This window comes from Halanaerobium saccharolyticum (assembly GCF_003259895.1).
Taxonomy (GTDB): Bacteria; Bacillota; Halanaerobiia; order Halanaerobiales; family Halanaerobiaceae; genus Halanaerobium; species Halanaerobium saccharolyticum_A.
In genome coordinates, this window is the sequence record NZ_QLME01000002.1 from 115,343 (window position 1) to 173,013 (window position 57,671).

The window sequence follows — 57,671 nt, forward strand, 5'->3', positions numbered from 1 at the left end:
CTCTTTTACTTACCTTTGGTAATCGTGGTATCTTAAGTGATATTATTAATACAATGAATCTAAATTTGCCTTTTACTTTTACTGCTCTGATCATCGTCCAGGTTTTTGTAATGCTTCCCCTCTTTACTCAATCATTAAAAAGTGGTTTTGAAGCAATTGACGAAGAGGTTAAAGAAGCAGCAATGGTTTTTGGAGCTGAAGAAAAGGATATTCTATTTAAAATTTATCTGCCATTAAGTATTAAACCCTTACTTACAGGGATAATTATGGCCTGTCTCCGGGCAGCAGGTGAGTTTGGAGCCACAATGATGTTTGCTGGTAATTTATCGGGCAAAACTCAGACTCTTTCAACTGCTATTTATATAATGGCCCAAAAGGACCTGAGTCAGTCAATAGCACTGGCTGTTGTTTTAATCATCACTTTTTCGCTGCCCTTAATAATATTAGAGTTGAAATTAAAATAAAAAGATTAAAGCGTATTCTAATGTGAGTGGAACTCTAACTTAGAAAGGATTTGTTTATGAGATGGAAAAAATAAAATTTGTAGATACAACACTCCGGGATGGTGAACAAACTCCTGGAGTTGTTTTTTCTGAGATAGAAAAAATAGTGCTGGCTCAAAAAATAGATCTTTTAAAAATAGATATAATTGAAGTCGGAATTCCCGTTATTGGGAAAGAAGAACGAGCAGTGATTAAAAAAATTATTGATTTAAATCTTGGAGCAGAAATATTACTCTGGAATAGAATGAAGATAGAAGATATTGATTTATCTTTAACCTGTGGTGCTAAAAATATTCATCTTTCTGCTCCGGTTTCTAATATCCAGCTGAAAGTTAAATTAAAAAAAGAAAAATCTAAACTTTTAGCTGAAATGACTGAAGCAATAAAATATGCAAAGGATGCTGGCTGTCTGGTATCTATTGGCGCCGAAGACGCATCTAGAGCTGAAAAAGATTTTCTTTTTGAATATCTCAAAACAGCAGAAAAAGCTGGGGCTGAAAGGTTTCGCTATGCAGATACAGTTGGTATTTTGGATCCCTTTTCTACCGTTAATAAGTTGAAAGAAATTCGGTACAAAACAGGAATGGAAATAGAATTTCATGCTCATAATGATTTTGGAATGGCAGTAGCAAATTCCCTGGCTGCCTGTAGAGCAGAAGTTGACTATATTAGTTCTACCATTACTGGAATTGGGGAGAGGGCTGGAAATACAGATTTTAAAGAATTCGTAGATGCTTATAATTATTTTTTTGAACATCAGCTTGATTTTGATTGGAAGATCTATCAGGACTTTCTTAAAAAAATGAAGGCAGCTCTTTAGTATTCGTAGACTTCTGAAAATAAAAAACCCTGCCGTTATCTAAGCGGCAGGGTTCATTGTTATTATTTTTTTATTTATATATTTTGTTAAAGTGCATCTGTACCTTCTTCACCAGTTCTAATTCTGACGGCATTCTCTACATCAGAGACAAATATTTTACCATCTCCAACTTCACCGGTCTGTACTGCTTCTTTAATTGCTTCAATAATCTGATCGACTTTAGTATATTCTACAATTGTTTCAACTTTAATTTTTTTCCTCAGCCTGACTCTATAGCTGACACCGCGGTACATTTCAGTTTGACCTTTCTGTGAACCATATCCTTTGATCTCTTTGATATTTAGTCCACTAACTCCAATTTCTTCTAAGCAGTCAATAACTCTATCAGTTTTATCAGGACGAATAATAGCTTCTATTTTTTTCATAATATATCAACACCTCTGTTTTGGATTTTAGAATTCAACTTATTTTTCAGCCTTAACATTTACCATAAAATCTGGATAGGAATCGGCACCATGTTCTGAATAGTCAAGACCTTCAATCTCATCTTCTTCGGAGACTCTGAGTCCAATAACTGCATCGATTACCTTAAAGAGGGCAAATCCAAGTCCAAATGCCCAGACAAAAACAGCTGCTACTCCGATAATTTGAGTGATTAATAAACTAATTCCGCCTCCAAAAAGAAGTCCACCTTCTGTGGCAAAAAATCCAACTGCAATTGTACCAAAGGCTCCACAGACACCGTGCACAGAAACAGCACCAACAGGATCATCAATCTGTAATCTATCAAAAAACTCAACCGAATAAATAACTATAATTCCTGCAATACCTCCAATTAGAACAGCGGAGAGATTACCTACACTGGCTGTACCGGCTGTGATTCCAACCAGACCCGCTAAAGCACCGTTTAAAGTCATACTAACATCTGCCTTACCATATTTAATCCAGCTGACTATCATGGCCATTACTGCTCCTGCAGCTGCTGCCAGATTGGTTGTTACAGCAATCGTAGCGATGGATAAATCTGTACCGGCTACAGTAGAACCGGGGTTAAATCCAAACCAGCCAAACCAGAGAATGAAAACACCAAGTGCTGCCATTAAAAGGTTATGTCCGGGCAGAGCATTGGCACTGCCGTCTTCATTATATTTACCAATTCTGGGACCTAAAACAATGGCACCAGCTAAAGCAGCCCAGCCGCCAACAGAGTGCACAACAGTTGAACCGGCAAAATCTACAATACCCATCTCGGCTAACCAGCCGCCACCCCAGATCCAGTGTCCAACAACAGGATATATAAATGCGGTAATTACGACGCTGTAGGCTAAGTAACCGGAAAAATTAGTTCTTTCTGCCATGGCTCCGGAGACAATTGTTGCTGCTGTTGCTGCAAAAACTGTCTGGAAGATAAAAAAGGCTGCAATCGGAATATCAAGTCCTAAATTAGCAAATGTATCCTGCAGAAAATAGCCTGTAGTTCCAATAAAACTGTTACCGGGCCCAAACATAAAGGCAAAACCGACAGCCCAGTAAACTAAAGAACCTGAGGCAAAGTCCATCATGTTTTTCATAATAATATTACCAGCATTTTTGGCTCTGGTAAAACCAGCTTCAACCATAGCAAATCCAGCCTGCATAAAAAAGACCAGAAAAGCTGCAATTAAAGTCCAGATGGTGTCAATAGCGATTGCATTGGCTGCTGCCTGTCCATCCTGGGCAAAAGCCAGACCGCTAAATAAACCCACCAGTGTTAATGTCATCAAAATTGTTTGCATAAACTTGCTTTTCATTACTCTACTACTCATAATAATTTCCTCCTCGTGTTAGGTATGTGTTAATTATGAGTAAATTATAGTTTCTAAAAAATGAGAAAGCAAGGAAATTGGAGTTTATATAATCGTATACAGTTATTTCAGCTAATTTTATTTCTGATTTTATTTACAAAATACTGATGAAAAGCATTATTGTCTGTGAGTTCAGGGTGAAAAGAGGTGCCAATTAAGTTTCTACTTTCTACAGCTGCAATTTGATCTTCCTTTTGATAGAGTATCTCAATATCTTTTCCTACTTCTGTAATTAAAGGAGCTCTGATAAAAACAAGTTCCTGGACTGAATCAGAAATTTTTGGAATCATATTTTTTTCAATAAAGCTATTTAGCTGGCTGCCAAAGGCATTTCGCTTAACTTTGATATCCAGAAGCCCTAACTGATCTTCTTTTTCTCCTTCAACTTCAGCTGCCAGCAGGATTAAGCCCGCACAGCTTCCCCAGATAACTTTCTGCTGCTGATTAAATTTAATGATTGCTTCCTTAAAATTATAGTCTTTGATTAATTTTCTCATTGTTGTGCTCTCACCACCGGGGATAATTAAACCGGAACAGCTATTTAACTCTTCTGGCTTTTTAACAGCCAGAGCCCGTACGTTTTTAATCTGATTTAAATGATCTAAATGCTCAGCTACTCCTCCCTGAAGAGCAAGAACACCCACAGTAATTATCATTTTACCAGCCCCGATCAGCCATTTTTTCAGCATCAGTAAGACCATTGACATCAATACCGGACATTGCTTTACCCAGGTCTTCGGAGACTTCTGCAATAATTTCAGGATCCTGATAATGAGTCGTTGCTCTAACAATTGCTTCTGCTCTTTTAGCTGGATTACCGGAGCGGAAAATTCCAGAACCAACAAAAACCCCATCACAGCCCAGCTGCATCATTAGGGCAGCATCAGCAGGTGTAGCAATTCCTCCAGCAGCAAAATTAACAACCGGCAGTTTGCCGTGTTCTGCTACATATTCCACAAGTTGAAAAGGAGCCTGTATATCTTTAGCTGCAGTCATCAGTTCTTCACTACCTAAACTGGTTAAATTATTAATCTGGGAATTGATTTTTCGCATATGACGAACCGCCTCTACCACATTCCCGGTGCCAGCTTCTCCCTTTGTTCTAATCATAGCTGCCCCTTCTCCAATTCTTCTCAGAGCTTCACCCAGATTGGTAGCTCCACAGACAAAGGGGATCTCAAATTTTCTCTTATCAATATGAAAAGATTCATCAGCAGGTGTTAAAACCTCACTTTCATCAATATAGTCTATTTCGAGTGCTTCTAAAATTTGTGCCTCTACAAAATGACCAATTCTAACTTTGGCCATTACCGGGATGGAAACAGTATTTACAATTTTTTTGATCATTTTTGGATCAGACATTCTGGCAATTCCGCCATCTTTTCTAATATCAGCTGGAACTTTTTCTAAAGCCATAACTGCTACTGCACCTGCTTCTTCGGCAATTTTTGCTTCTTCTGCTGTAGTGACATCCATAATGATCCCACCTTTTAACATCTGGGCTAAATTCCTGTTTAAACGATATTTTTCTGACATAATTATCTCTCCTTCTGATTGCTTAATTTTAATTGTAATGATACAATAAACTTATGTAAACTGTATTTAAGCTTAAAAAACTAATACAATTATAAAATAAAGCGATACAAAATGTCAAATTATTAATACAATCATAAATTGATTATTTTATACTAATACAATTTAACGGGGTGAGAAGATGTTAGAGATAAATATAAAAGAAGATAGTGATTCTGCTCTTTATTTACAACTTTATAAAAAATTAAAGAAAAAAATAAAAAATGAGATTGAAGCTGATACTAAACTGCCTCCAATTAGAAAACTGGCAGCAGAAGTGGGGGTAAATCCGGCTACAGTGGTCAAAGCCTATGATATGCTTGCTGAGGAAGAATTAATTTATAAAAAAGTTGGAAGTGGCAGCTTTGTAGCGCCAGAGAAAAATTTAATTCAGGCAGCAGATAGAGAAGATATGCTAAAACACGGGCAGATTAAACTGGCAGAAAGTATTAACTTTGCCAGTGCTGTTCCCAGTACTGATTTATTTCCAGTTTCAGATTTTAAATATGCAATTAATCAAGTTTTGGATAGAGATCAGGGTGAAGCTTTTAGCTATCAAAAAAGTCAGGGGTTTTTACCTCTGCGGAAATCAATCAGAAAATATTTTGCTCAGCGAGGAATTGAATCTTCTTTAAAACAGATTCAGGTTGTATCGGGCGCTCAGCAGGCAATAGATATCATAAGTAAGATACTTTTAGATTATAGGGATCAAATTATAGTAGAGGACCCGACTTATTTTGGGGCGCTGCAGGCCTTTAATTCCCGCAGGGCAGAGATGAAAAGTATTAAGATGGAGCAGGATGGAGCTAACCTGGAAGAAATGGAATCCTATCTGCAGAAAAATAAAATAAAGTTTTTCTTTACCATGCAGAATTTCCAGAATCCAACCGGTGTTAGCTGGAGTCGAAAAAAACAACTGCGGCTGCTGGAGCTGGCAGAAAAATATGATTTTTATATTATAGAGGATGATATTTTATCTGATTTATATTATGAGCAGAAGCCGGTAAATAATTTAAAAGAATTTGATAAACAGGGAAGGGTAATCTACATTAAAAGTTTTTCGAAAGTATTTATGCCTGGTTTAAGGCTAGCTTTTATAGTTTTACCGGAAAAACTTCTGCCGGAAGTGCTGGAAGCAAAATATGCAACTGATATTTCCAGTGGAGGTCTTACCCAGAGAGCTTTTGATTATTATCTTCGAGAAGGATTATTAGATAAACATATCAGTTTACAGAGAAGCTTGTTTCAAAAAAGATATAAACTGATGCAGGAGCAAATAAATCTTCATTTGCCGGAGGAAGTAAAAATAACCTTTAAGGTCAAAGGTGGACTTTATTTTTGGCTCAATATACCACAAAATCTGGATGCAAGAGAACTATATGAAATAGCTGCTCAAAAAGAGTTGCTTTTTTCTCCTGGTTATCTTTTTAGTATAAATAAGCGATATTCTAATTATTTTAGGCTCAGTTTTGCAGCTGTAGATGAAGAGCAGATAAAAAGAGGGATCAAGCTTTTAAAAGATATTTATAATAATTTTAGCGGTATGACTGAGAATGATGATTATAGTCCATTAATTTGATTGGAGGGAAAAATGTTATTAGATAAAGAATATTTACAGAGAAATTTAGAAAAGACACGAAGTGCTCTGGAGAAGAAAAATTTAAAAGAAGCAGTTATTCATTCTAAAAACCTGCCTGTTTTGAGATTAACAAGGCTTTTGAAAAATTTCTCAACTAAAATTGTTTTTGAATATTTAGAAATGCTGGATACTAATTATGTATTAAAAATTCTGATCAATTTCCCTGAAGAATATTCAGCAGAGCTTTTAATAATGATGGAAGAAAATAAGATGATCGATCTTATTGCTCTAATGAAAGTTGATGATGCTGTTGATATTTTAAAACATCTGGAAAAGGAAAAGAGAAAGTTAGTTCTATCAGCTTTAAATGAAGAACAAAGAAAAGAAATTAATGATTTGATTTCTTATTCTGAAGAAATGATTGGTTCCTATGCGGAAAATGATTTTCTTTACTTTAAAAAAGGTAAATTGATTGAGGAAATAATTAGTGAGATAAAAAATAGCAGCAAAAGTATAGAACATAAAGATTATATTTATATAGTTAATGACGAAATAGAATTAAAAGGAGTTGTTTCCTTTAGAGATTTATTATTTAATGACAGAAAAACAGTAGTTGATGAGATTATGAAGAAGGAAGTTTTTGCGGCTAAAATGTCTGATTCTGCCCTGGAATCAGCTCAAAGATTAAAATCGAGGCGTTTAAAGCAGCTTCCAATTTTAGATGATAGAAATATTTTAGTTGGTATTTTAAGTATGGAAAAAGCGGTTGAAATTCTATCAGATGAATTAACAGATGGTTTTTTGGAATTTTCTGGAGTGAGGGGGGAAGAATCTTTTTTTACTCATCCAAAAGAATCAATTAAATTAAGATTACCCTGGATGGCTTTTAATATCTTTTTGAATTTAGGAGCTGTTGCAGTAATTAGCAGTTTTGAAGCTACAATTGCTCAGGTTGCAATACTTGCTGCCTTTTTGCCTATGATAACGGATATGGGGGGCAATGTAGGGATTCAGGCTCTTTCTGTTTCGATTAGAAGCCTGGCTCTAGGAGAGGTACAAATTGGAGATTTTTTTAGAGCTTTTAAAAAAGAAATCAAGATTGGAATATTTAATGGGATAGTTTTAGGAGCTATATTCGGAGCAGTTGCCTATTTTCTTCAGAAAAATATTTTACTTTCAATTGTTGCCGGTACAGCCTTAGCTGTAAATGTATTAGTTGCCGGAGTTGTCGGTGGAACAATGCCGTTTTTTATTAAAAAATTGGGTAAAGATCCAGCTTTAATGACAGGCCCTTTTTTAACTACAATTACTGATATTACTGGAGTTTCAATTTATCTTGGCCTGAGTACATTATTGATTCTGCAGATTATAGCGTGATATTAATTAAAACATTAAAAAACTTCAACTGATATCTTATTTAAAGTCAATTTAACTTTAGGTCTTTTTTTAGTAGGCATCGCAGTCTAATCAAATAAATTTATTTCTGAATAATTAGACATTTAAAAGCTGCTTGACTTTAAAAATACCATCTGTTAAGATTAAATTGTAAATTAAAAATTGAATTTGTACCTCATATAATGGTGGGAATATGGCCCACAAGTCTCTACCGAACACCGTAAATTGTTCGACTATGAGGGAAGTGTACCTAGGTTTCCGCAGTATTAAAGGGATAACTCTGTTTGATTTATATTTAAGCAGACTTTATCTTATGAGTGCTGGCTGGTCCGAGCGGTACAGATATTGATATATTACACCGAAGGGATAAAAGCCCAGGCGGGGAGGTTCTACTCATTGAATGTAGAGCCTTCCTACCTGGGCTATTTTTATTTTTTGGAGGAATTTACTTATTTTTACGTTTAGGTACCTGGTACCAAAAACGATTTCGTGTACCTGGTACCAATAAATTAAAGTGGGAGTGGATAGAATGAACATTCTTCTCATCGGTAGTGGTGGAAGAGAAAATGTACTTGCCTGGAAATTGGCTCAGAGCAGTAGAGTAGGGGAATTATATATTGCAGTAGGGAATCCGGGTACTGCAGAATATGGTCAAAATCTTGATTTTGATGAAAGTAATCAGGAGGCACTATTAGAATTTGCCTTGAAAGAAAAAATTGATATTACAGTAGTTGGCCCTGAGGCACCTTTAGCAGCTGGAATTGTCGATCTATTTGAAAAACACGGGCTTAAAGTATTTGGTCCCAGACAGAGTGCTGCTAGGCTTGAGAGTTCAAAAGCATTTTCCAAAGAGTTAATGCAGAAATACCAGATTCCAACTGCAGAATATGAGAGCTTTACAGAAGCAGCCAAAGCAGTAGAGTATCTAAAACAAAAAGGAGCTCCAATTGTAGTTAAGGCCTCAGGCCTGGCAGCAGGTAAAGGTGTTATTGTTGCTCAGACAGAGGCGGAGGCAGTAGAAGCGGTTGAGATAATTATGAAGGATGAAAAATTTGGAGCAGCAGGAGCCAAAGTTGTGATTGAAGAATTTTTAGAAGGTGAAGAAGCAACCATTCTTGCTTTCTGTGATGGTCAGACTATAGTGCCCATGATTGCCTCCCAGGATCACAAACCTGCCTATGATGGGGGCAAAGGGCCTAATACTGGTGGGATGGGAGCTTATGCACCGGCTCCAGTTGTGACCGAGCAGATTAAGGCAGATTTTAAAACTGAAATTATGGAACCAACACTGCAGGCTCTGCAGAGTGAGGGTTTAGAATTTAAGGGTATTATCTATTTTGGTTTGATGATTAAAGATGGAAAAGCTAAGGTTTTAGAATATAATGTACGCTTTGGGGATCCCGAAGCACAGGTAGTATTACCTTTATTAGAAACAGATCTGGTAGATGTAATGGAAGCTGTAATTGAAGGGAATTTAGATCAGATTGAAATTAAATGGAAAGATAAAAAAGCTCTCTGTGTGGTAATGGCTTCTGGAGGTTATCCGGTAGACTACGAAAAGGGCAAAGAAATCACCGGAATTAAAGCAGCTGAGGCAGCTGCAGATATAATTGTTTTTCAGGCGGGAACCAGGTTAGAAAATGGAAAACTCCTGACAGATGGCGGTCGGGTCCTGGCAGTCACAGCAATGGGAGAGAGCTTTCAAGAAGTAATTGATAAGGCCTATACAGGAGTAGAAAAAATTGATTTTGAAGATTTTCAGATTAGAAATGATATAGGACAGAAAGCACTGAAAAAATAAATTTAACCGGGAGGTTATAATTTGAAATTTAAAGATAAGACCAGACAGAAGCTTGGAATTATCGGTGGTGGTCAGCTGGGTAAGATGATGATTTTAGAAGCCAAAAAAATGGGCTTTTATGTTACAATTTTAGATCCGACAAAGTCATGTCCGGCAGACAGCATTGCTGATCAGCACCTTGTGGCTGATTTTGATGATAGAGAGGCAATTAGAAAACTTGCTCAAAAATCGGATTTAATTACTTATGAGTTTGAACATATTGAGGTTGAAGTTTTAAAAGAATTAGAAGCTGAAGATTATAAGATTTATCCAACAGCTCACAGTCTGGAGATTATTCAAAATAAATTTCATCAAAAAAACATCTTAATAGAAGAGCAGATTGCCGTTCCAGACTTTAAAAAGGTTACAGATTCAGCTGATATTAAAGAAGCTGCTCAAGAATTTGGCTATCCACTGATGTTAAAAAGCTGTACAGGAGGTTATGATGGTAAGGGGAATGTGTTAATTGACAGTCAGGCTGAGGTAGATAGAGCTTTTCAGGAACTGGGATCAAGTAAAGCACCACTGATGGTGGAAAAATATATTCCCTTTAAAAAAGAAATTTCAATTATTGCAGCCCGTGGATTAAGTAAAGAAATGAAAGTTTATCCAATCGGAGAAAACGATCATCGGGATAATATACTGTACGAAACAAAAGTTCCAGCTGAGATTTCTTCAGAATTAGAGAAAAAAGCGGAAGAATTTGCTAAAGAAGTACTTGAAGTTTTTGCAGGGATAGGAATTTTTTGTGTGGAAATGTTTGTAACAGAAGCTGATGAGCTTTTAGTCAACGAAATTGCACCCAGACCCCATAATTCAGGCCATTATACAATTGAAAGCTGTGTAACCTCTCAGTTTGAACAGCATGTGAGAGCAATTACAGCTCTGCCGCTGGGAGATACTACTCTGCTGAGACCAGCAGTAATGCGCAATATTCTGGGCAGTGGAGAAAAAGGAAAAGCCGAGATAATCGGACTTGATCCAGCACTTGCAGTAGAAGGAGTAAAAGTTCATATTTATCAGAAGCAGATTTCCAGACCCGGTCGTAAAATGGGGCATTTAACAGTTACGGCAGACAGTCTGGATAAAGCAGCTGAGAGAGCTTTAAAAGCCAGTCAGTTAATTGAAATTAAGGGTGAAGTTTAAATAAAATTAGGGAGGTCAAATTTGATGAAGCCTAAAGTAGGAATTATTATGGGTAGTGATTCTGATCTGCCGGTAATGAAAGAGGCAGCAGAAATTTTAGATCAATTTGAGGTGGAATATGAGCTGACAGTTGTTTCAGCCCACAGGACACCTGATAGACTATATAATTATGCGGAAACTGCAGAAGAAAAAGGCTTAGATGTGATTATAGCTGGAGCTGGAGGTGCAGCCCATCTTCCGGGTATGGTGGCAGCAGTGACAACTGTACCTGTAATTGGAGTTCCAGTTAAAACTTCAAAATTGAGTGGGCTTGATTCACTTTATTCCATAGTTCAGATGCCGCCTGGAGTTCCAGTGGCCACAGTTGCTATTAATGGGGCCAAAAATGCCGCTTTACTGGCAGTACAAATTTTAGCCCGCAGCGACGAAGAGTTAAATAAAAAACAGAAAGAATATCGTAGAGAAATGAAAGAAAAAGTACTGGCTGCAGCCGAAAAAGTAGAAGATATGGGATATGCAGAATACCTTGAGAGGAGCGAAAAATTTGCAGAATAGAGATATTTTTGCTAATATAAGTCCGCTTGATCACCGTTATTCAAGGAGAAAAAAGGATTTTGATGAGATTGGAAAATACCTTTCCGAAAATGCAACAATTACTTTTCAGGCAGAGGTAGAGCTGGCCTTAGTTAAGGTGCTGGCCAGAAGAGGAATGGCTCCAGAGCAGACTCCCGCTGAAGTTAAAAAAGCGATTGAAGAATTAACTACAGAAGAGGTTTACGAAGAAGAAGCGAAAACCAAACATAATATCAGAGCCTTAGTTAACTGTATTCAAAAAAAGGTCAGTAAAGAATGCCGCCCCTATATCCACTTCACAGCTACTTCTTATGATATTGTAGATACAGCCAATTCACTTCGCTATCAGAAGGCAGCTGCAGAATTAATTATACCTAAATTAAAAGAATTACATAAAAGCTGGGCAGAGATTGCCCTGCGAGAAAAGGATAGAGTCCAGATTGGAAGAACCCACGGTCAGCATGCAGTACCGGTTACTTTTGGTTTCACTATCGCTGAATATGTAGCCCGTCTGGGAGAAAGAATAGAAGAAGTTGAAGCCAAAGCAGATAAACTTGTCGGTAAATTTGCAGGAGCAGTTGGAGCTTATAATGCCAGCGGTATCTTTTTTGAAGATCCGGAAGAGTTTGAAAAGGAAGTCCTGGCTGAACTGGGCTTAAAGCCAGGAGAGCATTCAACTCAGATAGTTCAGGCTGAGCCGATGACAGATTTTATTCACTCTCTTGTTTCAACCTTTGGTGTGCTGGCAGCCTTTGCTGATGATATGCGCCAGCTGCAGCGATCTGAAATTGCAGAAATTGGTGAGCATTTTGGCAAAGATCAGGTTGGTTCTTCAACCATGCCCCACAAGCGGAATCCGATTAACTACGAAAATGTAAAAAGTTTATGGAAGGCTTTTATGCCTCAGATGACTACAGTTTATATGGACCAGTTATCTGAACACCAGCGGGACCTGACCAATTCAGCTTCTTCCCGCTTTATTCCGGAGCTGATAACTGCTTTACTTTCTGCAGCAGCCAGATTGACCAGAGTTAGTTCCAAGATGGCAGTAGATCAGGAAAATATTAAGAAAAACTTTGAACAGAATAAAAAAATGATTGTAGCTGAACCTTTATATATTATCTTAGCAGCCGCCGGTCATCCAGATGCCCATGAGGCAGTACGGAAGCTGACCTTAAAAGCTCAGGAGACTGATCTTTCTTTAAAAGAACTGGTGGCTCAGAGCAGGGAGCTGCAGGGATACTGGGAAAACTTTGCCGAGCGTCAGAAAGAATTAATTTTAAAACCGGAAAAGTATACAGGTATTGCCGCGGAGAAAACAGAGAAGATAGTTAAAAACTGGCAGCAAAAATTTGATTATGATCTCAAAACGGAGGTTTTATAAAAGATGGAAAAAAAAGAAATGCTCTATGAGGGAAAGGCCAAGCAGATTTTTAGTACAGATCAGGATGATCAGGTAATTGTGCACTTTAAAGATGATGCAACTGCCTTTGACGGTCAAAAAAAAGGTCAGATTGCAGAAAAGGGTAAGATTAATAATAAAATCAGCAATTTCTTTTTTAAGCTTTTAGAAGCAAAGGGTATCAAAACTCATTTAATAGAGGAATTGAATGAGCGTGATTCTCTTGTTAAAAAAGTAGAGATAATACCGCTGGAAGTTGTAATGCGCAATGTTGCAGCCGGCAGTCTGGCCAAAAGAGTTGGGATGGAAGAAGGGACTCCGCTTGAGCAGCCGGTTATTGAATTTTACTATAAAGATGATGAACTGGGAGACCCTCTAATCAATGTTTCTCATATTGAGCTTTTAGGACTGGCCGGCCGCGAAGAGCTGGAAAGACTGATTGCACTCGGTCATAAAATTAATGATATTTTAGTTAAATTTCTAAAAGAGCGGAATGTAGACCTTGTTGACTTTAAACTGGAGTTTGGAAAAACAGCAGAGGGAGAAATTATCCTTGCTGATGAAATTACTCCTGATACCTGCCGCTTCTGGGATAGTGAATCTAAAGAAAAACTGGATAAGGACCGTTTCCGCCGTGATCTTGGTGATGTTGAAGAAGCTTATCATGAAATGTATAAGCGGATTACCGGCCAGGACTGGAAATAAGCTAATCAGCTAATAATTAATAAGGATTCTATTTTATTAAAACAGAATATATCTCTTTCCATAGTAATTTTAAAATGAATCTAAAATTCTAATTTCGCCTTAAATTGGACTACCTTCCCGATCACAGCCTCCTGCTGTGCGGTCAGTTCAGGACTTCGTGTCCTTCAGTCCAATTTAATACTCATTATCATCAAGATTCATTATTTAAAATTCCTGGTCTTTCGATATACTCTGTTTAGAATAAAATAGATTTCATTTAATAATATTTATACCTGATTAGCTTATTCCATCCTGTCCGGATGGGTTAGAAGGATAACTATCACAAGAATTAAGTTGAATTAGAATAAAACTATAGAGTCGTTAAATATATATTTCTTTAAAAAATAAATATAAGCATAACTTTATAGAAGCTTATTTCCAGCCTGGCGGTAGTTGGATCAGGGAGCAAAATTGATTTTAAATTATTTTTTAGTATTAAAGGGAGGAAAATTAATGAGAGAAAGCTGTAATTTCTCTAAAGAAGCAAATAAAGTTCAGCCGGGTTCAAATGAGGTAGAGTTAACTCAGGCTGAGCTAAATGAAGATAAAATGAGCGAAGAATGTGGAGTTTTTGGCATTTTTAATGCTGATGGTGAAAGCAGTGCGGCAGAACTAACCTATCTGGGGCTGATTGCCCTGCAGCATAGAGGCCAGGAAAGCGCAGGTATTTGTGCCAATTATCAGGGAGAATTCAATCTGCATAAGAGTATGGGGCTGGTAGAGAGTGCTTTTGAAAAAGAAGATATTCGGAATTTAAAAGGTGAGATGGCAATCGGCCATGTCCGTTATTCTACCAGTGGTTCCAGCAAGCTTGCCAATGCCCAGCCAATTTTAATCAACAGTATGAAAGGTGATCTGGCTCTGGCCCATAATGGTAATCTGGCCAATGGAGCAGAACTCAGAAACAATTTAGAAAGCAATGGTTCGATTTTTCATTCTACTTTAGATACTGAGGTTATTGCTCACCTGGTAGCCCGATCCTTTGAAGATGATATTGTAGAAGCTTTAATCCAGAGCCTACATCAGTTAAAAGGTGGATTTTCGCTGGTGGCAATGACCAAAGATGAGCTGGTTGCTATTCGGGATCCTCGCGGTTTTAGACCACTTTCGATTGGGAAATTGGATAACAGCTACATTGTGGCCTCAGAAAGCTGTGCATTTGATATTATTGGAGCTGAATTTGTGCGGGATGTTAACCCTGGTGAGGTTGTTGTAATTGATGAAGATGGAATTAACAGCAGGCGCTATACAGGTGAAAATGAGACCAGTCTCTGTGTTTTTGAATATATATATTTTGCCCGTCCTGACAGTAATATTTCCGGCCAGAATGTACTGCTGGCCCGCAAAGAAATGGGGAAACAGCTGGCCCGGGAGATGGATGTTGAAGCTGATATTGTGGTGCCTGTACCTGATTCGGGAATTGCAGCAGCCTTAGGTTTTGCCGAAGAATCTGGAATCCCCTATGCTCAGGGTATTTTAAGGAACCGATATATGGGGAGGACTTTTATTCAGCCGACTCAGGAGATTAGAGATTTAAAAGTCAGATTAAAACTATCACCAATTAAAGAAATTATTAAAGATAAAAAAGTGATTTTAATAGATGATTCAATTGTCAGAGGGACAACCAGCAAGCAGATTATTGGGCGGATCAAAGAAGCGGGAGCCAAAGAAGTGCATATGGCTATTTCTTCACCACCTGTTGAACATCCCTGCTATTTTGGACTTGATACCTCACGCCGTCAGGAACTTATTGCCAGCAGTAATTCTGTAGAGGAAATAAGTGAACGCATCGGAGCTGACAGCCTTCATTACTTGAGCAAGCAGGGGATGCTCCAATCAATTAAGACTGAAGTGGAGCTCGGATTCTGTACAGCCTGTTTTGATGGAGATTATCCGATAGACAGCCGCTACTTAAGTGAGGAGGAATAACTGTGGGACTAGATTACAAAAAAGCCGGAGTCGATATTGATGCCGGCAATCAGGCAGTTGAACTGATTAAAAATGATGTGCAGTCTACTTTTGGTCCGGAAGTAATGACCGGACTGGGTGGTTTTGGTGGTCTTTTTAAGCCTGACTTAAGCAATTATCAGAATCCGGTTTTAGTTTCAGGTACAGATGGAGTTGGAACAAAACTCAAACTTGCCTTTAAACTGGATCTTCACAATACAATTGGCATTGATTTAGTTGCCATGTCAGTAAATGATATATTAGCTCAGGGAGCACAACCCTTGTTTTTTCTTGACTATCTGGCAGCTGGAAAACTGGAGCCGGAAAAAACAGCGGAGATTGTAAAAGGAATCGCTGCCGGCTGTAAACAGGCTGGAGCAGCTTTAATTGGTGGAGAGACTGCAGAAATGGCAGGTTTTTATCAGCCGGGAGAATATGATCTGGCGGGTTTTGCAGTTGGTATTGTGGATCAGGATCAAATTATCACCGGAGCTGAGATTAAAGAAGGCGACTTAGTTATTGGACTTAAATCAGATGGTCTGCACAGCAATGGTTTTACCCTGGCTCGAGCAGCACTTTTTGATAAAGCAGGTTTTGACTACACTGCAGAAGTTAAAGGGCTGGAAAAGAATCTAGGAGAAGAACTGCTCCGCCCAACCAAAATTTATGTAAAAACTGTGCTGTCTCTGCTTGAAAAATATGAAATCAAAGGAATTGCCCATATCACCGGTGGTGGTTTAATAGAAAACTTACCTCGCATTCTGCCAGAAGGTTTAAAAGCTGAAATCAAAAAAGACAGCTGGCAGCCACAGCAAATCTTTGAGCTGATTCAGGAAGCAGGAGAGATTGCAGAAAAAGAAATGTACAGAACCTTTAATATGGGAATCGGAATGACCTTAGTCATAGATAAAGCTGATAAAGATGAAATACTTAAAGAACTTGAGAAAATGGGAGAAAAAGCCTGCCTGATTGGTGAAATAAAAGCAGGAGCTGCAGACACATCTCTCGAAATAAAATAAAGAAGGTGTAAAAATGCTTAAAATAGCTGTTTTTGCCTCAGGCAGAGGCTCAAATTTTCAATCTATTATTGACAATATAAAAAGTGGAGCCATTCCGGCAGTAATAAAACTTTTAATCAGTGATACTCAGGATGCTGGTGCTTTAAAAAGAGCAGAACACGAAGATATAGAGCACCTGTTTATTAATCCAGATCATTTTGAAACAAAAGCTGATTACGAAGAAGAACTGATTGGACTTCTAAAAAATGCCGGAGTTGAACTTGTAGTTCTGGCAGGGTATATGCGGATCTTATCACCACTTTTTGTGCAAGAATTTAAAAATCAGATTATCAATATTCATCCTTCACTCTTACCTGCTTTTAAAGGCTTAGATGCTCAAAAACAGGCTGTAGATTATGGGGTTAAATACAGCGGCTGCACCGTTCATTTTGTGGATCAAGGTATGGATACCGGTCCAATTATCAAACAGGCAGTGGTGGAAGTTAAAGCAGATGACACCGCTGATGATCTGGCAGCCAGAATTTTAAAAAAAGAACATAAAATTTATCCTGAGGCAGTCAAACTAATTGCAGAAGGTAGAATTAAGATTGAAGGACGGAAAGTTAAAATTCTAAAGGAGGAAAAATAACTTTGTCTAAAATTAAAAGAGCATTAATCAGTGTTTCAAATAAGGAAGGTATTGTAGATTTTGCAGAGAGTTTAAAAGAATTTGGAGTAGAAATAATTTCAACTGGTGGTACAGGTCGAATGCTGAAAGAAAATGATATCGAGGTCACGGAGATTGATCAGGTAACTAATTTTCCAGAAATGATGGATGGCCGGGTTAAGACTCTGCATCCTGCAGTTCACGGCGGAATTTTAGCAGTTAGAGATAATGAGCAGCATTTAGAAGAAATTGCAGCTCAGGATATTGAGCCAATTGATCTTGTAGTCTGCAACTTATATCCCTTTGCCGAAACAATTGCCAGAGATGATGTAACTCTAGCAGAAGCAATAGAAAATATTGATATCGGGGGACCGACAATGATTCGTTCTGCTGCCAAAAACAACAATGATGTGGCAGTTGTCGTTGATCCGGCTGATTATGACGAGCTTCTAGCTGAAATGAAGGTTGGTAATGGCGGCTTAACTAAAACTCAGAAGCTAAAGCTTGCCTATAAGGCCTTCCACCATACTGCAGAGTATGATCAGAGAATACAGAAGTACTTAGGAGAAATTGTGCTGGCTGATGAGGAGAAAAAAGAACTGCCTGAGACATTACTTGACCGCTATGATAAAAGAGAAGATCTCCGCTATGGAGAAAATCCGCATCAAAAGGCAGCTTTTTACTTAGAGGCTGAACAGAATGAACCATCTATTTCTACTGCCGAACAGCTGCACGGTAAGGGAATGTCTTATAATAACATCAATGATACAGATGGAGCTTTAGAGCTGGTTAAAGAATTTGAAGCTAAACCGACAGCAGCAGTAATCAAACATGCCAATCCCTGTGGAATTGCGACTGCAGATAATTTGAAAGAGGCTTTTGTTAATGCTCATGCAGGTGATCCCTTATCTGCCTTTGGCTCAATTGTGGCAGCCAATAGAAAAATTGATGCAGCCACAGCTAAAGAAATTGCAGATCAGGATAAATTTATTGAGGTGGTAATTGCTCCGGATTATGAGGCTGAAGCTTTAGAAATCTTAAAAGAACGTTCTGATAAAATGCGTATTCTAAAAACCGGAGAGCTTTCTATTAATCGGGAAAAGCCAGGTTACAGCATGAAAAAGGTAACAGGTGGACTTTTAGTACAGGACAGAGATTTAGCTCAAACTACTGCTGAAGATCTGGAAGTAGTAACCGAAAAAGCTCCAACTGAAGAGCAGATTGAAGATTTACTATTTTCCTGGAAGGTAGTAAAACATGTTAAATCAAATGCGATTGTAATGGCTAAAGATGAGATGGTAGTTGGTGTTGGTGCCGGGCAGATGAGTCGAGTTGATTCGATGATTATTGCCGGACGTAAAGCTGAAGGCCGTCAGGAAGGCGGAGTTGTGGCCTCAGATGCATTTTTTCCTTTCCCGGATGCTGTAGAAAAGGCAGCAGAGCTGGGCATTAAAGCAATTATTCAGCCCGGTGGTTCAATCCGTGATGATCAGGTTATAGAAGCCTGTAATGAACTCGGAATTGCAATGGTCTTTACCGGTAAGAGACACTTTAGACATTAAAAAAATTCAGTCTGACTGGATTAATATAGATTTCCCTAATCATTCTCCATTCCTGATTAATGGACCCTACTCAGCCATTAATAAGGATGGGGAATTTTTATTTTAAAAATGAAAAAAACCGCCTCGGGAAAAAGGCGGTTAAAACAAGGAGAAAAGTATCTATTACTTTTATCTATGCTTAAAGCTGTCCTCTGCAACAGCTTCAAAAAGGGGATAACAAATCTCTATCTCTTTGCTACAATTATATAATATCAGTGGATTATTAAAAAAACTTTAAATAAAGATTAGAAAAAGATTAAAAAGAAAAATTAAATTTGACTAATTATAGACTGCAGTCAATTGGGAAATATAACTTCAAATAACACCGGAACTATCAGTAACAATTACTAATTACTAACATAACAGGGATCATAGCTATATTTTTTTGCAAATAATCTTGACAACAACGATAGGTTTAGTTATAATTAAAATCGTCTGAAGTTGAGAATCATTTTCAAACAAAATAAGATCAAGGAGGAATTAAGGTGAAAAAATTAATTATAGCAACAATTTTAATTAGCATTTTTATTGGTCTGGGGACAGCTGCAGTAGCAGCAGAAGAAGTAAACTTATATACAAATCGTCATTATGATACTGATGAGGAGATTTTGAATCGTTTTACAGAAGAAACAGGAATTGAGGTTAATGTGCTTAAGGGTGATTCTGATCAGTTAATCGAAAGAATTGCCAGAGAAGGGGAAAATTCTCCCGCTGATGTTTTAATTACTGCCGATGCAGGTAGGTTACATAGAGCAAAGGAAAGAGATATCCTGCAGTCAGTTAGTACTGAAACACTTAATCAAAATGTACCAGCAAATTTAAGAGATGAAGATAATTACTGGTATGGCTTAACAATGAGAGGTAGAGTCATAGTTTATTCTAAAGATCGAGTTGATCCAGAAAATTTAGCAGGTTATGGAGATTTAACTTCAGATAAATGGGAGGATAAAATTGTAGTAAGATCTTCCGAAAATATTTATAATCAGTCACTTTTAGCTTCTTTAGTTTCAATTCATGGAGAAGAGTGGGCTGAAGAATGGGCAGCCGGTGTTGTTGACAATATGGCCCGTAAGCCTCAGGGTAATGACCGAGCTCAGGCAACAGCTGTTGCAGCAGGTGAGGGTGATCTGGCAATTATGAACACCTATTATTTAGGTAAAATGATTAATTCTGATAATCCGGCTGAAGTTGAAGTAGCAGAAAATGTTGGAATCCATTTCCCTGATGGTGAAAATGGGACCCATATTAATGTAAGTGGAGCCGGTGTTGTCAAAAATGCTCCCAATAAGGAAAATGCTGTTAAGCTCTTAGAATATCTAAGTTCAGCTTCAGCACAGAAATTCTTTGCTTCTGCAAATTACGAATATCCGGTTAATCCAGAAGTAGAGGCCTCTGAACTTCTGCAGTCCTGGGGAGATTTTGAAACACAGAATATTAATCTGACAGAACTTGGAATCCACAATGAGACAGCGGTAAGAATCTTTAACCGTGTTGGCTGGCAGTAAAACAAAGACTGGCGATTTTAACTTTCAATTTATAATTGATTTCTAAAAAGTGATTTTATTAATGAGGTTGGTGTAAAAATGCAGCTATTAAAAACGCTAAAAAAAGCTTCTCCAGGCTGGTTTCTGCTGACAGCCGGGATAATAATTCTGCTTTTAATTCCAAATTTAAATATTATTATTAATTTATTTGGAGAAGCAGGTGAGAACTGGGAGCATGTAAGAGATTATCTGCTTATTAACTACTTTCAAAACTCTCTGATATTAGTACTTGCTACCGGCCTGCTGACTGCTTTTTTGGGAGCAGGTTTAGCCTGGATAATAGCTGCTTATAATTTTCCGGGACGTGATTTTTTAAGCTGGGGGTTAATTTTGCCTCTGGCCATCCCACCCTATATAGGCGCCTATGTTTACCAGGGAATGTTTAGTTATACCGGACCTTTGCAGACATTTTTGAGGAATAATTTTCAGCTGCAGCTTTCACAGCAGTATTTTGATTTCATGAACATCAGAGGTGCCATCTTTATCTATACAATTTTTCTTTTTCCCTATGTTTTTTTAATGACTAAAGCCTTTTTATCCAGACAGTCAGCTTCTTTACTGGAAAGTTCAAGGCTGCTGGGGAAAAGTGACAGCACTATCTTTTTTAAGATCATTTTACCTCTTTCCCGCGGAGCAGTAGTTGCCGGCAGCAGTCTGGTGATGATGGAGGTTTTAAATGATTATGGTGTTGTAAAATATTTTGGGATCAGTACCTTTACCACAGCAATTTTTAAAAGCTGGTTTGGAATGGGAGATTTACCAACATCAGTGAGGCTGGCAGTAATGGCCATGCTGGTGATTTTTGTAGTTTTATTTATAGAAAAACTGCTGCGGGGAGGTAGAAAGTACAGCTATTCTACTTCTAACATTAGACCGGTGAGCAGAAGAAAACTGGAGGGCGGCAGAAAAATCATGGCTCAAATTTTCACCTATGGAGTTTTCTTTTTCGGGTTTTTACTTCCCACGGCTCAACTTTTATACTGGAGTTTTTTAAGCAGGGGTGGAGGGTTAATGGAAACTCTGCATTTTGCTTTCACTTCCTTTTTAACCGGAGGAGGGGCAGCGGTTCTAATTTTGACAGGTGCAGTGATAATTGCAACAACAGCCCGGATGAGTTCCAATTTTGTCTCCAATCTTTTAGCACGGATTACCATTCTTGGCTATTCTATTCCTGGGGCTGTAATTGCAGTTGGAGTTTTGCTTTTTATGCTGCAGCTTGATGGTGTCTTATCTTTTCTGCAGATGGGATTTGGAATAGAAGCAAACGTTGTTTTAAGCAGTACCTTAGTTATGTTAATTTTTGCCTATGCAGTGCGTTTTATGGGAATTGCTTTTAATTCGGTTAACAGCGGTTATGAAAAAATTGGTGAAAGTTATTTTGAAGCTTCCAGAACTCTGGGTAAAGGAGTTACAGAAACATTTTTTAAGATTGATCTGCCGATGCTGAAACCGGCCTTGATGAGTGGTTTTTTACTTGTTTTTATAGAGATAATGAAAGAACTACCGCTGACCATGATTTTAAGACCCTTTAACTTTGATACTCTGGCGACAAAAGCTTTTGAATATGCTTCTGATGAGATGATTTATAGAGCAGCCGATCTATCTCTGGTTCTAATTTTCTTTTCAACAGCTGCTATCTATTTAATTACTCATCACCGAAGGAGGAAAAAATAATGCAGTTAGAAATTAAAAATTTAACTTTTGCCTATAATAAAAAAGAAGGTAATATAGTTGATAATTTCAACCTGAAAGTAAAAAAGGGAGAGGTTGTAGCTTTAGTTGGCGCCAGCGGCAGTGGTAAAAGTACGGTTCTGCGTTTAACTGCTGGTCTGGAAATACCTGACAGCGGAGAAATTTCAATTGCAGGTCAGACTGTGGCTGGAGATCATAAATTTAGAGCAGCAGAAAAAAGAGAAGTGGGAATGGTTTTTCAGGATTATGCACTTTTTCCCCATTTAAGTGTGGAAAAAAATATTGTTTTTGGAATTGATCATTTAAGTAAAGATAAGAGGAAGTCTCGGGTCAAGGAGCTTTTAAAACTGGTAAATTTAGAGGGTTTTGAAAAACGCTATCCCCATCAATTATCAGGTGGACAGCAGCAGCGGATTGCTCTGGCCAGAACTTTAGCTCCGGGACCAGAACTGCTGCTCTTAGATGAACCATTTAGCAATCTGGATGCTGAGTTAAAGGACAAGATTAGACGAGAATTAAATGAAATCATAAAAAAAGTCGGAGTCACAACTATTTTAGTTTCTCATGATAGAGAAGACGCAGAATTTATGCAGGCCAGAGAGATTTTGATGAATTAATAGAATAAAGAGTTGTGCCTTATTAATAATGATTATTGATTACTATTATAACAGGCTTGATTAACAATTTTTTTAAAAAATATCTTGACAAAAACAAGATAGTTATATATAATTTTAATTGAAGTTGAGAACCATTTTCATTTAAATATTGAAATAAATTATTTTTTTATATTATTTTTAGGTTAACCTAAAAGTTGGGGGAATTACTTTGGAAGCTAAAATTACTCTGTCAGAATCAATGGAGGATTATCTGGAAGCTATCTTTAATTTAATCAAGGAGAATGGCTCGGCCCGGGTAACAGATATCGCAAATTCACTGGGAATTGCAGCTTCTTCTGTTAATCAGGGCTTAAAAAAACTAAATGAGCAGGGGCTAATTAAACAGCAGAAGTATGGTCCGATCAAATTAACTCAAAGTGGTGTTCAGGCGGCCGAAAAAGTCAACTGTAAACATCAGATTTTATATCTTTTTTTACACAAGACTCTCGGTGTTGAGCCGGAGACTGCTGACCAGGATGCCTGCAGTATTGAACATGTCTTAAGTCAGCAAAGTTTCGAAAAAATGGTTGATTATCTAATCGAAAATAATTATATAGAAGAGCAAAATTGTGCTTTTAAATTTATGGAGAACGAGGAGGAAGAAAAAATGGCAGCTAAAGAATTTATGTTAGATAGTATGAGTGTTGGGTCGAAAGCTGAAGTACTAAAAATTGAGTCTAAGGGTCGTCTAAAAAGAAAATTGATGGATATGGGTTTAAATAGAGGTGCCAGGGTTGAAGTTAAAGGAAAAGCACCAATGGGAGATCCAATCGAAATTAAAGTTAGAGGTTATAGTTTGAGTTTACGCCAGGATGAAGCGGCAGAGATTCTGGTAAAGGAGGTTTAAAATTGATGCCTTTAGCAATGTTAAGACAGGGAGAGACAGCATGTATTAAAGAAATTGTCGGTGGAAGAACAGCCAGAGGAAAACTAACCGATATGGGATTTGTAAGCGGGAAAACAGTTAAGATTCACAGAAGTTCTGGTGGACCATTAATTGTTGGACTGGGTGATAATAGAATTGCACTAGGTAGAGGAATGGCACATAAAGTAATAGTAGATAACAAAGGGTGTGAAAATTAATGGCTTTAAATAAAAGGGAAAGAAAAAATACAGAGCTTAAAGTTGCATTGGCGGGGAATCCAAACTCTGGTAAAACAACGATGTTCAATGAATTGACAGGTTCCAGACAGCATGTCGGAAACTGGCCTGGAGTAACAGTAGAAAAGAAAACAGGTCGTGCATTTTATCAGGATTATTCACTGGAAGTAATTGATCTTCCCGGTACATATTCTCTGGGAGCATATTCGGAAGATGAAGTTGTAGCCCGGGATTTTCTGACAGCTGGTGATTATGATGTAGTCTTAAATATTATCAACTCTGCTAACCTGGATCGGAATCTCTATTTTACAGTTCAGTTATTAGAAATGGGAGTAGACTTAATTGCAGTTTTAAATATGGCTGATGAGGCTGAGAAAAAAGGAATTAAAATTGATAAAAATAAATTAAGTCAGCTGCTGGGAACACCTGTAGTAGAAACTGTAGCCAGCCGGGGTAGAGGAATTGATAATCTTTTAGAACAGACTGTTCAAAATAGAGATTTATCAGAAGCTTCCTTAAAAATTAATTACGGCAGTGACATTGAAGATTTGATTAGTGAAGTAGTAGAAATGCTTAAGCAGTATGACTTTTCTCAGCAGATCAATCAGCGCTGGGCAGCAGTCAAGTTAATTGAGCATGACCCCGAAGCTGTAAAATTACTGGAAAGAGAAGTTGGAGCCTCAAAGGCTAAAAAGATTAAGAGTTTAATTGCAGAGAGAGAACTTAAGGCTGAAGATGATTTTGATAATGTTATTATTGATAAAAAATATGAATTTATAAATAAAGTTATAGCCGAAAGTGTTCAGAGACCGACAGCAGACGAAGAACCCGAAAATGTTTCTGACAAAATTGATGCAGTTGTGACTAATAAATATCTTGGTATTCCAATTTTTATGGCAGTTATGTGGGCAATTTTTAAATTTACTTTTACTCTTGGTGATCCGCTGATTGGTTATATCGAAACCTTCTTTGAAATAGCCGGCGGCTGGATTGGAACACAGCTTTTAGAAATAGGAGTTTCGCCCTTGATCTCTTCCTTTATAACTGACGGAATTATTGGTGGTGTAGGTTCGGTACTGGTCTTTATACCAAATATCTTTTTGCTATTCCTGGCAATCGGTGTTTTAGAAGACAGTGGTTATATGTCCAGAGCCGCTTATGTAATGGATAAGGTAATGAGCAAGTTAGGACTGCACGGTAAGTCATTTATTCCTATGATTGTTGGTTTTGGCTGTAATGTTCCGGGAGTTATGGCGACCAGAACTTTAGACAGTAAGCGAGACCGCATTATTTCAATCTTAATTAATCCACTGATGTCCTGTTCTGCAAGATTACCAGTTTATGTTGTCTTTGCCGGTGCCTTATTTTCCAGCCATGCAAGTACTGTAGTTTTCTCACTTTATCTAATGGGGATTGTGATGGCAGTAATTATGGCCGGTATTTTCAACAAAATATTATTTAAAGGTGAGCGTTCTCACTTTGTAATGGAACTGCCTCCCTATCGTTTCCCGACTTTAAAAGGTGTAATTATTCATATGTGGGAAAAAGTAGGAGCCTTCCTCAAAAAAGCGGGAACAATTATTTTCTCAGTTGTTGTTTTAATCTGGGTTTTAGCTAATCTGCCTTTAGGGGTAGAATATGCATCTGCAGAAAGCTTTATCGGTCAGTTTGGTCAGCTGGTAGCTCCAATTTTTGCTCCATTAGGATTTGGCAGCTGGCAGGCAGCAGCCTCACTGGTCTTTGGTATTCTGGCAAAGGAAGTAGTTGTTGGAACTTTAGGAGTTGTTTATGCAGCAGGAGAAGGTGGATTAAGAACTGCTTTACTGGCCAATTTTACTCCTCTGGCAGCTTATTCCTTCCTGACAATGGTACTTTTATATACACCGTGTATTGCAACTCTGGGAGCGATTAAATCTGAAACTCAGAGCTGGAAGTGGACTTTAATCACAGCTTCATACCTTTTTGTCTTAGCCTGGATAACAGCCTTTGTTATTTATCAGGGTGGTATGCTGCTCGGAATTGGTGTTTAATTTAGAACTGAATTTAAGCTGGATAGCTTAAGGAGGTTATTATGGAATATTTATTCTTAGGGTTTTTAGGACTGGGAAGTCTTTATTATATAGGAAAAAAAGTTTATGGTGGAATTAAGGGTACAGACAGTCCCTGTGCTGGCTGTAGTGATAGCGGCTGCCCGGTATCTGGTGGAAAAGAATATGATTTTGATGAGATTATAAAAGATGATTAATATATAAAACATATAGGTACCAGGTACAAATAGGCCTATTTGTACCTGGTACCTATAAATAAAAAGAGAAAGGAAGTTATCAATGATAATCCAATTAAGTGTTTTATTTTTAATGACAGTAATTTTAGCTGCAGGAACTTCTCTCAGACGATTTGCAGTAGAGGGACATGGATGCAAAGAGTGTGGCTGTGGCAGTGATAACTGCTGTGGAGAAGAGAAAAAAGAAGAATAAATATATTTTTTATTTTTGATTGATAATGAGAATTGTTTTCATTTAATAATAAGGAGGAGAGTAGAATGTCTTTAATGATAGTTGGAGCAGATAATTTAGGATCGATTAGAGATAATGTCAGAGATTTAGGCTTTGAAGAGGTTACCCACCTTAGTGGAAGAAAAAAAGCTAAGTTTCGAAATTTTGAAATCCCGGCTGATACAGACTTTGTGCTGGTGATGACCGATTACATAAATCACGCAGTAATGCGAAAAGTTAAAAATGCAGCCAAAGAGAGTGGGGTCAGCGTTATTTATGCCCGCCGCAGCTGGTCTGCTATTTATAAAAAGCTGGAAAGAAGAGCAATTTGTGTATAAAATAGTGCAGATATATTCTAATGAAAATACAGTTGTAAATTTATAAAACTAAATCAGAAAGGAAGATTATAATGAGTAAAATTGGAGTCTTTTATGGTAGTACTACAGGAGATACTGAGGAATTGGTTATGAGTCTGGCAGCAGAATTTAAAGATTATGATATTGATATTTATAATGTTAATTCAGCTGCTAAAGAAGATCTTGAAAGTTATGATAATTTGATTTTTGCTTCTTCAACCTGGGGTTTTGGTGAACTTCAGGATGACTGGGCAGATTTTGTAGATGTAGTTAAAGAGGTAGACTTAAGTAGTAAAAAAGTTGCCTTTATTGGTACGGGAGATCAGGATATGTATCCGGATACCTTTATAGATGCTATTGGAATCATTTATGAAGCAGTAAAAGATAGTGGTGCAGAATTTGTGGGTCAATATCCTGTTGAGAGTTATGACTTTAACGACTCAAGAGCAGTAGTAGATGGGAAATTAATAGGTTTAGCAATAGATAACACAAATCAGGAAGAATTAACTGCTGAAAGACTTAGTGAGTGGAGTTCGGATTTATTCTAACTTTATTATTTTGGTGATCAGAACTGTGTCGATGTAATTAAGGAAATTGATAAAAATAATCTAAAAGACTATACAGATGAGGAAGCTTTTATGCTGGGAATAATGCTTGGTTATGATAGATTAAAATAGTGTGAACGTTACTTAAAAAGAAAAGATGAGAAAAGTGAAATAAAAACCGGATTCCTGGTTAAGATTAGAGGGAATCCGGTTTTATTATCTAATAAATATTTTTTATTTTACTGAACAGAATTCAATTCCAACATTTTCCAAGTACCCGGTACCAGTTATACCAGTTATATTTACACTGCCTGTTCCTGAACCATAACTTCTTCCTCAAAGTGAGTGCTGTTAATCTTGGCAATATAGATTCCCATAGTTATAACTGCGATAATAATTCCTGCAGTTACTGAGAAGGTATAAGGTAATTGGAAACCTTCTGGTGCATAAAGGATATAAGTAGAAGAAACACCGGTCATAAAGAAGGCTGGAATTGAAGCAATCCAGTGATTTTTACCGTGTTTGGCAAGCCAGACTGCACCGGCCCATAAAACAACCATGGCCACTGTCTGATTTGACCAGGCAAAATAGCGCCATAAAGCATCAAAGTTAATCTGAGATAGGGCTCCACCAACAATAAAAATTGGAACAGCCAGCATTAGTCTATTTTTAATTGATTTCTGCTCTAAACCGAAGATATCAGATAAAGTTAAACGCACACTTCTAAAAGCAGTATCTCCGGAAGTGATTGGAGCCGCAATTACACCTAACATTGCCAGAACTCCACCAACTGCTCCCATCATTGTACCTGTAATCTCGTGGACGACACCCGCCGGTCCACCAAGTGAGCTCAGTGCACCATTTAAACCGCCAGTTCCCTGGAAGAATGTCATAGCTGCAGCTGCCCAGATTAAAGCAACAATACCTTCAGCTACCATTGCACCATAGAAAATTTTACGTCCTTCTTTTTCATTGGTTGTACAGCGGGCCATAATAGGTGACTGGGTTGAGTGGAAACCACTGATTGCACCACAGGCGATTGTTACAAATAATAAAGGCCACATTGGTAATTCACCGGGGTGCAGATTGTTTAAAGCAATATTTGGAATATTGTAATCTCCAAAAATCAATCCTCCACCAACACCTAAGGCCATAATTAAAAGTGCTCCGCCAAAGATTGGATATAATTTACCGATTATTTGATCGACTGGTAAGAAAGTAGCAATAAAATAGTAGCCCAGAATAATAATTAACCAGATATTAACTCCCATAAAGCCTGGTGTCAAGTTAGCCAGCAGCATAGCAGGGCCAGTCATAAAAACAGTACCCACTAAAACTAAAAGCACAATACTAAATACTCTCATAATCTGTCTGATGGTTCCACCAAGATTTTCTCCGATAATCTCAGAGATAGAAGCTCCTCCAGAGCGGATAGAAAGCATTCCGGAAAGATAATCGTGGACACCACCGGCAAAAATTGTACCAAGAACTATCCAGAGAAAAGCACTTGGTCCCCATAAAGCACCGGCGATTGCACCAAAAATAGGTCCTAAACCGGCAATGTTCAAAAACTGGATTAAAAATGCTTTTTTCCAGTCCATTGCTATGTAGTCCACCCCGTCTTCCATCGAAATTGCAGGAGTTTCCCGTTCAAACTCTGAATCAAAAATTTTGTCCACAATTTTTCCATAAGTAAAATAACCAATAATTAATACAGCTAAAGAAATAAGAAAAGATGTCATTAAATATAACCCCCTAATAAATTTTTATTACAATTTAATTATACATGTATTCAGAGGTTATCAAAGGATTTTTAACTGAATTGTAAAAATATTATACTCAATTGCATTATTTGAGATTTAAGAGTTTATTTATCTGGTCAACCCTTAAACGACTGACCGGAATTTTATGTTCCGAAAAATCTTCCATTAACACCTGATATTTACCTTTAAACCAGGGGATAACTGCTTTAATATGTCTCAAATTAACAATATAGCTTTTATGAATCCGAAAAAATTGTTCGGGCAGCATCTTTTCTAATTCCTTAAGCTGAAACTGAGTCATATAAGATTTTTTGTGGCAGTGAGCCCAGACCTTCTTTTCTTTTGTGGAAAAATAGTAAATATCCTCAAAATTGAGCATCAGATAATAATCTTTTTCCATCACTGCAATTTTATTTAGGCATTCTTTTTGCTTTGAACTATTGAGATTTGCAAATAAATTTTCCAGCTGCTGATTAAAATCAGGGCTCTTTTTGATTTCTTTTTTTGCCCGTTCTAAACTTTCTTCCAGGCGCTGGTCACTGATTGGTTTTAATAAATAATCAACAGCAGAAAGCCGAAAAGCCTCTACAGCATATTCATCATAGGCGGTAGTGAAAATAATATAGGGAGCAGTTTTTTGCTGTTTTAAAATCCGGGCTATTTCGATTCCGCTTTTACCCGGGATCTGAATATCTAAAAAAAGCAAGTCAATTTTATTTTTCTGTAAAAATTCAAACGCCTTTTTGCCATCTGCTATTTCGTAAAGAACTTCAAAGTCGGGATCTTCTTCAATTAGAAATTTCAATTCATCTCTGGCCAATTTTTCATCTTCGACAATCATTGTTTTGATCATCAGTTTGCTTTTCTCCTTTCAAAAAGAAACTCGGAGGGAATGCTGATTATATTTTGAGTACCCTTACCGGCAGCAGATTTAATTTTGAAGTCTGCATTACTGCCGTAAACAGAATGTAATCTCTCTTTTATATTATTGATTCCTATGCGATCATTATTTCCATTTTCAATCTCAGCAATTTTTGCTTCAGTTATTCCCGGCCCATTATCTTCAATACTGATCTGGAGCTGATCACCTGTTTTTTGAGCACTGACAATAATCTGGCCTCCTTTTTCCTGAGGGTAAATTCCATGTTTAATAGAATTTTCAACTAAAGGTTGAATAATAAATGGTGGAATAATAGTATCTTTTAATTCAGTTGGGATTTTCCATTTAACCTGCAGTCTTTTGTCCAGTCTTGCTTTTTCAATACTTAAATAATCCTGACAGAATTCAATTTCTTCCCCTAAAGTTATTTGATAAACATTTCTTTTTAGAGTTCGGCGGAAGATTCCTGCCAGTTTTATCAGCAGTTCCCGGGCCTGCCCGGGCTGAGTTCTGCAGGAAGCAGCAATTGCATTAAGTGAGTTGAAAAGAAAATGTGGATTAACCTGAGCCTGGAGAGCTTTTAATTCAGCTTCACTCTTAAGTTCAGCCTGTTTTGATAATTTGGCCAGCTTAATTTGAGTTGCCAGCAGGTTGGAAATTCCTTCTGCAAGTTTAATATCCAGCACAGTTATTTTTTGATTACAGCGATATAATTTGAGCAGTCCATAAACACTATTTTCAATTTTCAAAGGAGTAATTACAGCATCAGTTAACTGACATCCTTGATGATTACAGTTAATTTCCTTTTTATTATCAATCAGGATAGATTTTTTTTCCTCGATGGCTCGGCGGCTGGCTTCAGTTTTGATTTCTTCACCAGCAAGATGATGATCTTCTCCGGTACCGGTAAAAGCAAGAACCGTTTCTTTATTAGTTATGGAAACAGAATCAACCTGACTTTCCTTTTTGATCATCTTAATAATCTCTGCAGCAGCTTCCTGGTCAAGCCCATCTTGTAATAGCGGTAAGGAGCGGTCAGCTATAGAAAGTACTTTTTCTGCCTGTAAAGCTCTAATTTTTTGATTATCTTCCTTAACTTTATTCAAAATGCTGATAAAAATTGCTATCCCCAGACTGTTGCTTAAAATCATTGGGATGGCAATGATTTTAACTAATTCTACTGCCTGTGCCAGAGGGCGGCTGAAAAGAACCACGATGATCATTTCCACAGTTAAGGCAAAAACTCCAATTAAAAATCCATTTTTAAAATCCATCTCATTATTGCGGTACTTTTTATAAAAAAGCCCCCCAATTAGTCCACTGCTTGTTGTACCTATGGCACAGGCTAAAGCTGTAAAACCACCCAGAGAAAAACGGTGGAGACCTGCAATCAAACCAGCTGTAAGTCCGACAAGCGGGCCACCTAAAATTCCTCCCATCAGTGCACCGATAGCTCTAATATTGGCATAGGCATCCATAATAAAAATTCCCAGAAATGTTCCCAGAATTGATAAGATTGCAAAAAAGATAGTTAAAAATATTTTTTCATATCTATTAAAATTATCAGCAAAAATGTGCTTTACACTACTGAGACGACTTAAAATATATGCAAAAGTTACTATCACACTCATACTTTTAAAAAGGGTAAATAATAATTCGAAAATTCTACTGTTATACATAATCCTCTCCTTTAAAAGTCATAATCTACTCCTAAATTAATAATACTACAATAGATTTGTTTAATCAAATTTGGTGCCTGGCACTAGAAAACGATTTAAGTACCTGGTACCTACTGGTGATTGCTATTATTTAACTGAATTGATATACTAAAAGATATAGAATAAAACATGCGTTATCAGCCGGGAAAAAATATCGATTAATTTAAATATAGGAGAGAACAGCAGTGCTCAAAATAGTGATTATTATAAATGATCTAATAGAAAAAAACAAAATGAAATCTCACCTTAATCGAGCAAAAAGAAAAATTGCTGATTTTGATTTTGAACTGGTTAAAGAATTTGATAATAACCGCCAGGCAGTTAATTATCTTTATCAAAATTCCGATGTAGATATAATAATAGTTGAAAATGCAATGGGTAAAGTGTTTTCTGGACTGGATTTAGTAATGCTGGCAGAAAAAGAATTTCCCCGCTCAAGTTTAATCCTTTTAAATGAGCCTGGTAGTGAGCTTGAACTTGATTCTAGAAATGTCAGCAATCTGACTGCCATTTTAAATAAGAGGGAAAGTTATTCTACTTTCAGTAATCTGCTATTATTGACTATTTTGAAGCAGAAACGCAAAAATGAAGAATCCAGAAAAAGAGAAAAAAAGTTGAATGATTATCGGACAATTATTGATCACACTCATGATGCAATTTTTTTGCTGGCAGTAGATTGTGACGAAAATTTTTACTATAAGAGAATTAATGCTACTCATCAGCGTTTAACAGCCCTGAGCAATGCCGAAATTCAGGGAAAAAGGACTGCTGAAATTTTTGGCGAAGAAGTTGCAGAAAAATTGGAGAAAAACTACCTCAGATGTCTAAGAAAAAAAGAGCGAATTAATTATACGGAGAAATTGAAATTTCCTGCTGGGCAAAAGTACTGGCAGACAACATTATACCCGGTTGTTCGAAATGGCAGAGTCGAAGAAATTGTTGGAGCTTCCTATGATATAACTGATATGGAGGCTAAACAGCAGCGGTTAGATTATATTAAAAGACACGATAGACTGACCGGGCTTTACAATAAAGAATACTTCAACCAATTATTTACTGAGCTTAATCAAAATCAAAAAGATGATCTGTCTTTAATACTGCTCAATGTTGAAAATTTTCAGCTGCTAAATAAGTTTTTTAGTTATCAAAAAGGAGATCAAATTTTAAAAGAAATTGCCTCTGTTCTGGCTCAAATTTCGAACCACAATAAAGTTGCAGCCCATCTCTGTGCAGATCATTTTGCTGTAATTTTAAAAAACCAGAGCAGTTTAGAAGTAGAAAGAACCCTTAATTTTATTAAAAAAGAAATTGCTCAAATTAATATTAAGGGAATTTATATAGATATCGCTGCAGTCTCTCTAAATAAAGTAAATAATAAAATAAGCAGTCATGATTTCTTTAATGATGGGGTTTCAAAAATAAATTTTCATAGATATAAATCAAGTCAGGATAGCAGTTTCTACTGCTCATTAATGAAGTATCTCGAGGAAAATAATGATAATGAATTAAGGCAGTATGAAGAGCTTGTTAAAATAACCAAAAAAGCTGCTGCTTATTTTGAATTAAATGAAAAAGAAAAAGATAAGCTGCTGCATCTGGCCAGACACCATGATCTGGGTAAATTAGCACTGGATAAAAACATTCTCAAAAAGGGAGATAGTTTAACAGCAGAAGAGTGGCACGAATATCAAAAACATGTGTTGATCTCTGCTAATTTTGCTGCTTCTTATCAGGATCTGGCGGGAATTTGTGATCTCATTTATTCTCACCATGAACATTTTGACGGCAGCGGCTGGCCCGAAGGACTAAAAGGGGAAAAGATTCCATATTTAAGCAGGCTTTTTGCAGTCATTAATTTTTACAGTAAACTTAAATCAAATCTATTTTTTTCTTTTTCCAGAGATAAGTATTATTTTGGAGCCCTGGCAGAGAAAGAAATAGTTAGAGAATTCAATCACTATCGGAAAAAAGTTTTTGATCCGCAAATTGTGGATAAATTTTTATCTTTTCTTAAAATTAAAAGTTAAGTGGATAAGTAGATTTAATTCGATAGTTATCCACAAGTTACTCACAAAACAGGTGTTTTATCCACAGTTGTTAACAATTAATCAACAAAAATTGTGGATTAAAACCCATAGTTACCAACAAGTTATCCACAAAATGTGGATATTAAAAATAATTACTAATTAAAATAAGTTTAAAAAATTATTTTTCTGAGCAAAAATGTTTAAAAACAGATATTTTGATGAAGGAGGGACGGAATGAGAAAATTTTCGCGAGTTAAGTCAAGTGAAATCGGGCATACTCCTGGAACTTTACACGGGATTGAGACAGAAGTAGATGCCGAAATTGAATTAATACAGTTTAATGAAAATTTTGTTGAGAAAAAAACTGTGGAAGATTTTTCTTTAGAATTACTGGAAGCAGATTATGTCAACTGGATTAATATTACCGGAATTCACGACGTGGAATTGGTTAAAGAGGTTGGAAAATCAATTGATTTACATCCTCTTACTTTAGAAGATATTACAAATACCCGCCAGCGTCCTAAAAAGGAAGAGTTTGAGGACTACATTATTACAATCCTGGATATGCTGAGCTATCAGGGAGAATACATTCAGTCAGAACAGGTGAGTTTAATTTTGCTGGAGAATACAGTTATTACTTTTCAGGAAGCCCGGGGTGATGACTTTAATCCGGTTCGAGTCAGAATTGAGGAAAATAAGGGACAGATTAGAAAAAAGAAAGCTGATTATTTATTTTATGCCTTACTGGATTCAATAGTAGATAATTATTTTCACATTTTAGAAAGGAACGAAGAGGTTTTAGAGGAGCTGGATGATTTAGTTGTTGCAGCTAAAACAGGGCCTGATACTTTAGAGACTATTCAGGATTTAAAACAGGAAGTAGTTTTTTTGCGCAAGACTATCTGGCCTTTAAATACAATTTTTGGCAACCTTTATCGGGTAGAATCACCACTGGTAAAAAAAGAAACAGATTATTATCTGCGTGATGTTTATGATCATATTGGACAGCTGATGGATGAGATTGACGTCAGCCGGGACATGCTGTCAAGTATGCTGGATATTTATCTTTCCAATAAGAGCAACAAGATGAACGAAGTAATGCAGTTTTTAACAGTTATCTCTACCATTTTTATCCCCCTGACTTTTATTGCCGGAGTTTATGGAATGAATTTTGCCTATATGCCGGAGTTAGAACATGAACTTGCCTATCCTGCTGTAATGTTTTTGATGCTGGTGATTGCTGTAATCCAATTAATTTATTTTAAGAGAAAAAAATGGTTCTAGATCTATTAGCAATTATTTCAGCAGCAGGCACAGGAGCGGTAACCGGCTATTTAACCAATAATCTGGCACTAAAAATGATTTTCAAAGAGTACGGGCCACTTGGGGGAGTGGTAATTAAGACTAAAGATGAATTTATTGACAGTATTTCTGCCCTGGTAGAAAGAGATTTGGTTAATCATCATACCTTAGAAGAGGAGTTTTCCCGGCCTGAATTTAAGCAGAATTTTAATCAGAGCCTGGATGATTTTTTGAATATCTATCTTGAACAGCGCACTGGTGATTTCAAACTGGGAGAGCTTCCCGGCTGGAAAGAAAATTTTGAACTTCTAAGTTCAGCTGCTGCTGAGACAGGAGTTGAGTTTCTGGCAGCAGGCAGCAGAGAGCTGAAGGAGCAGGAGTTAAGTCAACTAATTTCGGAGTCCGGGCAGCAGAAACTGCTGCAGGAAGTTTTCAGTAAAGTAATAATTAAAGCAGAAGCTGCAGAAAGTGGTGAAAATTTAATTCTCAGATTTTATGAGCAGCTGAAGTCTAAAAGCTTAACTGAGCTTTTAAATAAAGAAAGTCAGTCACAGCTGAAAAAGTTGGTTAAAGAATCTGCTCAGTATTTTAGAGATAATTATCAGGATTTAGATAAGCCCGGCAAAGAAGCTTTTAAGGCAGAAATCAGTCAGCTTTTTAATTTAGAAAAAATTAGTCAGAATATATTAAATGAGCTTAAAGAACTTAAGCTTTCTGATTTGATCAAAGACAGCAGTGAACTGGAGGAAATTTTATCCAGAGTAGATCTGCATGATCTGGTAAAAGAAATACTTGTAAACTTAAAAATTGAACTGGATAATTCCCAGCTGCTGATCGAAGATTTTTTTACAGAAGAACTGGAAGCAGATTTAAAGCAGGAATTGTCTGAGCTGATTTCTACTGCTGAATCAGATTTATTGGATTCTCTGGAGTCAGCCGAAACTGAGCTAAATGATCTGATTCTGGAGGCAGTTGAAGAAGAAATTGAAGCAAGTACAGGTTTTAAGGCAATGAGCCGTCAGGGAATCTATAACAAATATCAGGAAAAGATAGAGGAATATGGTCTGCCGGTGACTCATCTTAAAAATTATTTAGAAGCAGAATTAAATTCTGATAACCAAAAACTGGCTGCTGAGCTGACAGCAAAAATTAAGGAAATTAAAATAGCTAAATTGCTGCCGAAAATTGAGCTGGAGAAAATTATAAAAAATCTGGAAAAGTCATTAGCTGGATTTTATCAGCAGTATGAAGATCAAAAGATAATTGAACTTTTTTCAGAAGAAATTTTTGCAGAGGAAATGCTGACAGATAAAATTGTCGAACTAATTTTTAGTTCTCTGGAAAAAATTAGCGGTGATGCTGATTCAATAGAGATTTTGATAGATTATTTAATGGAGTTAAAGCTGGAGGATCTGCTCAGCCGGGAAAAACTGGTGCTTAAAAAAGATAAGATTGCCGCTGAAGTATACCGACTGCTATCAGATCAGGACTTACTAACAGCAGAGACAGCAGCTTATCTTAATCAGAATTTCTTTAACCTTTTAAATAAAGAGCTAGATAATTCCAGACCTCAATTTAAAAAGGGAATAGCAAGTTATCTCAATCAACAGCAGGGAGAGCTGGCAGCTAAAGAGATTAAGTCTTTCTATACTTTATTTCAGGATGATCCGGAGGCTGTTGCAGACTTAACTGAATCAATTACTGCTTTCTTTTATAATAATTTACCTCAGCTTCTGGAAGGCAAAGTGGCGGAGGCGGCTTCGGCTAATTTACATCAGCTTTCTGATCAGGAAGTCCAGGCTGCCATCGAAGATTTTATGGGCCAGGAATTAAAACCGATCACCTATTTAGGGGCCTTACTGGGAGCGGCTGCCGGGATTATATTTTCACTCAGCGGGGCTGAAACGGCAATTTTTAATGCTTCACCGGTCTGGGTTGATTATTTAAGCTCTGCAATTTTATATGGTGGAGTAGGCTGGCTGACCAATGTGCTGGCAATCTGGATGATTTTTCATCCCTACCAGCAGAAAAATATTTTGGGAGCCCGAATTCCCTTTACACCGGGAGTTGTTGCCAAAAATAGAAGCCGTTTTGCCGATTCCATGGGTAAATTTGTGGAAAAAGAACTGCTCAAAGCTAATTCAGCAGCAGAGATTATAGAAAATAATCGTTCGGAAATAAAGGCAAGAACACTGGAATATTTTAAGGACAGTGATTACCAGCAGCTGTTTGAACAGCTGAGAGATAAAAATGAAATACTGGCAGAGTTTTTGTTTAATAAAGTGGACCAGCTTTTATCGGAACTGGAGGCAGATGATTTTAAAGCTCTGATTGATACTTTAGAGCCGCAGCTGGATACTTTACTGACTCAAAAACTGGCTTCCTTTGATTTTGGAGCTGCAGCGACAAAGTATTTGAGTCAGGAAGAAAACTCTCTGCCGGAGCTGGAGACTCGTATTGTTTCGGGATTCCAGATGGAACAGCTGGCCGCTTTTGTCAATGGCGAATATAAAATAAATCTAAACTCCAGCCAGCTGAAACAGCTTCTTAAAAATAAAGAGCTTTATCCTTTCTTTAAATTTCTGGCACCACAGCTTTTGGAAAAGGAATTTGAATTTGATTTAAAGAATTATCTTTTAAAATTATTGCAGCAGGATTCTGATTACTATCTTGATCAGTCTTTAAATCTGTTTTTTGAGCAGCAGGAGAATATTGCTCGTTTAATCAATTTCAAAAAAGATGAGATTATAGAAAATGAGAAAGAAAAAGAGGGAGGGATGTTGAAAAACACCCTAATCTCTGGCGCTATCTATATGGCTGATCTGGATCAATTTGTGGATTCAATAGTCGAGCGGGTTTTCAATAAACTGCAAAATGAATATTTTGTTGAGCACAGAGACCAACTAGAAGGATTTTATTATAATCTGCTGGATAAACTGCAGTCTAGAGATCTGCTGACAGGAGAAAATCTAAAGCTGAATCGGATATTAAAGAACTTTGTCAGCACCAAGCAGGGGTCTGAACTTTTAACCGAGGTTCTTTATCTAAGTGATCAGCCGCTGGCCAGGTTGATTGATCTGATATTTAAAGAAGAAAAACAGCAGCTGCTCTCGTTAAATATTGAACTAAAGGCTGAAGCAGCGGCAGAATTTATTAAACAGCAGCTTAACCTGGAGCAAAAATTGAAACTCCTGCTTTTAGTAAAAGACTTATTTACTGCAGAGAATATGAAAAAAGAAATTTTGCAGCTGCTGCAGACAGTTGATTTAAAAATAATTAACCAGGAATTGAAAAGTTTATTGCAGGAAATACAGTTAATTGATCCAGATTTGTTTGATGCTGAATTATTGGCAGAACTTAAAACCAATTTAGCTTCATTACTAAAAAGTGAAGAAGTAAATAGGCTGTTGCTTAATAAAAGTGAAGAAGAGATTACAAAGTTAGCTGAGACTCTGGAGCAGGAAATGGATAGGGAAGGTCTGGAATATCTGCTGGCCTTATTTGTAGAAGCCGGTGTTGACAGCTTTAAAGCTAATTCGGAAGCTCTGCTTAAAAGTCTGGAATTAAAAGAATTAACAGCTGCTGAAGTTAGAAAAATGAATCCGGTAGAGATAGAAGAAGTTTTTGACAGTTTTGCCGGCAAATATTTTGCCCACTTAAAGCAGTACGGCTGGTTTGGTGGTATTTTTGGAGTACTTCAGCTGCTGTTGAGAAATATTATTTAAAAATATAGAGAGGTGATTTTGATGTATTTGACCAAAGGATTATTTTTGTTTTTTCTAATACTAACCCTAGTTCTGGCAGGGTCTTTTTCGGCAGCTGCGGCTGAAGCAACAGTTGCTGTAACAATTGTTCCTCAGCTGGAAATGGTAGAAGCAGTTGCTGGTGAGAAAGTAGAGGTTGTAGAAATGATCCCTCAGGGATTTAGTCCTGCTAATTATGCTCCCTCACCTGCCGAAATGCGGGCCTTTAATGAAGCCAGCATTTATTTTTCGATGGGAGTACCGGCAGATGTGCAGAATATTTTACCCCGGGCAGAAGAAATGTCAGGACTCAAAGTGGTAAAATTATTTGAAGAAATTGAATCTGAGTATCCCCACCGTTATTTGGGAGAAGAGGATGAGCATCAAGACGAGGAAGTTGAGCATCAGAAAGAGGAAAATGATGATCACGGACACAGGCATGAGGGAGGCAGAGATCCTCATATCTGGCTTTCTCCAGCTAGAGCTAGTCTGATGGTGGAGATAATGCGAGATGAGTTAATAGAAATCCTGCCTGAATATGAAGCAGAATTTAAAGAAAATGCTGAGCAGTATTTAGAAAAAATGGATGCAGTTGATCAGAAAAATCAGGAATTATTAGCTGAATATCAGGGTCAGGAAATACTTGTTTATCATCCTTCATTTGGATATTTTACCGAACATTATGGTTTAGAAATGCTGGCAATAGAAGCAGGGGGTAAAGAACCTGGTCCCCGCCAGCTGCAGGAAATTATAGAATATGCTCGTCAGCAGAGAATAAAGAATGTTTTTTATCAGGCAAAAATTGACAGCAGCAGAACCAGAGCAGTTGCCGAAGAACTCGGGGGAGAGATCGTGCAGCTTAATCCTTTAGCCTCAAATTACCTCGACAACTTAAGAGTAATGGCAGAGAAAATGGCAGCTGAGCTTGCAGAAAGAGATGATTAGTAGTGACTTATGCAGTTGAATTGAAAGATGTTTCAGTTAAATATGGTAAGATACCTGCTTTAAAAAATGTAAGCATTCAGATTGCAGAGGGAGCCTTTTTGGGGATTATTGGCCCTAATGGTGGTGGGAAAACCACACTCTTAAAAGTTATCCTGGGTTTAATTGAGCCTGAAGCAGGAGAGATCAATGTCTTTGGCCATCCTCATAATCAGATGGTTGATAGGATTGGATATGTACCTCAAATTTCTAATTTTGACCGTGACTTTCCCATCAGTGTTCTGGATGTTGTTTTGATGGCAAGGCTGGGAGGCAGAGTTAGATTTTTTCATCAGTATCAAAAAGAAGATTTAAAAAAAGCTGAGGCAGTTTTAGATCAGCTTAATCTGCTTCATCTGAAAGATAGGCAGATTGGTAAACTTTCTGGTGGCCAGCTGCAGCGGGTTTTAATTGCCCGAGGTCTGGCCGTAGAACCTGAGATTCTGCTTCTGGATGAGCCGACCGCAAATGTCGATGCCAGTTCTACTTCCCAAATTTATGAATTATTAAAGAATTTAAATCAGGACAGAACAATTATTGTGGCAACTCATGATATGGCTGCAGTGTCTTCTTATTTTGATACTCTGGCCTGTTTAAACGAAAAACTTTATCACCATGGTGATAAACGTCTTGATCAGGAGACAACAGAACAGGTTTTTGGCTGTCCGGTAGATTTAATTGCTCACGGCCATCCTCACCATGTATTTGCCCCTCATGGAGAGGAGGAAAATAATGATTGATGCAATTTTAAATTATCAATTTATGCAGAATGCTTTTTTTGCAGCGATCCTGGCCAGCACTGCCTGTGGTTTGATTGGCACAATTATTGTTGAGAAAAAGCTGGTAATGTTAAGTGGGGGTATTGCCCATACTTCCTTTGGCGGAATTGGACTGGGATATCTGCTAAATATTGAACCCATTTATGGAGCTTTTGGCTTTGCGGTTGCAGCATCTCTGGCAATTGCTTCTATTCGCCGCAAAATCGGGACCGGTTCTGATACTTTGATTGGAATGTTCTGGTCTTTAGGAATGGCCCTGGGAGTATTATTTATCGGTTTTACCCCGGGTTATCCACCTGATATTTCCTCATATTTATTTGGGGATATCTTAACAGTTCGCAGAATGGATGTCTGGCTGATGGCAGCTTTAACTGTATTTATGATTTTAGCTATCAGCAGTCTTTTTAATTACTGGAAAGCCTATTTATTTGATGAGGAATTTTTGAGAGTACTTGGTGTTAAGTCAAGTCTTTTAGAAAATTTCTTATTTGTGATGATTGCTCTGGCAATAGTAATTTTAATTAGAGTTGTCGGGATAGTGCTGGTCATTGCTCTCTTAACCGCACCTCCTGCAGCAGCCCGCTTATATACAGATGACCTGAAAAAAATTATGGGACTGGCAATTATTTTTGGACTTATTTTTTCTTTCAGCGGTTTAACTTTTTCTTATTATTATGATCTGCCATCAGGAGCGGTGATTATCATTACAGCAGCCTTATTTTACTTTGGCTCTGTAATAATTAAAAAGAAAAATACCGCTATACAGTAAAATATTGCTTCTTAATATTGACATTTCAGCTTTTAAAAACTATACTAGGGTCAGGTTGAGAAATAATTATTTAATTTTTCAACCTGATTTCAAAAAAGAAGGGAGAAAATTTAATGTTTAAAACGAAAATTTTGGCAATATTCTTTCTATTGGTGTTTTTGTTGTTGAGTCCGGTTTTGATGGCTGAAGAAGCTGAATATGGGGGGACTCTTTATCTGAGTAATGATACTGACTGGGATACTCTAGATCCCGCTTATGCCTCTGGTTTTGATGCTGGAGAAATGGCCGTTAAATTTTATGATGGTCTGGTTAGATTTGATTTTTATTCAAATAAGGTAGTACCTGCTCTGGCAGAATCCTGGGAAGTAACTGATAATAACCAGGTTTTTACTTTTCATTTAAAAAGTGGAGTAGAGTTCCATGATGGAACAGAATTTACAGCTCAGGATGTTAAATATACTTTTGATAGACTTTATGATCCAGAAGTAGCATCACCTGGAACCTGGGTTTTTCCGATGATTAAAGGAACTGAGGCTGCACTTGCTGGAGAAAGTGATAGTTTGAGTGGTGTTCAAGTTATTGATGATTATACTGTTAGATTTGAGTTAGAAAAACCTTTTGGCTTATTTTTAACCCATCTTACCCTTCCCTACGGTTTAATAGTTAATGAGGATCTAGTAGATGAACATGGGGAAGATTTTAGTCAAAATCCTGTAGGTACAGGTCCATTTAAATTTGTAGAATGGGAACATGATGATAAACTAATTATGGAAGCAAATGAAAATTATTGGGCTGGTAGGCCTTATGTAGATCGGGTAGTCTATAGGGTTATTCCACAGCCGCTGACTGACATTGCTGAGTTTGAGGCTGGTAATCTGGACCGAACTGTTATTCCAAATGAGGAAAGAGAGCGCTGGTTAAATGATGAAGAGTGGTCAGATTATATAACAACTATAGCTGATCTTTCCACATATTATCTTGCCTTAAATAGTGATTTTGAGCCGCTGGATAATCCCAAAGTTAGGGACGCAATTGATTATGCGATTGACAGTGAGGCAATTACTCATTCTCTATTTCCACATTATGTAGCAGCTAATGATGCAATTCCAGAGGGAATGCCCGGTGGAACAGATGTTGAAATTAAGGGAAATACTGAGAAAGCAAAAGAACTATTGGCAGAAGCAGGTTATGCTGATGGTTTTGAACTTGATATCTGGGTCAGTGATGGTAGAACGTCTGTTAGAGTTGGAGGCGTTTTACAGGCCTTATTGGGAAGAGTAGGAATTAAGGTTAACTTAATTAAAAATGACTGGAGTGTTTTCTATAATACTGTTAAAAATGGTAATGCTCCTGCCTATTATTTATCCTGGTGGGCTGATTATGCAGATCCATATAATTTCTTAAATGCACTTTATACAACAGATAGAATTCCATTTAATAATGAAGAAATCAATTCTATTTTAGAAGAGATGGTAGTGACTACTGATAGTAATCAAAGAATAGAATTATCAAAAGAGATAATTAGAATAGCAGAAGAAGTAGGGGATCCATATATTTATCTATACCATACAAGTACTTCTTATGTAAAACAGCCCTGGATTAAAGGAGATCTTTATCATCAAATGTACAGTGCTGATAAGCTATTAACCTGGTGGATAGATCAAGATTTAAAGGCTGAATATCAGGAATAGTCAAATTGACCTGGTAATTTAGATAGCTGTGCCCGTATCTCTTTTATTACGGGACAGCTATTTTCATTTTAAAGGAGGCAATTTAGTGACACAATACATTATCCGCAGATTATTATTAATAATTCCGGTTCTCTTAGGGGTTCTATTTTTAACCTTTGTTCTGATGTATCTGGTGCCTGGAGATCCTGTTTTAACTATGCTGGGCCAGCATGCTGAGGATGATATTATTCAGCGCTTGCGGGCTGAGTTAAACCTTGATGCACCCTGGTACAGTCAGTTTTTTAGTTATTTAACACGAACCTTAAAAGGTGACCTTGGTCGTTCTTACATATCTAGAGTGGAGGTTACTGAAGCCTTAAAACAGAAACTTCCCAATACCTTTAAACTTGCCTTAGCTGCAATTATAGTGTCTACTATTATGGGAATTGCAATTGGTGTAATCTCTGCTGTCTTTAAAAACACCTGGATTGATCACCTGGCAATGACCTTTGCTTTGTTTTTTATTTCTACTCCAGTCTTCTGGTTTGGGATGCTTTTGATTTATTTCTTTTCGATGACTCTCGGCTGGACTCCAGTTTCCGGGATGGGAGAAGGAAGTTTTAATTTGAAACATTTAATTTTACCAGCAATTACGCTTGGCAGTAGATTCGCAGCTTTTCTGGCTCGTTATACTCGTTCTATAATGCTGGAAGTGATTAGTGAAGACTATATCAGAACAGCACGCTCTAAAGGTCTAAAAGAAAATGTTGTTATTTTAAAACATGGCCTGAGAAACGCCATGATACCTATAGTTACTGTTGTCGGAATGAATTTTGCCTCATTATTAAATGGTTCAGTATTGACCGAGACGATTTTTGCCTGGCCCGGTTTTGGCCGTTATTTAGTTACTGCGATAAAAAAGCGTGATTTTCAGGTGATTGCTGGCTGTGTCTGGGTAGGTGCTTTAATATTTGTTTTTGTCAATTTAATTGTTGATATTTTTTATGTAATGCTTGATCCAAGAATCAGTTATGATTGATTTAAAGGAGGATTTTGATGTTAAAGTCATTGCCGAAAAACAATAAAAGTTTAAAACATAGAGGTTTGTGGTATGATACCTGGAGAAGACTTAAAAATAATAGGGCAGCTCTTTTAGGTTTAATCATGGTTGGCATTTTTATTCTGGTGGCTATTTTTGCACCATTGTTGGCTCCCTATGATCCAAATGAGATAAATCTAGGAGCTATACTTAAAGAACCATCTGCTGAATACTGGCTGGGAACAGATTATTATGGTCGAGATTTATTAAGCAGGATAATTTATGGTTCCAGGATTTCTATTAGTGTGGGAGTAATTGTTCAATTGGTTTCTATTTCAATCGGTACTGTTATGGGGTCTCTGGCTGGATATTATGGTGGCAAAGTAGATATGCTGATAATGAGGCTGGTTGATATTGTAATGAGTTTCCCCAGTCTGCTGCTGACAATTGCGATTATGGTTGCTCTGGGCCCGGGACTTTATAATGTGTTTCTGGCCCTGGGAGCAGTCTGGTGGACAAGGACAGCCCGGATTATCAGGAGCGAATTTATGCAGCATCGAGAAAAAGAATATGTTGAAGCTGCCAGAGCTCTGGGGAATAATGATTTTATTATTATGTATAAACATATACTCCCCAATTGTCTGGCTCCAATCATTATTACATTTACAATGGGGGTTGCTTCTGCAATAATGGCTGAAGCCTCTCTAAGTTTTTTAGGACTGGGAGCACAGGAACCAACTCCAAGCTGGGGTTCGATTATTAATAATGGTCTCCAGTATCTGCGCACAAAACCCTGGTACTCTTTATTTCCGGGGCTGGCAATTGCCTACACTGTGCTGGCTTTTAACTTATTTGGAGATGGCCTGAGAGATGCACTTGATCCAAAAATGAAAAATCATTAATGATGAAGGGAGATTGTCGATGGGAAAAACCGAATTTATCAAGTTGGCTCCAGCAGTAAAAAAGGAAATGCTTAATTATAAGTACTGGCTTGAAAATGATTCTGCAGCAGAGTTGATGTCCGCTGCAGCTATAAAAAGATTTAATCAGCTTGCTTTTAAAAGAGCCAAAGCTCTGGAGAAGGAAGAATATTATTGTAATTTAAAGAAATTTCCTGAATATTTAAGTACAGAAGAAATATATGAAAAAATATCTTTTTGTTCAGAAACAAATAAACTCTTAAATTCAGATTATTACAATTTAGAATTAAAGAAGCTGTCCAGAGCCAAAAAAACTGAAATAATAAAAGGACTTAATCTCGAAAAGTTACAGAAAAATAAAAGCTCCAGTCAGAAGATTTCTGCTGGAGTTTTAATCAAAAGATCAAATTTAAGAGCTTATCCAGCTGCAGATTCTTGTATTACAAATGTCAATTCTCCGGAACAGGATAGCTTTCAGTTAACAGCTTTATCTCTAGGGACTCCGGTTTTAATTTTACATAAGAGTATTAATCAAAAATGGTCATTTATTCAGGCAAAACTTTTTCAGGGGTGGATTAAAACAGAAGATATTGCCTTTGCTGAGAGTAGAACCCAGGCCATTAGTTATCAGGAAACAAATGATTTTTTAATGGTTACAGGAAGCTGGGTTGAAACAGAGAGTTATTATTGTTCAAATAAATCTGAGCGACGAGTTTTTCAGATGGGCGATAGAATAGCTCTTCTAAATGATTTCTGGCTGAATAATCCGGTTTATAAGGAGAGGGAAGAACTTAAAGATGCGGAAGCAGCTTATCACATTGTACTGCCAGCAAAGGATAACAATTCCAGACTTTATTTCAGGAGAGAGATTATTGCTTTTAGCAGGGATTTAAATCATGGTTTTTTAACTTACAGCAGAAAAAACTTAATCAGGCAGGCTTTTAAAATGCTTGGTGAAAGATATGGCTGGGGAGGAATCTGGCAGAGAAGGGATTGCTCGCGTTTTGTAATGGATATTTATAGAACAGTAGGAATTGAACTGCCCAGAGATACAGGTTTTCCCCAGGAAAAAATTGCAGCAGGTACTGATTTTAAATTGTCTGGCTCAACAAAAGAGCGAAAAAAAATTATGGCAGAATTGGAAGCAGGGGATCCCCTTTATCTGGAGGGCCATGTGATGATTTATCTGGGACGCAGAGGAAAGAAAGATTATGTTATTCATGCTGCTGCTGGTTATGGGAAGCTAAAAAATGATAAACTGCAGAGCGTTGAGGCCCGGGGAGTATTTATTATGGAGCTCGAGCAGCTTTTTAAAAATGGTGCCCAGACATATCTGGAGTCATTAAAGCTGGGTAGAAAATTCTTATTATAATTTTCAGGTTATATATTTAACCTTAGTTGGGAGGAAATGAAATGAAAATTACTGATCTTAAATTATATAAACTTAATGTTCCTTTAAAAAAAACTTTTAAAACCGCAGTTAGATCGGCTGATACAGCAGAAGAAGTTATAGTAATAATTGAAGGTGAAGCAGGAATCAGAGGCTTCGGCGAAGCACCTTCAACCGCTGTAATTACTGGTGACACTGCTGAAAGTATTATAGCTCTAACTTCTGGTAAAATTAGAGAGTTGCTTCTTGGAGAAGAAATAGAAAATCTGGAAAAACTTCATTATTTGATTGAAGCTTCAGCTGTAAACAACTATAGCGCTAAAGCAGCAGTAGAGATGGCTGTTTATGATTTATATGCCAGATATTACCAAATCCCTCTTTACAGACTGTTAGGTGGTTACAGTAATCAGCTTTATACTGATTTAACAATTAGTGTTAACTCTCCTCAGGAGATGAAAAAAGATGCACTTCAGGCGCTGAGTGAAGGCTATAAAAGCTTAAAACTTAAGGTAGGCAAAAACAGTCAGCTTGATTTAAAAAGAATCAGAACAATTAGAGAGGCTGTAGGGCCTGAAGTAGAAATTAGACTTGATGCTAACCAGGGTTGGGAAGCCAAAGAAGCTGTCCGGATTATCAGAAAACTTGAAGCTGAAAATCTGGGAATAGAATTTGTTGAGCAGCCTGTTAAAGCTGCAGACATAAGAGGTTTAAAGTTTGTTCGGGAGAATGTTTTAACTCCAATTATGGCAGATGAAAGTTTATTTACAGCTGGAGACTGTATAACACTCTTAGAAATGGGTGCCTGTGATTTGCTGAATATTAAATTGATGAAATGTGGAGGAATTTATAATGCTTTAAAAATCAATGCACTGGCTGAAGCCTATGGAGTAGAGGTTATGCTGGGAAGTATGCTGGAAGCAAAAGTTTCTGTAACTGCAGCTGCTCATCTGGCAGCAGCGAAAAAAAATATCAGCCGGGTTGATCTTGATGCACCGGAACTCTTAAAAAATGATCCGGTTCAGGGTGGAATTAATTTTTCTGGTCCCAAAATTATGATTTCTGAAAATCCGGGTCTGGATATCAAAAAGGTTGATGATTTAATTGAGCTATAAAAATATAAATAATTTATTTATTTCTGCGTTTAAAAAATCAGGTATATTTAAGATAACTGGCAGTTAGAATCGGTGAGAAGCAAAAGTCTATTTGTTTTTTAACTTTTAATAATGTAAACTAAAGTTGATGAGAAAAAATTGAATAGTTTTGAATAAGGGTTTTAGCTGCTGTTTTTGCGTGAACAGTAAAGATAGCCAGCTGAATTAAAACGGGAAAGAGGTGAAAAACCTCTGCGGTCCCGCCGCCGTAAGGTTTAAAGATAATCAAAATTGCCACTGGGAAACTGGGAAGGCTGATTATTAACTGAACTGAGCCGGAAGACCTGCCTTTATTTATAAACACCAGCAACTCACGGGTCATGAGGGGGTGTTAGAGCAGATTTTATTTAAGTTTGATTTATTTAACTGCTGGCAGCAGTAATTTTTTTAAAAGCCTTTAGCTAAATTGGAGGAGACTGTAGCTTATTCTGGCTTAAGTATAACGAGCTGATTTTAAATAAAATTCTGACAACTAACTTTAATTATTAATCCCTTTCGTGAGCAGCAAGCGAAGGGGATTTTTTATTGCTCATTTTATTAGCAGTTTTTCTAAATTCTATTTTTTAAAGCAGGATTATTTAAATGAATCGAGAAATAAGTTAGCATAAGCAAACATTAGTTCGAAAACAGGAGGTAGGAAATGACTTTAGATTATGTAAAAAAAAGAGATGGTAAAAAAGTTGAATTTAAAGCAGAAAAGATCAAAAGCGCGGTAGCAAGAGCTGCTGAGGCAGTTGACCAGGAAAATGATGAGGTGGCAGAAGAAATAACAGCTGAGGTTTTATCTTATCTGAAAATCTTTTTTAAAAATGGTGGAACTGTAGAGGTTGAACAGATTCAGGACTTAGTCGAGAAAGTTTTAATTGAAAAAGGATATGCCGAAATTGCAAAGGCTTATATTCTCTATCGGGAACAGCACAGCAAACTTCGGGATAGCAAAAAATTATTTGCAGATGCGGTTAACATTATGGACGATTATTTAGACCGCAGTGACTGGAAGGTAAATGAAAACTCCAATATGAGTTATTCGCTCCAGGGCTTAAATAATTATATTGCCTCTGAGGTTACAGGTCAATACTGGCTGCAGGAAATTTATCCGGAAGAAACTGCCAAACTGCACAGCAGTGGTGATTTACATATTCATGATCTGGGTAACTTGAGTGTTTACTGCTGTGGGTGGGATTTAGAGGAGTTACTGCGGACTGGTTTTAGAGGAGTTCCAACCAAAATTGAAAGTGCTCCCCCAAAACATTTAAAGACAGCACTTGGACAAATTGTAAATTTCATGTATACATTACAGGGAGAGGCTTCAGGCGCAATGGCTTTTTCCAATTTTGACACCTATCTGGCACCATTTATTGCCTATGATAACCTAGATTACGAAGAAGTTAAGCAGGCAGTGCAGGAATTTTTATTTAATATGAATGTGCCGACCCGAGTTGGATTTCAGAGTCCTTTTACAAATATCACCATGGACCTCGAGATTCCCAATTATTTAAAAGATCAGGCGGTTATAATTGGTGGCCAGTATCAGGAAAAATGCTATGGAGAATTTCAGCAGGAGATGGATATGCTTAACCAAGCCTTTGCTGAATTGATGATGGAGGGTGATGCCAAGGGCAGAATGTTTTCTTTTCCGATTCCTACTTACAACATAACTGAGGACTTTGAGTGGGAAAATGAAAAACTGGATCCGGTCTGGGAAATGACAGCAAAATTCGGGATACCATATTTTTGTTTGAGTGAAGATACATTTATCATAACTGATAAAGGATCCAAACAATTAAAAAATATTAATATCAGTAAAGATAAAGTTTTAGGTGATGATGGTAATTTTTATAGCATAACTAATTTATTTAAAAATAATCATAAAGAATATATTAAAATAATTACAGAAAAACAACAGAAAATTGAATGTTCTAAGAATCATAAATTTCCTACAGATAATGGTTTAAAAAAGGCTGAAGACTTAACACTTAATGATAAATTGCAGGAATATGGTAAACAAATTGTTTTTGAAAATGGGTTTATACTATCATATGAGAATCATCATCTTTTTGATATAATTGATAAATCAGGAAAAAAGATAAGATTTGAAAAATTAAATAAAAATGAGATTGATGATTTTTATTGTTTAAGAATTAGAAATAGAGAAAGGAAAATAATTAAAAAATTTAATTATGAACCCAATAGATTTCAAACTACATTGAAAGATATAAGGATACCTCAAAAACTAGATAAAGACATATTTGAAATGGTTGGTCAATTGTTAGGAGATGGCTATTTATCAAAGACTAAAAACTCTATTCGTTTAACCAGTAATGATAGTGAAATTATAGATTTTTTTGTAAAGACTATCAATGATAAATTTGATTTAGATAGTTCAATTTCAAAAGCTGGAAGCAGTAAGACTTGTCTGGATGTAACTGTAAATTCAAAAATTTTAAAAAAATTTTTGAAACATATAGGATTAAAATTTGGAAGAGGAGATGAAAAAGAAATACCCCAAATTATATATAAAAGAAATGATGAAGAAATTGGAGCATTATTAAGAGGACTATTTGATACTGATGGATCTATTTCAATAAATAATAGTGGGAATCCTATTATTACTCTTACTCTTAAAAATAGAAAGTTATTACAACAGGTATTAGAACTTTTAATGTTTCTTGGAATAGCAGCATATTATAAGTCTTCAAGGAAAAAGTATGGGGAGATTAGAATTCATGGAGAAAAAAATATAAAAATTTTTAAAGATAAAATTGGATTTTCAATAACAAGAAAAGCCTGCAGGTTAATAGCAAAAGATAGCAACAAACCTAATTTAGGAGATAAGATCATAACAAAAAAACAGTCATTAAACGAATTTGGTAAAGACTTCCGTCAATATAAGGAGAAGGATATATTTAGAGTAAAAAAAGATACAGATGGAATATATTTATTTGTAAATAAAATTAAAGAAACAAATAATTATGTAGAAATAAAAAGTTTAACAAATATAAAAAAAGAAATATCAACTGTTGACATTCATGTTAATAGTAAAAATCATTTATTTACATTAAAAAATAATGTGGTTGTTCATAATTCCAATTTCGTCAATTCGGATATGGATCCTGAAGATGCAAGGAGTATGTGCTGTCGGTTGCGTCTTAATAACAAAGAGCTCCGCAAAAGAGGAGGAGGCTTATTTGGGGCTAACCCGATGACAGGCAGCATAGGCGTGGTAACTTTAAACATGCCCCGGATCGGTTATCAGGCTCAGACTAAAGAAGAATTTATGGAGAGGGTCTATTATCTGATGGATCAGGCAAAAGAAAGTTTAGAAGTTAAGCGCAAAGTTTTGGAAACCCTAACTGAGCAGGGATTATATCCCTACGCAAAATTTTATTTAAAAGATATAAAAAAGCGTTTTGATCAGTACTGGAAAAATCACTTTAATACAATTGGTCTCAACGGAATGAATGAGGCTCTCCTCAATTTTATGGGTAAGGATATCTCAACTTCGGCAGGCCAGGAGTTTGCAGAAGAAGTAATGAAAAAAATGAGAAAGCGCCTGCAGCAGTATCAGGAAGAAACAGATAATCTGTATAATCTGGAAGCAACTCCGGCTGAAAGTACAGCCTATCGTTTTGCCCGCCTGGACAGAGAAAAGTTTGGTAATCAGATAATTGCTGCCAATCAGGAGCGGGTAGTAAAAGAAGATGCAGATCCCTATTATACTAATTCAACTCAGCTGCCGGTGGGCTTAACTGATGATATATTTACAGCTTTAGAGCTGCAGGATGAACTTCAGTCACTTTATACTGGGGGTACGGTACTTCATGGATTTCTGGGAGAAAAAATAGACTCCATTAAAGCCACTAAAAAGCTGGTTAAAAGAATTGCTGAAAATTTTAAACTTCCTTATTATACCCTGACTCCATCCTTCAGCATCTGTCCGGTTCATGGTTATCTGCCGGGAGAGCATGAGTACTGTCCAAAATGTGAGGCAGAAGCAGAGGCTGAGCCAGAAACAGTTGAGGTAAGTTTTGCTTTTAGTGAAAAAAACAATTCAGAAAGTGAAGTGGAGTAGATGCGGATGGCTGGACTGCAAAAGACTTCAGTTATCGATTTTCCCGATCAGATTTCTGCCGTTGTCTTTACCCAGGGCTGCAATTTTTATTGTCCATACTGTCACAACAGTCAGCTGATTCCGCTGAAACTTCCCTCTGGAAAAGAATTGATGCCGGAATCATATTTTTTCGGTTTTCTGGAGCAGCGGCAAAATCTGCTGGATGGAGTAACTATCACCGGAGGAGAACCACTGCTGCAGTCTGATTTAAAAGATTTTCTCTTTAAAATCAAAAATGATTATAATTTGTTAATCAAATTGGATACTAATGGCAGTAGTTCTTCAAAACTACAGAAGTTAATGGAGGCAGATTTAATAGATTATCTGGCAGTTGATCTCAAATTTAGCTGGCCTAATTACAAACAGCTGGCTCCAGCCGGGTTGATTTCAGAAATTAAAAGATCAGTTGAGCTGATTATCAATTCTGATGTGGATTATGAATTTAGAACCACTGTAGTTCCGGGATTGCATGATATTGAGGAAATAGAAAAAATTGCTATCCAGATTAAAGGGGCAGAGAAATATTTTATTCAAAATTTTAGACCGGTTAATACTCTCGATCCTGGGCTAACAAATCGGAGAAGTTTTGCACCATCAAAACTGGAGCAATTCAGGTTGACTGCAGAAAAACATCTTAACAATGTTCAAATTAGAGATTAATTTTAAAGCCGGCAGTGCTGCTGGCAGCTGTCTATTTTCAATGCAGAAAAGGAGACAGTGAATTTTAATAGATAAAGATTATCTGATTTAATTTCTTTTTGGAAAAATTAAAATAGAAGCGAAAGGAGGTATAAAAAATGGCTAAAAAACAAAAATGTGAGGTTTATTCTCGAGTTGTTGGCTACCTATCCCCGATTTCTGAATGGAATAAAGGAAAAAAAGAAGAATTTAAAGATCGCAGAACTTTTAAATATAATGAAAAATAGTTTCAAATAAAATGTTATAAATTAAAATTTTTTTTAATTATAACTATTGACTATTGCTTAAGGACTATCATAATGATAGTCCTTTATTTTTTTCCTAATTTGCAGGAACTTGTAAATAAAGAGAGAAATGAATTAAGTGTAGGCAATTTTTGTAATACAGTAATAATTTCAAAAAGTTAAAGACTATTCGGTGGAAGGGTGTAAAAGTTGCAGGTAGAAACAATACAATCTCAGAGTTTAAATGAGCTGGTTAATTTTTTTAAAACACTTAAAGATTCACCTGCTCAGGTAGTACAGATTTTTTCAGCTAAATCTGAAACGGTGAACAGAAAAATAATATCTGCCTTTAATCATTATCTACCCTTTTCCACTTTAATTGGAGTCAGTGCAGAAGAGGTAATTTTTGAAAATGAAGTTAAGGCAAAAAAGATAACTGCAGCAGCACTGCTTTTTGAGAAAAGCAGTTTTAAACTGCTGAAAAGTGAATTAAGCAGCAGGGAAAATGCTAAAAAAATAATGACAGAAATAGAAGTTGACACTAAAGCAATTATAATTTTTTCTGATAAAAAATATACCAATGGAGATCAGCTGGTTGAAGAACTTAACAAATTAGAGACTGTACCTCTAATTGCCGGGGGACAGGCCAATCCTGGTGGAGAAAATGACCAGTGTTATCTCTTTGACAAAAGTGGAATAATCAAAAGGGGCAGTCTGGCTCTGATTCTTAACGGCAGTCAGCTGCAGGCTAAATGGAATTACAGTATGGGCTGGGACAGTATCAGTCGGGAAATGGAAATTACTAAAGCCGAAGACCAGGTAGTTTATGAGCTTGATGGCAGAAATATCTTTCAGGTTTATTCGGAATTTCTAGGAGAGGATATTAAAGATAAATTACCTACTGTAGCTGCAGCTGAATTCCCACTGCTTTTAAATAGAGGTTTTCAAAACGCTCGTTCTGCGACTGAGGTGGTTGGGAATGGAATTAAGTTTTCGGGTGAATTGAAAACTGGTGACCAGGTTAAAATTTCTTATGGTAGTTTAAATAAAATTCTTTCTAATTCGATGCGGCTGCAGAAAAATCTTGACTTTCATCCTGAGTTTTCCTTTATTTATTCCTGTACCGGTAGAAACCGATATTTAAAAAGCCTGAATTTCAGTTTGAGTGAGGAAATTAAAGTCATTCCTTCTCCCAAAGCTGGTTTTTGTTCGGGTGGAGAATATGGAATTATAGATGATCGATTTGAATATTTAAATATTACAACTACAGTGCTCTATTTGAGCGAAAAGAATGAAGTTGTACATAAAAAGATAAAATTTGATACGGAGAAACCGGATGTGAAAACAGAACACTTATTTCATCTATCTAAAAAAGTAGTTTCTGAGCTGGAAATGATTAATGATAAAATGAGTAGAGCCAATCAGGCAACCGGTAATCATAAAGTTGAAGAAACAGCTGCCATTCTTTTTAAAATGATTTTTGATGAGCAGGATTATAGTGGTGGAATTATTATTGAGGAAGCTGAAAATTTAACCAAAATTTATCTGGATGATAACCTGGGAGCAAAAGCCTATGATGTATTTAAAGAATTCTGGCAGGAACGGCCCACAAAAATCAGCAGCAGGGAAAATATACTTGGTTTTAAAAATGCATTCTTAATTCCACTGGACAAAGAAGTAGAAGCTTTATTGATAATTTTAAGTAATGAAGTTGATCTTTATGATATTAAGAAAAATCATCTTTTTATAGAGCAGATACCCAATTATTTAAAAAAAGCAATTCTATATGAGAGTCTGGAACGAAACTTAGCCAGCCTTTCAACTCTGGAGCAGACTTCCGATTTTCTCTATTCAACCCTGGATTTAGATCTGCTTTATGAGCGGATACTCGATATAATTGTGGGGACAATGGGTATGTCAGCTGCAGTGATTTTTAAACAGGAAGATAACAAGCTAAAAATGCTGAAAAATATTAATGTAGAAGCAGAAAGTGAATTGTATTTCTATTTAAAAGGTCACTATAAAGATATTGCAGCTTCAGACCAAATATTGATAGAAAATGAGGTCGATGTTTTTGAAAATATTGAGACTTTAATTGCAATTCCCATTAATTTAAATGATTATCAAGGAATTCTTTATGCAATGCAGTCCAAGTACCAGCAGCTAATTAATGAAAATCAGAAAAAGTTTATCAGGACTCTTGCCAATCAGATCCGGGTCAGCATCAGAAATGCTTTAAACCATCATAAGGTAAAAAGACTATCGGTTACTGATGGACTGACCAACCTTTATAATCATTCTTATTTTCACAGTCAGCTGCAGCAAAAAGATGGCGAAAAGTACTCAGTCGCAATAATGGATATTGATAACTTTAAAGACTTTAATGATCAGTACGGTCATCAGGCTGGAGATCAGGTTTTAAGAGAGTTATCAGAAGTTTTGCAGTCAGAGATCAGAGAAAATGACATTGTCGCTCGCTATGGTGGGGAAGAATTTGTGATTTATTTTAATGTAGTGGACAAAAGTATTTTATCCAGAGTAATCAGCCGTTTAATGAATAAAATACGGGATCTGGAAGTTGATTTTGAAGGTGAAAAATTAAAAATAACTGTTTCGATAGGGGTAGCCGTTAATCAGGATGGTAAATATTCTGCTGAAAGACTAATTAAACAGGCAGATACGGCCCTTTATATTGCTAAAGGTGCAGGCAGAGATATGGTTAAGTTCTACAGAAATTTAGAATAAAATATTTTGAATACGAAATAAATTGTCAGAAACAAACCCTTGAAATGGTTTTTTTCTTATGGTATAATCACTATCGATGGGTGAAGTTTTAACTGAACGAACCCCAAATATAGAATTATTCCTAGGGGGAATGAATTAATATGATTTACACAGGTAAAGTAAAATGGTTTGACGCGAAAAAAGGTTATGGTTTTATTGAAAGAGAAGATGGCGATGATGTATTTGTACACTTCTCAGCTATTGAGGACGAAGGTTTCAAAACACTTGAAGACGATCAGGAAGTAGAATTCGAAATCGTTGAAGGCGACCGCGGTCCACAAGCTGAAAACGTTGTGAAGTTATAGAGTTTAAAACTGTATAAACTGAGACAACTTACCCCGTCCAGGGTCTTGGGCGGGGTTTTTATTTGTTTATGAATGTTTTTGTTCATTTATGTTCATTTATGTTCATGCACCGTGAACCTGTCAGATTATGTCGAAATCTCCTACAGAGGAGATTTTTTCTTTTTTCAATTGAAATTAATGTAAAAAGGCTTCAATTTATGATAAAATAATTAATAAGGAGTAGTTTTTAACTGGAATTATTAGATAATTCAAACAGATAATATTTGAGCTAATTACTAGTTTTAAAGGAGGATTAACATTGGAGAATCCTGTTATTTTACAGACCTTTTACTGGGAGATGAACACTGACAAATATGCAGAAGAATATCCGGAAGAGTCCAATTTATGGCAGCTGCTGGCTGAGCGGGCAGCAGAAATTGCAGAGGCGGGTTTTGATTTACTCTGGTTTCCTCCTGCTAATAAAGGAGCAGCAGGAGCTGCTGATGTGGGCTATGGAACCTATGATCTCTGGGACCTGGGGGAGTTTGAGCAAAAAGGTTCTAAAAGAACAAAATATGGAACTAAAGAAGAACTGCAGCAGGCTGTAGAGGAACTACATAAATATGATTTAAAATTATTATATGATGCTGTTTTAGATCACCGGATGGGGGCTGACGAAAAAGAAAAAGTAAAGTTGAAAGATTGTTCTGAGGCGGAAGTCTGGACAAAATTCACTTTTCCCGGCCGGGGAAATAAGTACAGTTCTTTAAAGTTAGACTGGAATTGTTTTGATGGCACAGACTGGAACGATTTAACTGAAGAAGCAGGAAAAATGCTGTTTGATACCAAAGAATGGGATGATTCGTTTGCTGATGATTATTTAATGGGGGCCAATCTTGATTATCAAAATCAATCAGTACGTGAAGATACCATCAGCTGGGGAAAATGGATAATTAACGAGATTGGTTTTGATGGTTTTCGCTTTGATGCCAGTAAACATGTAGATAATTCCATGATTTATGATTTTATAGAAGAGACTGATCAGTCTTCAGAGAAAGAATTATTTTATATTGGAGAAGCCTGGATAAATGATGTTGATACTTTAGTGGATTATTTAGAATCAATAAATCATCCCAAATTGCATGTTTTCGATTTTCCCTTAAGAGAAAGATTTATAGAGCTGATGCGTGGTGATTTGGATATGCGCTGGCTGGGAGAAAAAGGTCTGGTTAACAGAAAGGATTATAAACATCGGGCCATAACATTTATTGAAAACCATGATACAGAAAGAGATGAAGCTAGTGAATACCCTACCGAAGCTGTGGCCCAGCGAAAGCTGCAGGCTTACTGCTATATTTTAATGCGCAGAGATGGAGTTCCGAAAGTGTTCTGGAAGGATTATCATCATTTTGGTTTAAAAGAGGTAATCGATAATTTAATTGAAGCCCGCAAAAAATTTGCTTATGGAGACGCCTATGAGAGTGAGTCCAATGACGAAAATACTTATTCCTATATTCGCAGTGGTGATCAGGATCACCCCGGTAGTGGGCTGGTTATGATGATTACTAAACATGAAAATGGAGATATTATAGAAAAGACGGTTAATTCAGGAAAAGCAGAGACTGAGTATTATGATTACACAGGAAATATTGAAGATAGAGTAAAAACTGATGCTGAGGCAAATGGTCAGTTTAAAGTAATGGGTACGGCTGAAAAAGGTTATTCTGTCTGGGTTCCGGTGGAGTCTTAATATGCTGACAGCAGTAGTTCTGGCGGCCGGAGAGGCAGCAAGAATGGGCGAACTTAAGCAGCTTTTAGACTGGAAAGCAGAGAATACCATTCTGGGGAAAACTGTGGATAATTTGCTGGCGGCAGAAATTGTGGACGAAGAGCTAAAAATCGTTGTCGGCGCAGAAAAAGAAAAAATTAAAAAGTACTTACTTGGTAAATACAGAACTGAATTAAAAAGTGGTATTTTAAAAATTGTAGGAAATGATGATTATCAAAAGGGGATGATGTCTTCAATCAAAAAAGCATTAACCCAGCTGCCAGCAGGCAATCAACATCTGCTTTTTACCCTGGCTGATAAACCTTTTATTGGTCCTGAGATATACCGTGAATTTTATCAAAAATATTTAGAACTGGAAGCAGAAATTTTTCTGCCTCAGTATCAGGGTCAAAAAGGCCACCCGGTAATCATAAAAAATAAATTTAGAGAAATTGTTTTAAAGCTTGAGGGTAAAGCGGGTCTGCGTAACCTGTTTGATTTAATGCCGGATAGAATACATCATTATTCCTGTGATTATCGAGAAATTACCGTGGATTTGGATTTTAAAGAAGACTATCAAAAGTATCGGAGTAATAATTTTGAACTAAAATAAAATTGAAAACAAAAATAACTGCTTTTTAAAAGCCAG

The 57,671-nt window shown here is 36.8% G+C and carries 47 protein-coding genes, 2 pseudogenes and 2 riboswitches (1 of these 51 cut by a window edge); of the genes and pseudogenes, 42 read left to right on the top strand and 7 right to left on the bottom strand.

The window, feature by feature from the left end; all coding sequences use genetic code 11:
- Both C7958_RS02160 and C7958_RS02165 read left to right on the top strand, forming a co-directional pair.
- On the top strand, positions 1 to 464 hold the 3' portion of the coding sequence (locus C7958_RS02160; RefSeq protein WP_111571028.1) for a molybdate ABC transporter permease subunit. 403 nt of this gene lie to the left of the window's left edge; only the last 464 of its 867 coding nucleotides appear in the window; its start codon lies off the left edge, out of view; it ends in the stop codon at positions 462 to 464.
- A gap of 61 nt (positions 465 to 525) precedes the next feature.
- Entirely contained in the window at positions 526 to 1,323 is a 798-nt protein-coding gene (locus C7958_RS02165) for a homocitrate synthase (RefSeq protein WP_111571029.1), read from the top strand.
- 86 nt (positions 1,324 to 1,409) lie between these two features.
- Here the strand turns inward: C7958_RS02165 and C7958_RS02170 are convergent, their stop codons facing one another.
- From C7958_RS02170 to pdxS, 4 genes are all read right to left on the bottom strand, one after another.
- Positions 1,410 to 1,748: a P-II family nitrogen regulator gene (locus tag C7958_RS02170; protein WP_111571030.1), complete on the bottom strand. Its 339-nt coding sequence runs from the start codon at positions 1,746 to 1,748 to the stop codon at positions 1,410 to 1,412.
- A 39-nt stretch (positions 1,749 to 1,787) separates the two neighbouring features.
- Positions 1,788 to 3,128: an ammonium transporter gene (locus C7958_RS02175; protein WP_111571031.1), complete on the bottom strand. Its 1,341-nt coding sequence runs from the start codon at positions 3,126 to 3,128 to the stop codon at positions 1,788 to 1,790.
- A gap of 107 nt (positions 3,129 to 3,235) precedes the next feature.
- Entirely contained in the window at positions 3,236 to 3,823 is a 588-nt protein-coding gene (pdxT, locus tag C7958_RS02180) for a pyridoxal 5'-phosphate synthase glutaminase subunit PdxT (protein ID WP_111571032.1), read from the bottom strand.
- Between the two features lies 1 nt (position 3,824).
- On the bottom strand, positions 3,825 to 4,703 hold the full coding sequence (pdxS, locus tag C7958_RS02185) for a pyridoxal 5'-phosphate synthase lyase subunit PdxS (RefSeq protein WP_111571033.1): 879 nt from the start codon (positions 4,701 to 4,703) through the stop codon (positions 3,825 to 3,827).
- A 178-nt stretch (positions 4,704 to 4,881) separates the two neighbouring features.
- On the opposite strand from pdxS, the gene pdxR reads away from it, so the two are divergent.
- The 22 genes and pseudogenes from pdxR to C7958_RS02290 form a co-directional block, all read left to right on the top strand.
- Positions 4,882 to 6,318 carry a MocR-like pyridoxine biosynthesis transcription factor PdxR gene (gene pdxR, locus C7958_RS02190; RefSeq protein ID WP_111571034.1) on the top strand — a complete coding sequence of 479 codons (1,437 nt, stop codon included), beginning with the start codon at positions 4,882 to 4,884 and terminating at the stop codon, positions 6,316 to 6,318.
- 12 nt (positions 6,319 to 6,330) lie between these two features.
- Entirely contained in the window at positions 6,331 to 7,695 is a 1,365-nt protein-coding gene (gene mgtE, locus C7958_RS02195) for a magnesium transporter (protein ID WP_111571035.1), read from the top strand.
- A 173-nt stretch (positions 7,696 to 7,868) separates the two neighbouring features.
- Positions 7,869 to 7,969: riboswitch (purine riboswitch) on the top strand.
- A gap of 273 nt (positions 7,970 to 8,242) precedes the next feature.
- Complete coding sequence (purD, locus tag C7958_RS02205) at positions 8,243 to 9,514, top strand: phosphoribosylamine--glycine ligase (RefSeq protein WP_111571037.1); 1,272 nt, start codon at positions 8,243 to 8,245, stop codon at positions 9,512 to 9,514.
- A 21-nt stretch (positions 9,515 to 9,535) separates the two neighbouring features.
- Entirely contained in the window at positions 9,536 to 10,699 is a 1,164-nt protein-coding gene (locus tag C7958_RS02210) for a 5-(carboxyamino)imidazole ribonucleotide synthase (protein ID WP_111571038.1), read from the top strand.
- 24 nt (positions 10,700 to 10,723) lie between these two features.
- The gene (gene purE / locus C7958_RS02215) at positions 10,724 to 11,254 is read left to right on the top strand and encodes a 5-(carboxyamino)imidazole ribonucleotide mutase (protein ID WP_111571039.1); all 531 of its coding nucleotides are present in this window, start codon (positions 10,724 to 10,726) and stop codon (positions 11,252 to 11,254) included.
- Positions 11,244 to 12,656, top strand: a complete 1,413-nt coding sequence (locus tag C7958_RS02220) for a lyase family protein (protein WP_111571040.1) — start codon at positions 11,244 to 11,246, stop codon at positions 12,654 to 12,656. Before purE ends, C7958_RS02220 begins: the two co-directional genes overlap by 11 nt.
- 3 nt (positions 12,657 to 12,659) lie before the next feature.
- Positions 12,660 to 13,379, top strand: coding sequence for a phosphoribosylaminoimidazolesuccinocarboxamide synthase (gene purC, locus C7958_RS02225; protein WP_111571041.1), 720 nt, complete (start codon positions 12,660 to 12,662; stop codon positions 13,377 to 13,379).
- A 492-nt stretch (positions 13,380 to 13,871) separates the two neighbouring features.
- Positions 13,872 to 15,347, top strand: a complete 1,476-nt coding sequence (purF, locus tag C7958_RS02230) for an amidophosphoribosyltransferase (protein ID WP_111571042.1) — start codon at positions 13,872 to 13,874, stop codon at positions 15,345 to 15,347.
- 2 nt (positions 15,348 to 15,349) lie between these two features.
- A complete protein-coding gene (purM, locus tag C7958_RS02235; RefSeq protein WP_111571043.1) occupies positions 15,350 to 16,384 on the top strand; it encodes a phosphoribosylformylglycinamidine cyclo-ligase in 1,035 nt (344 codons plus the stop codon).
- A gap of 13 nt (positions 16,385 to 16,397) precedes the next feature.
- Entirely contained in the window at positions 16,398 to 17,012 is a 615-nt protein-coding gene (gene purN / locus C7958_RS02240) for a phosphoribosylglycinamide formyltransferase (RefSeq protein ID WP_111571044.1), read from the top strand.
- Between the two features lie 2 nt (positions 17,013 to 17,014).
- Complete coding sequence (purH, locus tag C7958_RS02245) at positions 17,015 to 18,592, top strand: bifunctional phosphoribosylaminoimidazolecarboxamide formyltransferase/IMP cyclohydrolase (protein WP_111571045.1); 1,578 nt, start codon at positions 17,015 to 17,017, stop codon at positions 18,590 to 18,592.
- 524 nt (positions 18,593 to 19,116) lie between these two features.
- Complete coding sequence (locus tag C7958_RS02250; protein WP_111571046.1) at positions 19,117 to 20,136, top strand: Fe(3+) ABC transporter substrate-binding protein; 1,020 nt, start codon at positions 19,117 to 19,119, stop codon at positions 20,134 to 20,136.
- Positions 20,137 to 20,214: 78 nt separating this feature from the next.
- Positions 20,215 to 21,849: an ABC transporter permease gene (locus C7958_RS02255; RefSeq protein WP_111571047.1), complete on the top strand. Its 1,635-nt coding sequence runs from the start codon at positions 20,215 to 20,217 to the stop codon at positions 21,847 to 21,849.
- On the top strand, positions 21,849 to 22,484 hold the full coding sequence (locus tag C7958_RS02260; RefSeq protein ID WP_181453803.1) for an ABC transporter ATP-binding protein: 636 nt from the start codon (positions 21,849 to 21,851) through the stop codon (positions 22,482 to 22,484). The genes C7958_RS02255 and C7958_RS02260 overlap by 1 nt, the downstream gene beginning before the upstream one ends.
- 208 nt (positions 22,485 to 22,692) lie before the next feature.
- A complete protein-coding gene (locus C7958_RS02265; RefSeq protein WP_111571049.1) occupies positions 22,693 to 23,370 on the top strand; it encodes a metal-dependent transcriptional regulator in 678 nt (225 codons plus the stop codon).
- Positions 23,371 to 23,375: 5 nt separating this feature from the next.
- Positions 23,376 to 23,606: a FeoA family protein gene (locus tag C7958_RS02270; RefSeq protein ID WP_111571177.1), complete on the top strand. Its 231-nt coding sequence runs from the start codon at positions 23,376 to 23,378 to the stop codon at positions 23,604 to 23,606.
- The gene (feoB, locus tag C7958_RS02275) at positions 23,606 to 25,654 is read left to right on the top strand and encodes a ferrous iron transport protein B (protein WP_111571050.1); all 2,049 of its coding nucleotides are present in this window, start codon (positions 23,606 to 23,608) and stop codon (positions 25,652 to 25,654) included. The genes C7958_RS02270 and feoB overlap by 1 nt, the downstream gene beginning before the upstream one ends.
- 41 nt (positions 25,655 to 25,695) lie before the next feature.
- On the top strand, positions 25,696 to 25,869 hold the full coding sequence (locus C7958_RS15570) for a hypothetical protein (protein ID WP_166668440.1): 174 nt from the start codon (positions 25,696 to 25,698) through the stop codon (positions 25,867 to 25,869).
- Positions 25,870 to 25,951: 82 nt separating this feature from the next.
- Positions 25,952 to 26,101: a hypothetical protein gene (locus tag C7958_RS15575; RefSeq protein WP_166668441.1), complete on the top strand. Its 150-nt coding sequence runs from the start codon at positions 25,952 to 25,954 to the stop codon at positions 26,099 to 26,101.
- Between the two features lie 65 nt (positions 26,102 to 26,166).
- The gene (locus C7958_RS02280; protein ID WP_111571051.1) at positions 26,167 to 26,457 is read left to right on the top strand and encodes a DUF2325 domain-containing protein; all 291 of its coding nucleotides are present in this window, start codon (positions 26,167 to 26,169) and stop codon (positions 26,455 to 26,457) included.
- Between the two features lie 71 nt (positions 26,458 to 26,528).
- Positions 26,529 to 27,023 carry a flavodoxin gene (locus C7958_RS02285; protein WP_111571052.1) on the top strand — a complete coding sequence of 165 codons (495 nt, stop codon included), beginning with the start codon at positions 26,529 to 26,531 and terminating at the stop codon, positions 27,021 to 27,023.
- Positions 27,024 to 27,041: 18 nt separating this feature from the next.
- A pseudogene (locus C7958_RS02290) lies at positions 27,042 to 27,152 on the top strand (DUF2023 family protein); the annotation flags it as partial.
- 170 nt (positions 27,153 to 27,322) lie between these two features.
- Here the strand turns inward: C7958_RS02290 and C7958_RS02295 are convergent.
- The 3 genes from C7958_RS02295 to C7958_RS02305 form a co-directional block, all read right to left on the bottom strand.
- The gene (locus C7958_RS02295) at positions 27,323 to 28,762 is read right to left on the bottom strand and encodes a carbon starvation CstA family protein (protein ID WP_111571053.1); all 1,440 of its coding nucleotides are present in this window, start codon (positions 28,760 to 28,762) and stop codon (positions 27,323 to 27,325) included.
- Between the two features lie 106 nt (positions 28,763 to 28,868).
- On the bottom strand, positions 28,869 to 29,636 hold the full coding sequence (locus C7958_RS02300; RefSeq protein ID WP_111571054.1) for a LytR/AlgR family response regulator transcription factor: 768 nt from the start codon (positions 29,634 to 29,636) through the stop codon (positions 28,869 to 28,871).
- Positions 29,636 to 31,342, bottom strand: coding sequence for a LytS/YhcK type 5TM receptor domain-containing protein (locus C7958_RS02305; RefSeq protein ID WP_111571055.1), 1,707 nt, complete (start codon positions 31,340 to 31,342; stop codon positions 29,636 to 29,638). Before C7958_RS02305 ends, C7958_RS02300 begins: the two co-directional genes overlap by 1 nt.
- A gap of 224 nt (positions 31,343 to 31,566) precedes the next feature.
- Here C7958_RS02305 and C7958_RS02310 point away from each other — a divergent pair, with 224 nt between their 5' ends.
- The 18 genes and pseudogenes from C7958_RS02310 to C7958_RS02395 all read left to right on the top strand — a co-directional run bounded on the left by C7958_RS02310 (position 31,567) and on the right by C7958_RS02395 (position 57,635).
- On the top strand, positions 31,567 to 33,408 hold the full coding sequence (locus tag C7958_RS02310) for a sensor domain-containing diguanylate cyclase/phosphohydrolase (RefSeq protein ID WP_111571056.1): 1,842 nt from the start codon (positions 31,567 to 31,569) through the stop codon (positions 33,406 to 33,408).
- Positions 33,409 to 33,642: 234 nt separating this feature from the next.
- A complete protein-coding gene (gene corA, locus C7958_RS02315; RefSeq protein WP_111571057.1) occupies positions 33,643 to 34,692 on the top strand; it encodes a magnesium/cobalt transporter CorA in 1,050 nt (349 codons plus the stop codon).
- Positions 34,683 to 38,435 (top strand): DUF445 family protein, encoded by a 3,753-nt coding sequence (locus tag C7958_RS02320; RefSeq protein WP_111571058.1) that lies wholly within the window; start codon positions 34,683 to 34,685, stop codon positions 38,433 to 38,435. The genes corA and C7958_RS02320 overlap by 10 nt, the downstream gene beginning before the upstream one ends.
- A gap of 21 nt (positions 38,436 to 38,456) precedes the next feature.
- Positions 38,457 to 39,398, top strand: a complete 942-nt coding sequence (locus C7958_RS02325) for a metal ABC transporter solute-binding protein, Zn/Mn family (RefSeq protein WP_111571059.1) — start codon at positions 38,457 to 38,459, stop codon at positions 39,396 to 39,398.
- A gap of 2 nt (positions 39,399 to 39,400) precedes the next feature.
- The gene (locus C7958_RS02330; RefSeq protein ID WP_111571060.1) at positions 39,401 to 40,174 is read left to right on the top strand and encodes a metal ABC transporter ATP-binding protein; all 774 of its coding nucleotides are present in this window, start codon (positions 39,401 to 39,403) and stop codon (positions 40,172 to 40,174) included.
- Positions 40,167 to 40,982, top strand: a complete 816-nt coding sequence (locus C7958_RS02335; protein ID WP_111571061.1) for a metal ABC transporter permease — start codon at positions 40,167 to 40,169, stop codon at positions 40,980 to 40,982. Before C7958_RS02330 ends, C7958_RS02335 begins: the two co-directional genes overlap by 8 nt.
- A gap of 113 nt (positions 40,983 to 41,095) precedes the next feature.
- Entirely contained in the window at positions 41,096 to 42,673 is a 1,578-nt protein-coding gene (locus C7958_RS02340; protein WP_111571062.1) for an ABC transporter substrate-binding protein, read from the top strand.
- A gap of 85 nt (positions 42,674 to 42,758) precedes the next feature.
- The gene (locus C7958_RS02345) at positions 42,759 to 43,691 is read left to right on the top strand and encodes an ABC transporter permease (RefSeq protein WP_111571063.1); all 933 of its coding nucleotides are present in this window, start codon (positions 42,759 to 42,761) and stop codon (positions 43,689 to 43,691) included.
- A gap of 17 nt (positions 43,692 to 43,708) precedes the next feature.
- A complete protein-coding gene (locus C7958_RS02350) occupies positions 43,709 to 44,593 on the top strand; it encodes an ABC transporter permease (protein WP_111571064.1) in 885 nt (294 codons plus the stop codon).
- Positions 44,594 to 44,612: 19 nt separating this feature from the next.
- Positions 44,613 to 45,983 (top strand): NlpC/P60 family protein, encoded by a 1,371-nt coding sequence (locus C7958_RS02355; RefSeq protein ID WP_111571065.1) that lies wholly within the window; start codon positions 44,613 to 44,615, stop codon positions 45,981 to 45,983.
- Between the two features lie 41 nt (positions 45,984 to 46,024).
- Positions 46,025 to 47,113 carry a dipeptide epimerase gene (locus C7958_RS02360; RefSeq protein WP_111571066.1) on the top strand — a complete coding sequence of 363 codons (1,089 nt, stop codon included), beginning with the start codon at positions 46,025 to 46,027 and terminating at the stop codon, positions 47,111 to 47,113.
- A gap of 139 nt (positions 47,114 to 47,252) precedes the next feature.
- Positions 47,253 to 47,458: riboswitch (cobalamin riboswitch) on the top strand.
- A gap of 334 nt (positions 47,459 to 47,792) precedes the next feature.
- Entirely contained in the window at positions 47,793 to 51,224 is a 3,432-nt protein-coding gene (gene nrdD / locus C7958_RS02365; protein WP_111571067.1) for an anaerobic ribonucleoside-triphosphate reductase, read from the top strand.
- Between the two features lie 6 nt (positions 51,225 to 51,230).
- Positions 51,231 to 51,923, top strand: a complete 693-nt coding sequence (locus tag C7958_RS02370) for an anaerobic ribonucleoside-triphosphate reductase activating protein (RefSeq protein WP_243834221.1) — start codon at positions 51,231 to 51,233, stop codon at positions 51,921 to 51,923.
- A gap of 149 nt (positions 51,924 to 52,072) precedes the next feature.
- Positions 52,073 to 52,189, top strand: a pseudogene (gene nrdD / locus C7958_RS02375) (anaerobic ribonucleoside-triphosphate reductase); the annotation flags it as partial.
- A 207-nt stretch (positions 52,190 to 52,396) separates the two neighbouring features.
- Entirely contained in the window at positions 52,397 to 54,931 is a 2,535-nt protein-coding gene (locus tag C7958_RS02380; RefSeq protein ID WP_111571070.1) for a diguanylate cyclase, read from the top strand.
- Positions 54,932 to 55,074: 143 nt separating this feature from the next.
- Complete coding sequence (locus C7958_RS02385) at positions 55,075 to 55,275, top strand: cold-shock protein (RefSeq protein ID WP_208107479.1); 201 nt, start codon at positions 55,075 to 55,077, stop codon at positions 55,273 to 55,275.
- Between the two features lie 298 nt (positions 55,276 to 55,573).
- A complete protein-coding gene (locus C7958_RS02390; RefSeq protein WP_111571072.1) occupies positions 55,574 to 57,004 on the top strand; it encodes an alpha-amylase in 1,431 nt (476 codons plus the stop codon).
- A 1-nt stretch (position 57,005) separates the two neighbouring features.
- The gene (locus C7958_RS02395; RefSeq protein ID WP_111571073.1) at positions 57,006 to 57,635 is read left to right on the top strand and encodes a nucleotidyltransferase family protein; all 630 of its coding nucleotides are present in this window, start codon (positions 57,006 to 57,008) and stop codon (positions 57,633 to 57,635) included.
- The last annotated feature ends 36 nt before the right edge of the window (positions 57,636 to 57,671 follow it).

Coding starts and splice junctions, on each gene's coding strand:
- C7958_RS02165 (WP_111571029.1), top strand. CDS start 526: ATGGAAAAAATAAAATTTGTAGATACAACACTCCGGGATGGTGAACAA.
- C7958_RS02170 (WP_111571030.1), bottom strand. CDS start 1,748: ATGAAAAAAATAGAAGCTATTATTCGTCCTGATAAAACTGATAGAGTT.
- C7958_RS02175 (WP_111571031.1), bottom strand. CDS start 3,128: ATGAGTAGTAGAGTAATGAAAAGCAAGTTTATGCAAACAATTTTGATG.
- pdxT (WP_111571032.1), bottom strand. CDS start 3,823: ATGATAATTACTGTGGGTGTTCTTGCTCTTCAGGGAGGAGTAGCTGAG.
- pdxS (WP_111571033.1), bottom strand. CDS start 4,703: ATGTCAGAAAAATATCGTTTAAACAGGAATTTAGCCCAGATGTTAAAA.
- pdxR (WP_111571034.1), top strand. CDS start 4,882: ATGTTAGAGATAAATATAAAAGAAGATAGTGATTCTGCTCTTTATTTA.
- mgtE (WP_111571035.1), top strand. CDS start 6,331: ATGTTATTAGATAAAGAATATTTACAGAGAAATTTAGAAAAGACACGA.
- purD (WP_111571037.1), top strand. CDS start 8,243: ATGAACATTCTTCTCATCGGTAGTGGTGGAAGAGAAAATGTACTTGCC.
- purE (WP_111571039.1), top strand. CDS start 10,724: ATGAAGCCTAAAGTAGGAATTATTATGGGTAGTGATTCTGATCTGCCG.
- purC (WP_111571041.1), top strand. CDS start 12,660: ATGGAAAAAAAAGAAATGCTCTATGAGGGAAAGGCCAAGCAGATTTTT.
- purF (WP_111571042.1), top strand. CDS start 13,872: ATGAGAGAAAGCTGTAATTTCTCTAAAGAAGCAAATAAAGTTCAGCCG.
- purN (WP_111571044.1), top strand. CDS start 16,398: ATGCTTAAAATAGCTGTTTTTGCCTCAGGCAGAGGCTCAAATTTTCAA.
- C7958_RS02255 (WP_111571047.1), top strand. CDS start 20,215: ATGCAGCTATTAAAAACGCTAAAAAAAGCTTCTCCAGGCTGGTTTCTG.
- C7958_RS02260 (WP_181453803.1), top strand. CDS start 21,849: ATGCAGTTAGAAATTAAAAATTTAACTTTTGCCTATAATAAAAAAGAA.
- C7958_RS02270 (WP_111571177.1), top strand. CDS start 23,376: ATGCCTTTAGCAATGTTAAGACAGGGAGAGACAGCATGTATTAAAGAA.
- feoB (WP_111571050.1), top strand. CDS start 23,606: ATGGCTTTAAATAAAAGGGAAAGAAAAAATACAGAGCTTAAAGTTGCA.
- C7958_RS15570 (WP_166668440.1), top strand. CDS start 25,696: ATGGAATATTTATTCTTAGGGTTTTTAGGACTGGGAAGTCTTTATTAT.
- C7958_RS15575 (WP_166668441.1), top strand. CDS start 25,952: ATGATAATCCAATTAAGTGTTTTATTTTTAATGACAGTAATTTTAGCT.
- C7958_RS02280 (WP_111571051.1), top strand. CDS start 26,167: ATGTCTTTAATGATAGTTGGAGCAGATAATTTAGGATCGATTAGAGAT.
- C7958_RS02285 (WP_111571052.1), top strand. CDS start 26,529: ATGAGTAAAATTGGAGTCTTTTATGGTAGTACTACAGGAGATACTGAG.
- C7958_RS02295 (WP_111571053.1), bottom strand. CDS start 28,762: ATGACATCTTTTCTTATTTCTTTAGCTGTATTAATTATTGGTTATTTT.
- C7958_RS02300 (WP_111571054.1), bottom strand. CDS start 29,636: ATGATCAAAACAATGATTGTCGAAGATGAAAAATTGGCCAGAGATGAA.
- C7958_RS02305 (WP_111571055.1), bottom strand. CDS start 31,342: ATGTATAACAGTAGAATTTTCGAATTATTATTTACCCTTTTTAAAAGT.
- corA (WP_111571057.1), top strand. CDS start 33,643: ATGAGAAAATTTTCGCGAGTTAAGTCAAGTGAAATCGGGCATACTCCT.
- C7958_RS02320 (WP_111571058.1), top strand. CDS start 34,683: ATGGTTCTAGATCTATTAGCAATTATTTCAGCAGCAGGCACAGGAGCG.
- C7958_RS02325 (WP_111571059.1), top strand. CDS start 38,457: ATGTATTTGACCAAAGGATTATTTTTGTTTTTTCTAATACTAACCCTA.
- C7958_RS02335 (WP_111571061.1), top strand. CDS start 40,167: ATGATTGATGCAATTTTAAATTATCAATTTATGCAGAATGCTTTTTTT.
- C7958_RS02340 (WP_111571062.1), top strand. CDS start 41,096: ATGTTTAAAACGAAAATTTTGGCAATATTCTTTCTATTGGTGTTTTTG.
- C7958_RS02350 (WP_111571064.1), top strand. CDS start 43,709: ATGTTAAAGTCATTGCCGAAAAACAATAAAAGTTTAAAACATAGAGGT.
- C7958_RS02355 (WP_111571065.1), top strand. CDS start 44,613: ATGGGAAAAACCGAATTTATCAAGTTGGCTCCAGCAGTAAAAAAGGAA.
- C7958_RS02360 (WP_111571066.1), top strand. CDS start 46,025: ATGAAAATTACTGATCTTAAATTATATAAACTTAATGTTCCTTTAAAA.
- nrdD (WP_111571067.1), top strand. CDS start 47,793: ATGACTTTAGATTATGTAAAAAAAAGAGATGGTAAAAAAGTTGAATTT.
- C7958_RS02370 (WP_243834221.1), top strand. CDS start 51,231: ATGGCTGGACTGCAAAAGACTTCAGTTATCGATTTTCCCGATCAGATT.
- C7958_RS02395 (WP_111571073.1), top strand. CDS start 57,006: ATGCTGACAGCAGTAGTTCTGGCGGCCGGAGAGGCAGCAAGAATGGGC.